The organism is Flavobacterium sp. ACN6 (assembly GCF_002304005.1).
GTDB lineage: Bacteria > Bacteroidota > Bacteroidia > Flavobacteriales > Flavobacteriaceae > Flavobacterium.
In genome coordinates this window covers 1-57,671 of sequence record NZ_MRCQ01000008.1, presented here as the reverse complement: position 1 = coordinate 57,671, position 57,671 = coordinate 1, and the positions used below count along the sequence as shown (strand labels likewise).

Genomic DNA, 57,671 nt, shown 5'->3' with positions numbered 1-57,671 from the left:
TCAAATTAATTGCCACGAATAATACGTATTATTTAAAGAAAGAAGATGCCAATGCGCACGATATTTTACTTTGTGTAAAAGACGGTGAAAAGCAGGCAACACCTATTGGACGCGGGCGCGGTTATCGTTACGGACTTCCAAATCAGGAATATTATTTCAAGTCGGAAGAAGAGATGAAAAAACTCTTTGCCGATCTTCCAGAAGCCATTATCAACATTCAGGAAGTTATTGATAAAGTGGAAGGATATTCGCTTTATCGTGATGTATTGCTTCCTAAATTTGATATTCCCGAAGAATTTTTTGTTGCTGAAGATGAAGCTGACGGAGGTGTTAGAGGTGAAAATAAATATTTGCGCCATCTTACTATGGAAGGTGCAAAAAGAAGATATGGCGAAATTACAGAATCGATTCAGGAACGTTTGGATTTTGAATTGTTAACGATTTCAAACTCTGGATATCCGGGTTACTTTTTGATTGTACAGGATTTCATTGCCGAGGCAAGAAAAATGGATGTATCGGTAGGTCCTGGCCGTGGATCTGCAGCGGGTTCTGCCGTTGCGTATTGCCTTGGAATTACCAATATTGACCCGATTAAATATGATTTACTTTTTGAGCGTTTCCTAAATCCTGACCGTGTATCCATGCCCGATATTGATATCGACTTTGATGATGAGGGTCGTGGTCGTGTAATGGATTATGTAATCAATAAATACGGTCAAAAACAGGTGGCACAGATCATCACTTATGGTAAAATGGCAACTAAATCGGCGATTCGTGATACGGCGCGTGTACTGGATTTACCATTATTTGAAGCAGATAGAATTGCAAAGTTGATTCCAGGAATGATGCCGTCAAAATGGAATCTGGCGCGTTTTATTTCGGAGAGTGAAGAAGAGGTCAAAAAAGCCCTTCGTTCTGACGAATTTGAAAATGTAAAAGAATTAATCGCGATTGCCAATGAAGATGATTTGGCAGGAGAAACCATTCAGCAGGCAAAAATCCTTGAGGGATCAATGCGTAACACTGGAATTCACGCCTGCGGGGTTATCATTACGCCGTCGGATATTACGAATTATGTTCCTGTAACTACCGCAAAAGACTCTGATTTATATGTAACGCAGTTTGACAACTCGGTTGCAGAAAGTGCCGGACTGCTTAAAATGGACTTCTTGGGTCTGAAGACCCTTACGCTGATAAAAGATACCGTAAAACTGGTAAAATACAGAACCAATATTGATTTGGATCCAGATACTTTTCCAATTGATGATGAAGAAACGTACGCGCTTTTCCAAAGAGGTGAAACCGTTGGGATCTTCCAATATGAGTCGCCTGGAATGCAGAAATACATGAAAGATCTGAAACCGACGGTTTTTGGAGATTTAATTGCCATGAATGCACTTTATCGTCCAGGACCTTTGGAGTATATTCCTTCTTTCGTTCGAAGAAAAAATGGTGACGAAGAAATCAAATACGATTTAGATGCCTGTGCGGAATATTTATCGGAAACCTATGGAATTACAGTTTACCAAGAGCAGGTAATGCTTTTGTCTCAGTCTTTGGCAGGATTTACTAAGGGTGAGGCCGACGTTTTGCGTAAAGCGATGGGTAAGAAGCAAAAAGATGTACTAGATAAAATGAAGCCTAAGTTTGTGGAACAGGCTTCAGCAAAAGGCCACGACGCAAAAGTACTGGAGAAAATCTGGAAAGACTGGGAGGCCTTTGCGAGTTATGCCTTCAACAAATCGCACTCTACTTGTTATGCCTGGATTGCTTATCAAACAGCATATCTTAAAGCACATTATCCTGCCGAATATATGGCGGCGGTTCTTTCGAATAATATGAATGATATTAAACAGGTATCATTTTTCATGGAAGAATGTAAACGTATGGGATTGCAAGTTTTGGGACCAGACGTAAACGAATCGTACTATAAATTTACTGTAAACGATGATTATGCCGTTCGTTTCGGAATGGGAGCGATTAAAGGAGTTGGTTCTGGAGCCGTAGAAACTATTGTAGAAAATAGAAAAGACGGCAGATATAAATCTATTTTTGACTTAGCAAAGCGAATTGACTTACGTGCGGCCAATAAAAAAGCGATAGAAAACTTAGCACTTGCGGGTGGTTTCGATTCATTTGAAGGAACTACAAGAGCGCAATATTTCCACGATGATGGAGACGGAATAACGTTTTATGAAAAAGCGATGCGTTACGGATCGAAGTTTCAGGAAAATGAAAACTCCTCTCAGGTAAGTTTATTTGGAGAAACTAGTGAAGTACAAATTGCAGAGCCAGTTGTGCCTCCTTGTGAAGACTGGAGTACAATGGAAAAACTAGCGAAAGAAAAAGAAGTTGTCGGGATTTATATTTCTGGACATCCTCTGGATGATTTTAGATTTGAGATGAAATACTTCTGTAATGCCCGATTGGAATCATTAAAAAGTATGAATGAATATGTAGGTAAAAATCTAAACTTCGCTGGAATTATTAATAACGTACAGCATCGTGTAGCCAAAAACGGAAAAGGCTGGGCAGTATTTAATCTGGAAGGATATGATGAAAGTTTTGAATTTAAGATTTTTGGTGAAGAATACCTTAAATTCCGCCATTTCTTGATTCAGAATAATTTTGCATTCCTGAAAATCTTAATTAAAGATGGATGGGTAAATCATGATACAGGTAAAAAATCTGATCCGAGAATGCAGTTTGTAGAGATACGACAACTGCAGGATATTTTAGAAGCTTTCGCTAAAAAACTAATTTTGTTATTGAATATTAAAGATCTTCAGGCAGAATTTATTCATAAGCTGAGTCATTTATTTAACGAATATAAAGGAGATAATTCTGTGACTTTTGAAATCATGGAATTAGAAAATATAAAACGCTTGGTTGAGGTAGAAACACCAACTGATTTTGAAGTTGATGACGCTGTTTTTGAAGATGAAAATGAGAATGAAGATGCAGTACTAGAAAGTACAAAAGTACAAGAGGTAAATGAGGTTGAAGAAATAAAGGTAGTTACCAAATTAAGCATGCCGAGCCGTCGCTTAAAAGTGAGGATTTCAACCGAATTATTGCAGGAATTAGAAAAAATGCAGATTAATTTTAAATTGAACTAAAAATTTAACAGTTAAAATTTAAGAGTATGTAAAATTTTAATGTTAAAAATATGCATGCATAATAGATTTTTAGTAATATTGCCCAAAATTACAACGATTTCGTTCTAAGTCTAACTTTACAGAATGTAAGAATATGTTAAAATATTCTAAATTTGTATAAATTAATTAAATAAGAATTATGAAAAAGAACCTATTTTTATTAGGACTATTAGTTTGCTCTATGGCCACAATGGCGCAAACAGAAAAAGCAGATAAGCCAGAAAGCTGGTACTTTAAATTGGGTGGATCTTATTTTAACCAAACAGCTTCAACAGAATTTCCGACTGTTGGAGGGAAAGATGCATTGCGTAAAACTTATGTAGGAGGCCAATTGGTTTCTGAAGAAAGTGTTACTGGTTCATTTGGTCAAGGTTTTAGAACTGGAATTACTGCGGGTTACCGTTTTTCTGTACGTTTAGGAGTAGAATTAGGAATTAATTATTATACTAGTCATGATAAAACTATGGCTGAAACGATTTCTGATGTTCCGTATATTCCCGCATCTGGAACTTATAATTTTAAATCAGTAGGACAAATTACCGCATTTGATTTAGCACCTGCAATCGTTATGTTTTTAGGAGAATCTCACGGTTTTGAGCCTTACACTAAAGTTGGAGTTTTAGTTCCTGTTCATGGAGATTTAGAAATTACAACAGATGCCGTTGCTCCAGTTGGAGTAAATCCAAGTACTGGTGCACCAGTTTTTGGACAAGTTCATAGTGTAGATAAAGTAAAACCAAATCCAACTTTAGGATTCACTGCAGGCTTAGGTACCTCATATAAATTAGGTAAGCATATTTCTGCTTTCGCCGAATTAGAATACAGAAACTTTACTGTGCATGGTAAAACAAAAGAAACAACTGAATTTACAGTTAATGGCAATGATGCATTAGCAACCAGAACTACAGCTCAAATTCATACTAATTATAGAGATGGTTTGAATGTGAATTCAAATAATGCTACAACAAACCCAAATGGTGTTGATGCAACAAAACCAATGGACGAATTAAGTTCTTATGTTGGAATCTCTGGTTTAGGTTTGACTTTAGGTCTAAAATACAGCCTTTAATATATAACTTTTTATAGTTTAAAAAAAAAGAGGATATTCGTTAAGAATATCCTCTTTTTTTTAAGCTTCTTGTCATCCTGGCGAAGGAAGGATCACACATAAAACTCCATAATCAAAGTCGTCAATCTTTGTCGAGCTTCTAGTGTGATCCTTCCTTCTTCAGGATGACAAAATTGTCAAATAATATTATTTTGAAGCCCCTCTAAACTCCTTCAAAACTTCATCAATAACCCAAGTAGTTCTTGCTCCAGAAGTTCCTTTAGAAGCAGAAGCGCCCTCTTTACCTAAAAGCTCCGCCATTACCGTTTCCACAAACGGCTGCTGAATGTGTAATGGATTTTCTATAGTAATACTTTCTTTTTCGCCATCTGCATATTGAATATGAATGGGATCATTTCCGAATGTGGAAAAAGAGATTTTACCTTTATCACCCACAATATCTGTATTATCATAACGTTCAAAACTGGCGAAATTCCATAAACCAGATCCGTGGATTCCATTTTCAAATAAAAAGGACATCGAAACCGCATCTTCAGCAGGATAAGCTTGTAATTGGGAAGTGGCATGACCACGAACAGATTTTATCGGACCTAAAACAAAATCCAGAAAATCTAGAGTGTGGCAAGCTAAATCAACAAAAATTCCCCCGCCTGAAATGTGAGGCAGTACTGTCCAAGGCAAATTGATTTCATCATCGTAACGAGATTCAAAAGGATGATATAAAACACTGTCTACATGTCTTATAGTTCCTAATTTTCCTTGGTCAATTATTTCTTTTATTTTTAAAAAACGTGGTAAAGCCCTTCTGTAGTAAGCAACAAACAAAGGAACATTATGTTCTTTGCAGACGCTGATCATTTCATTACATTCTTCAAAAGTCAATGCCATTGGTTTTTCAACATAAACAGGTTTTCCTGCTTTGGCGCATAAAATCGTATATTCTTTATGAGAAGATGGAGGAGTAGCAATATAAACCGCATCAACTTCTGGATCATTGATTAAATCTGCAGCATTTGAATACCATTTTGGTACGTTATGGCGTTTGGCATAATCTTCTGCAAGGGCAGCATCTCTTCGCATCACGGCAACTAAAGCAGAATTTGGTGCTTTCTGAAAAGCGGGTCCGCTTTTTACTTCGGTTACATTACCACAGCCTATAATTCCCCATTTTATAATTTTCATCGTTTGGTTTTTTAGTTTCTCAAATTTAGTGTAAATGGTTTATTTAAAAAAGTTAGCCGCGAATTCATGAATTTATTTCATGCAGATTTAAAATGATTTGAGCAGATGAATGCAGATTTTTTAGATTAAATCCGCTTAAATCTGCCTAAATCTGCAGAATCTGCGTGAAACAAAAAAATAAAGCCACGATATTCACAAAAATAATTCGTGAATTCGTGGCTAATAAAAAATTGAGTTTGAAAGTTTTATTTTTTAGGTAAAGCTTTAAATCCCATATTGTAAAGTGTAAAAGCCTGGATATCTACATTCTCTTGAATAGTAGCAGCAACAGATTTTCCTGCGCCGTGTCCCGCCTTAACATCAATTCTAATTAATACTGGATTGTCTCCTGTTTGCTTTTCTTGTAATTCAGAAGCAAATTTAAAACTGTGTGCTGGAACTACACGATCATCATGATCTCCAGTAGTTACCATTGTAGCTGGATAGTGCGTTCCTTTTTTAACGTTATGAACAGGAGAATATCCTTTTAAATATTCAAACATTTCTTTATTATCTTGAGCAGTTCCGTAATCAAAAGCCCATCCTGCACCTGCTGTAAAAGCATTGTAACGAAGCATATCCATAACTCCAACAGCTGGCAAAGCAACTTTCATTAAATCAGGACGCTGCGTCATTGTTGCACCAACTAATAAACCTCCGTTAGATCCTCCGCGAATAGCTAAATAATCTGAAGAAGTATATTTTTGAGCAATTAAATATTCTGCTGCAGCAATAAAATCATCAAACACATTTTGTTTTTGCAATTTCGTTCCTGCATCATGCCATTTTTTTCCGTACTCACCGCCGCCTCTTAAATTAGCCACTGCATAAACTCCTCCGTTTTCCATCCAAACTGCATTTGCAATACTGAAACTTGGAGTTAAACTAATATTGAATCCGCCGTAACCGTAAAGAATAGTTGGATTTTTACCGTCTAATTTTGTCCCTTTTTTATACGTAATAATCATTGGAACTTTTGTACCGTCTTTTGATGTGTAAAAAACTTGTTTAGATTCGTAATCTTCACTTTTGAAATCAACTTTTGGTTTTTGATATACTTCAGATTTGCCAGATTTTGGTTCAAAAGAATAAATACTTCCGGGAGTTGTATAATTTGTAAAACTGTAGTACAAGATTTTTTCTTCTTTTTTACCTCCAAATCCTCCAGCACTTCCCACAGCAGGAAGTTTGATCTCACGAACTAACTTTCCACTGTAATCATATTGCAGTACAAATGAAACGGCATCTTTTGTATAATTGGCAAAAAAGTATCCCGCTCCAGTTGAAGGTGCTAAAACATTTTCTGTTTCTTTAATAAAATCCTTCCAGTTTTCTACTTTTGGATTACTTGCATCTACAGAAACCACACGTACATTAGGCGCATTCAAGTCCGTTTCTATAAATAATTTACTTCCTTCATTTTCAATAATTGAATTAGAACTATTGAAATTATCTACAATCGTAACAATCGGACTGTTTGGTTTAGTCAGATCTTTGATATACAATTCGTTTCCGTAAGTAGAATTAGCAGCTGTAATGATTAAATAATGATTGTCTTCTGTAACATAACCACCAACATATCTTCTTTTTTGATCTGCTCCAAAAACTACTTTATCTTCTTTTTGAGAGGTTCCAAGTTTGTGAAAATACAATTTGTGCTGATCTGTTTTTGCAGATAATTCGCTTCCTTTTGGTTTATCATAACTAGAATAATAAAAACCTTCATTTCCGAGCCATGAAACACCGCTGAATTTTATGTCTACCAAAGTATCTTCCAATACTTTTTTAGAAACGGCATCAATAATGATAACTTTTCTCCAGTCGCTTCCGCCTTCTGAAATAGAATAAGCCACTTTATTTCCGTCTTTAGAAAAATTCAACCCGCCAAGAGAAGTTGTTCCGTCTTTAGAAAAAGTATTCGGATCTAAGAATATTTCATCCTTGCCATCTTTTCCTTTTCTATAAATAACAGATTGATTTTGCAAACCATTATTTTTAGAAAAATAAGTGAATTTTCCTTCTGTAAATGGAGCTCCAATTTTTTCATAGTTCCAAAGTTTTTCCATTCGTTTTTTTAGTTCTTCACGAAACGGAATTTTATCTAAATAACCATACGTTACTTCATTTTCAGCTTTTACCCAAGCTCCGGTTTCAGCAGATTTGTCGTCTTCAAGCCAGCGGTAAGGATCGCTTACTTTTGCATCAAAATAGACATCAACAGTTTCTCCTTTTTTAGTTTCAGGATATTTAATTTTATTTTGTGCAAATGAAAGCCCTGCAGTTGTGATTGCCATTAATAAAAAAGTTTTTTTCATAGTTAGTTTTTATCTGTTGTAACAAAAATAGCACTTTTTGTGTGAAAATAATTTAAACCATATAAGTTATGTAAGTAAATATAAAAAGGCTTAAACTAAAATCTACTTATATAACTTATATGGTTTAAGGAAAAATTATAAATTAAAATTAACTCCCAAAACAATGTTTCGGCCAATGTTTGGAATTCCATCTGTTTTTAATCTTGAAAGGTGGGCAATGTACTTTTTATCAAATAAATTATTTCCATTCAAGTTAATGTCAAATGCAGTTTTTCCTAATTTCACGGTACCGCCAAAACCTAAATTTACCAAAGTATACCCTTTAGAAGCCGTTTCAAATCCGCTTACATTATCTTGGCTGAAAGTTGATGAAACATTCAAAGAAGCAAAACCTTCACTTAAGAAATTTTTGATATCAAATTCAGTTCTAAGCGTGTTGTTCCAATTGTTGGCAGGAATCAAAGGCAAATAATCATCATTATCTTTTTTACCAGTAACTGTTTCAAAACTAGTTTCAAAATGCAACCAGTCTAATGGATGAGGGTGAAAGTGCAGACCAATCTCTCCTCCATACAATTGAGCATTATCCTGAACATAAGCAAAAACATTATTATCGTCTAGAACCTCTCCAGTTGGCGAAGTGTAGATATAATTGTTTACGTGATTGTAAAATCCGTTAACGAAAAATTCAAAGTGCGTGTTTTTATATTCTAAATTTAAATCTGTTTGAACGTTTTGTTCTGTTTTTAAATCAGCATTTCCAATTTCGTATCGGTTTGTACCTTCGTGAACACCGTTTGAAGTCAATTCTGCCAAGTTTGGCGCTCTAAATCCAGTTGCTACATTTAAGCGAAGCGTTAAAGGTTCAGCCAGTTTGGTTTTATAACCCAAAGAAGCATTAAAGCTGTCAAAAGATTTATCTAAAGCTTGAAAATAACCTTCTTCACCTTCAGTTCCATGTGCGATTGAAGTTACATTTCGGTTATCAAAACGTAAACCAGCCTGAATAACGCTGTTGTCCCATTCGTAATTGGCAGTTCCAAAAACACCAAAATCATTGGTTGTCGCATCTGGAATTAAATATTCTTCACCAGAATTTTTGTTCGTTTGATGCATTCCCTGAACACCGAAAATAGTTTCAATTTTTCCGAATTTAGGCAGATGATATTTTGCATTATAATTAAAAGTATTCAATTTCATATGAAGAGAAGCTTCGTTACTATCTTCAAATTCGCTTCTGTCATTAGCGATATAACCTAAATCAACATCTAATTTTGAGTTTTCAAAAAAGATAACGTTGTTCAAACTCAATAAATGATTGAAAATTCCCTGTCTCGGAAATTGAGTGTCTTTGCTAGAAGACTGTTCCGCAATTCCATCTTCTGGAATTCCGATATCCAATTTGTTGTAATTATACCTTAAAACACTTGAGAAAGTCGAATTACTATATCCAATTCCCGTTTTAAAATCTGTTTCATTATAACGCGAATTGGTTACGCGGTCGCCATCGGCAATTTTATAGTCGGAATGCGTGTTGTAACTTCCGCGAGCTAAAAATTTCCAATTATCTGTAGAAGTTTTTAAGCCGATTGTAGAATTACTTCCTTGTGTATTAGTAAAATATTTTTGACTGAAATTAGCTTTAAAATCTCCAGCATCAGCAAACTTTTCAGGGTTGAAATACAAAACACCACCCAAAGCATCAGATCCATATAATAAAGAAGCTGGTCCTTTTATCACTTCAACACTTTCTATTCCGGCATCATTTAAACCTAAACCATGCTCGTCTCCAAACTGCTGATTTTCGATACGAACACCTTGAGAATAGACCAAAACACGATTACCGCTAAGTCCGCGAATTACTGGCTTTCCTATAGAAGTTCCCGTCGAAATTTGAGAAACGCCAGGAATTGTCGCCAAACCTTCAATTAAAGTTGAGGTTCCTTTTTGCTGTAATGTCTTGATACTTTCATGCTCAATTTTCATTACGTTTTGCGATTGTAATTTGTTAAAAGGCGTAGAAACAACTACTTCATCCATTTCTAAAATAGATTCTAAAAGAATAATGTCAAGCGTATTTTCTTTTACTAATTTAACAATAGTCTGGTTCTGATTGGCATAACCAACATAAGAAAAAGCAAGACGAAGACTTCCGTTTGGAAGATTTTTTAATTCATATTTTCCATTTTGGTCTGTTGTAGTTCCTTTATGTAATTCTGGAGCATAAACGGAAACTCCTGGAAGCGGCTGATTTTGAGCATCGGTTACAATACCTGAAACCGAATTTTGAGCAGAAAGAATGCCCGAAAACCCTAAAATTAGGGCAATTATTAATTTTTTCATTTGAAAATAATGCTATAGTTAAATTGATTTTTTCTCTTTAAATGAAAAACAAAACGTGTAGTAAAGCATTCTGATCCTAATTATATAAATAGGATGAGGAAACTCAATGCTGTTTGAATTTTAAATTAAAAAGAAATTGGATTTTTTCGAAATACGAAAATTTAAGAAACTAAAGCAGTTGGAGGTCCGCGCAGTAAATAGGCGGATTTTGGAATAGAATAAATTTTCTCAGCCAGCGGTAAGAAATAAGGAATATCGCTGTTGAAATAATAAAATTGAAAAGAGAATTCCTGCGGAACTATAAACGATTCAAGAGCAAAATTACAAACAAAACAAACTTCGTAATCATGATGCTGGTGCGTTATTTCGCCGTTAGGATCATTGTATTTATGATGGCACTGCTTTTCTGAAAGCTGCTTTGCAATATGCTCATAGCTGTGTATAAACTGAAACAATATCGAAAACAATATTGTTACAGCAAAAGACAAACTTAATATGAGCTGCTTTTTCTTCATTTACTGCAAAGGTATAAAAGATAAAAAGAAAATTGATTTATTTTTTGATTGTAAAAGCCTGTTTATTGAAAAAAACGCAGCGATTAATTTTATTCTCCAACAAAAAGAGAATATTTATAGTTCGTAGTGGTACTAGAAAAAGCATTATGTTATATTTGTATATGAAATAAATAGGCGCGGTAAAGCGTTTATTTTAAAAATATATCTAAAACCAATCCCGAATATGCGAATTATTTTCAGCTGCTTATTTTTACTCACTTTTTTTAGCTCTTTTGCACAAGAAGAGGTTAAGCCTGAAATAAAACCAATAGTCAAAATAGATTCTTTGTATAGAGAGGATCAATTTTACTTTTCGCTGACTTATAATATGTTTACCGATGCTCCCAGTCAATTCAAGCAGAATAAATTCTCTTTGGGACTTTCAACAGGTTTTCTGCGCGATATGCCTATCAATAAAAAGAGAACCCTTGCAATTGCTGCCGGTTTAGGTTTAAGTTATCAAAACTATTATCAGAATTTAAATGTCTCTCGCGATGGAGCAGATCAAATTATATATGGTGTAAATAGCTACAGCGAATTTGTATCCAATCGTTACAGACAATATTCTGTAGATCTTCCAATAGAATTTAGATGGCGTAATTCAACTTTTGACAGTTATAAATTCTGGCGTGTGTATCTTGGTTTGAAGTTTAGTTATGTTTTCTCCAATACTTCAATATTAGACGATGGAGAAAATACTTTTAAAATCAATAACAATCCAGACATTAATAAATTTCAATACGGCCCGTATCTTTCAGCGGGATACAATACCTGGAATATTTATGTATACTACGGTTTAAATCCGTTGTTTAATTCGGCAACCACATTGTCTGGCGAAAAAATCAATTTAAAGACCTTAAATGCAGGATTGATCTTTTATATTTTATAACCACAAGGATAAAAATAAAAGTTGCGGCATTATTCCAATAAACAATCCAATTAATATTTCTCTAGACGTATGCGCATTCATTTCCAATCGGGATGAAGCCACAATTCCCGATAATAAAATAAGCAGAGCCGGCCAATACGGGTTGTGCATTTGAAGGTGAATGTTTAAACCAATTACAAAAATGGCAAAACCACAAATAGCCACCATATGTAAACTTGCTTTTATTTTAAACAACGTACATACTAAAGCCAAAATAGTGCTAAACAAAGCACCTAGAAAAAAGAAATGAAGTTCTGGATACCGTGTAATAACAATACTTCTTTTTACTAATAAAATATACAAAAAGCACTGTAAAATTAACGGAATGGTTCGTTCTGAAGTCTGACTCAGCATGACTGATTTTACATGGCCGGTAGATCGCAGCAGTAAATAAAACAGCACTGGAACAATCACATTGATTACCAGAATCTGAATTAAAACAAAATATTTTTCCTGTGCACTAAAAAGGTCTTCCTTGTAAAACAAATAAAACAAAGTTGCGTAAAGCGATATAAAAATCGGGTGTAATATGTAGGAGAAAATGGGAAGTAACTTTTTCAAAACGCTATTTTTTTTGTGGTATAAAACAAATATAATAATGTTTTTTGCCACAGATTAAAAGATTTTCACAAAATATTGTTTAATTTTTTCGTTGTTCCCAATAGCTGTCGTGATAAAGTTTAAATGAATTATAATCTTTAAAAATCTTTTAATCTGCGGCAAATATTTAAGTTCGATCAAAAATATTTAAACTAAAGAATTAGTGAAATTAGTGCAATTCATGGCAAACCTTTTTTTAAATTTGAAAAAAAGATATTTCTAAATGAGTATAAATTTAAAAAACGTAGTTTCAGTTCTTAATGCAAAATGGACTGGCTCAGATGCTGCAGTTTTTATCGATCATATTTCGATTGACAGCCGTTCGCTGCAAAACGGATCTCAAACATTATTTTTTGCTTTGGCAGGAGTAAATAATGATGCTCATTTATTTATTCCCGATCTAATAGAAAAAGGAGTTCACAACTTTGTTGTGCAATACATTCCAGAAAATTATGCCGCTAAGGCTAATTTTTTGGTTGTAGATAATACGCTTGAAGCATTGCAGCATTTTGCGGGATATTATCGAAATCTTTTTCATTTTCCAGTAATTGGATTAACTGGAAGCAACGGAAAAACTATAGTTAAAGAATGGCTTAATTTTTTATTGAGTCCCGAATACAACATTATCAGAAGTCCAAAAAGTTATAATTCGCAGGTTGGAGTTCCTCTTTCGGTAATTGCTATAAACGAAAAACATAATCTAGGAATTTTTGAAGCTGGAATTTCTACGGTAAACGAAATGGTTAATCTCGAAAAAATCATTAAACCTACAATTGGCGTACTTACCAATATTGGAAGCGCACACGATGAAGGCTTTGTCAATTTAGTGCAGAAGATTGATGAAAAATTGCTTTTATTTAAAGATTCTCCGGTTATTATTTATCAAAAAAATGAAGTTGTAGATTCTTGTCTGACTCAATTTGCAGCCGAATATATGATTCATCCGCGAAAACTTTTTTCATGGAGTTTTACAGATAAAAGTGCCGACGTTTTTGTTTTGAAAAAAGAAAGTAAAAACGAGCATACCACAATTCAATATCAATATCAAAATGAAGTTTCTGCTTTAGAAATTCCATTTAGTGATTCTGCTTCTATTGAAAATGCTATTTCTTGTCTGCTGGTTTTATTGCATTTTAATTACGATCAGACAACGATTCAAAGCCGAATTCAAATGCTTTATCCAGTTCAAATGCGTCTTGAAGTCAAAAACGGAATTAACAATTGCAGTATAATTGATGACAGTTACAGTTCCGATTTTCAATCGCTTAAAATCGCTTTAGATTTCTTGGAAAGCCAGAAAAAAAACGCTTCAAAAACCGTTATTCTTTCTGATATTTTTCAAAGCGGATTCTCAAAGGAAGAATTGTATTCTAAAGTTGCCGACTTAATTGCATCAAATAAAATAAATCGTGTCATTGGAATTGGAGAAACTATCAGCGCTTTTGCTGATAAGTTTCCAAATAGTATCGTTTTTCAAACCAAAGATGATTTTATCGAGGCGATAGAAAGTTTAAATTTTGCCAATGAAACCATTTTGGTAAAAGGAGCAAGATCATTTCATTTTGAAGAAATTGTTTCGCTTCTTGAAGAGAAAACACACGAAACGGTTCTTGAAATTAATCTCGACGCTATAAGCCATAACTTTAATTATTTCAAATCAAAACTGGCGCCGAATGTCAAAATGATGGTGATGGTAAAAGCTTTTGGTTACGGAAATGGAGGTTTGGAAATTGCTAAATTATTAGAACATCATAAAGTCGATTATTTAGGTGTGGCTTTCGCCGATGAAGGAATTTCATTGAAAAATGGAGGTATAAAACTGCCAATTATGGTTTTAAATCCAGAATCGACTAGTTTTCCATCGATCATACAATATCAATTAGAACCTGAAATTTACACCATTAAAGGATTAAATGCCTTTTTAAAGATAGCGCGCGAAAAGAATTTAAAGGATTTTCCAATTCATATTAAAATTGATACCGGAATGCATCGTTTGGGTTTTGAAGAAAATACAATAAATGAATTAATTACTGCATTACGCGGTAATGGCGCCGTTCGGGTTCAAAGTATTTTGTCGCATTTAGCAACCAGCGATGATCCAAAACATTATGATTTTGTCGAGAAACAAATCAGCTTATTTGAGAGATTGTCTTCAAAATTAATGACCGAATTAAACATTAATCCAATTCGTCATATTTTGAATACTTCTGGAATCAGCAATTTCCCGAATGCACAATATAATATGGTACGTTTAGGAATTGGTTTATATGGAGTTTCCAATGATGCATTAGAACAAAAATATCTCGAAAATGTAGGGACATTAAAATCCATTATTTCGCAGGTTCGAACTATTCCAGCAGGAGACAGCGTGGGTTACGGGCGTCGTTTTATGGCAGAAAAAGAAACTAAAATTGCGACAATACCAATTGGCTACGCCGACGGAATCTCCAGATTATGGGGAAATGAGGTTGGTTTCGTAACGATAAAAAATCAAAAAGCTCCAATTGTTGGCAGTGTTTGCATGGATATGCTGATGGTTAATGTCAGCGAAATTGAATGTAAAGAAGGCGGTTCTGTGATTATTTTCGGCGAAAGCCCAACAGTTATCGAAATGGCAGAAGCTTTAAAAACAATTCCTTACGAAATCATGACGAGTATTTCACAGCGTGTAAAACGGGTATTTTTTAGATAATTTTTTAAACCATATAAGTTATATAAGTTCATTTTAGTTGCACTCTTTTGTAACTATACATTATCAGTTACGCAGAACTTATAATATCTTTTATGACTTATATGGTTTAAAAGTGAGTTGTAATTGAGGAATTTTCAGGAAAATTGCGTATTTTCGATATTCATATAGTATAAATCTAAACAAATCAAATATGGGATTTTTTTCAGAATTTAAGGCATTTGCAATGAAAGGCAACGTAGTTGATCTTGCTGTTGCAGTAATTATTGGAGCGGCTTTTGGTAAAATTGTAAGTTCATTTATTGAAGATGTAATTACGCCATTAGTATTAAAACCTGCTTTAGATGCAGCTCATTTGTCAAAAATAGAAGATTTAACAGCTTTTGGCGGCGTTAAATATGGTCTGTTTCTTTCGGCAGTAATTAACTTTATAATTGTTGCTTTTGTTTTGTTTCTGATTATAAAAGGATTAAACAGTCTTAAAAAGAAAGAAGAACCAGCTCCAAATCAACCTGCTGCACCAACACAGGAAGAATTGCTTACACAAATTAGAGATTTGTTGAAAAACAAACAATAAGATATAATACCGCTGCACTAAGTCTAACTTAACCGCCTTCTAAAGAGGCGGTTTTTTTACAAAATGTTTATTTTGTAACATTTTGTTATTTTTTGTGAATCACCTTGTCAAGACTTTTATTATACTTATTTTTGCCTTATAAATTTGATTATTGAATTACTTAAAAATATAAAAATGAGAATTGCAGTTGTAGGAGCTACCGGAATGGTTGGCGAAGTAATGCTTAAAGTTTTAGCGGAAAGAAATTTTCCTGTTACAGAATTAATTCCTGTTGCTTCAGAAAGATCAGTAGGAAAAGAAATTGAATATAAAGGAACTAAATATAAAGTAGTTGGTTTACAAACAGCTGTTGATATGAAAGCTGATATTGCTGTTTTTTCTGCAGGTGGAGATACTTCATTAGAATGGGCTCCAAAATTTGCTGCTGCCGGAACAACTGTAATCGATAATTCATCGGCATGGAGAATGGATCCGACTAAAAAATTGGTTGTTCCAGAAATCAATGCTTCTATATTAACAAAAGAAGATAAAATTATTGCAAACCCAAACTGTTCTACAATTCAAATGGTATTGGCTTTGTCTCCTTTGCATAAAAAATACAACATTAAAAGAATTATTGTTTCTACCTACCAATCGATCACAGGAACTGGTGTAAAAGCGGTAAAACAATTAGAAAACGAATACGCTGGAATTCAAGGTGAGATGGCTTACAAATATCCAATTCACAGAAATGCTATTCCGCATTGCGATAGTTTTGAAGAAAACGGATACACTAAAGAAGAAATGAAATTAGTTCGCGAAACTCAAAAAATTCTTGGTGATAACACGATTAGAGTTACAGCAACCGCGGTTCGTGTGCCAGTTGTAGGCGGACACAGTGAAGCAGTAAACGTAGAATTTACAAATGATTTTGAAGTAAATGAAGTTCGCGAAATCCTTCACAATACAGACGGGGTAACGGTACAAGATAATTTAGATACTTTTACATACCCAATGCCATTGTATGCTGAAGGTAAAAATGATGTTTTTGTTGGAAGAATCCGTCGCGACGAAAGCCAGCCAAACACTTTAAACCTATGGATTGTTGCCGATAACTTAAGAAAAGGTGCTGCAACAAACACCATTCAAATCGCTGAATATTTAATTCAAGCTGGTTTGGTATAATCTAGAGATTAAATAAAATTGTTATAAAGAGAAAACCGTAATTGCAGTAATGTAATTACGGTTTTTTTGATTTTTATAAATGTCTTATTTTGATATTTTAATGTCTTACCAATATACTGCGATATGGGGATTTAGTTTATTTTTATAAAAAAGGTAAATTATGGGCTTAGATCTAAAACTTTTTTCAATTTCTAGTAAGGTGGATTTTGTTCTTGATAAAGCAAAATCAAATTTATTGTATGCGATAGATTTTGATAAAATTTTAGAAACTGAAACACTAAAGCTGCATTTGAAAATGATTCAGGAAAACCCAGACGGGACACCTGAAAGTATACTAAAAGAGCTTATTCAAGATTCAATAATTGTTTTGGATAGTTATCCTAACCGCAGTAAAGAAAATTATACTTTTTATAGTAAAACAAGAGGTTACAGTACTATTAATTATCTTTTAGAAAAATATTTAATAGATAAAAGGAAAAGAGAAACTTCAGAATTATTTTATTCAGGAATTAAAATTGAAAATGATTCGCAATTTGTTCGATTTGAATACATTAGAGAGAAAGAAGTAAGTGAAATTTGTGATCTTCTTGAATTAATTGATTTTGACGACCTTTTAAAATATTATGATTTAGATAAAATCCAAGATATTATTTATAATTTGATATACCCTGATATGTTTATATTTTTAAAAGAAGAATTTAATGAACTTAAAAAATTTTATAAAGAATCGAAAAAGCTGAATGCTTTTGTAGTTGTTAAAATATCATAAAAAAAGCGAGAACTTTTAGATTCTCGCTTTTTCTTTATTTTTAATATTCCGGAGCCAGTTCTAATTCCAGCCCTTCTAATTCTGTAGTAATTGGAATCTGACAGCCTAAACGACTATTAGATTTAACATAAAACGCTTCCGAAAGCATAGCTTCTTCTTCATCTCCCATTTCTGGTAATGCAACATCATTAAGAACATAACATTGGCAGGAAGCACACATTGCCATTCCTCCGCAAGTTCCTTCAACAGGAAGTTCGTATGCTTTGCATAACTCCATTATGTTCATTGCCATATCAGTCGGAGCCTGTAATTCGTGTATAACTCCTTCTCGATCTTTAATTTTTATTAATACATCCATTTTGATTATTGGAATTTTTTATCAGGATTTTATAACGTGAAAAAATCCTTTATTTATATTAACTAGCAGGCTTAGTACTAAAAGCGTATTCTTTTCTATTGTTGTCTTTTAACTTCATTTTTACACCAAGAACATTTTCATTCTTTTCAAGGATTGTTATAACTGCAATTACAGAATAATAATCTCTATCAGATTGGAAAACCAAAGTTCCTTCATAAGTAGTGTTTAAAACACCTTGTTTGTCTGTCGTCGCTGAAACTTTTCTTGGATGAGAAAATTCGGCTGAGCTGTAAGTCGCCTTACTTGCAAATTTACCTTTACCATCTGTAAAGTCATACAAAAAATCGTAGTTGCCAATTCTCAGCGAACCAGCTTCTTCGTTAGGATTAATCGAAAAAACAATTTTTCCTGCGTATTGAAAATCAGTCCATTCTTCAGATTCGCTTACCCAAGCTTTGTCAACAATGACATTTTTGCTTTGTGCGGAACCTGCGGTAACAAAAAACAATAATAAAAAAAGAGCGTAATAGTTTTTCATAGTTTAAGATTTAAGGGTTATGCGACAAATTTAAGTTAAAATGTAACAATTCCTTAACAAAAAATCTTAAAACTTTGAGTTGTTTTTTATGAATGTGGCAAAAAAGGCATTTTTTCGAGTCTTTTTTTAGTAAATCTTTAAACAAAAATTAATAAGGCTTATTATTCTTGTTAAATACATAAAATTTAAAAGACGTAAAAAATGCAGGTTTTGTTACATTACATTTACCACAGTTTCGATTTGCGGAGCGTATTTTTTTATAGTTGTTTCAACGCCAGCTTTCAAAGTCATTTGATTCACACTGCAGCTAATACAAGCTCCTTCCAATCGAACTTTAACATGTTTATCCTCTTCAATAGAAATTAATGAAATGTCTCCTCCGTCGGATTTTAAGAAAGGCCTAATCTCGTCTAAGGCCAATAAAACATTATTTGTTAATTCTTCTGTTGTCATAATTTTATCAATTAGAAAATGTGTCAATTAGAAAATTAGAAAATTCACTTGGAGTAAAATTATCTAATTGTCTAATCTTCAAATTATCTCATTAGTTTTATCTCAATTATCTAATTATTTTTTTACTGCTGAACAGCCTGCCATTGTTGTAATTTTAATAGCTTCTGTTGCAGGCAGACTATCGTTTCTGTTTACAGTTTCTTGTACAACATTACGAGTAATCTCTTCAAATACTTTTTCTATTGGAGAAGCAGTCTGCAATGCCGCCGGACGACCGTAATCTCCTGCTTCACGAATAGACTGTACAATTGGAACTTCTCCTAAAAATGGTACATCTAAATCTGCAGCAAGGTTTTTAGCGCCTTCTTGTCCAAAAATATAATATTTATTATCAGGTAATTCTTCTGGTGTAAAGTACGCCATATTTTCAATGATTCCCAAAACAGGAACATTTATATTATCCTGCATAAACATGGCAACTCCTTTTTTAGCATCGGCTAATGCTACTGCCTGCGGAGTACTTACTACAACAGCACCAGTAATTGGTAAAGACTGCATAATAGATAAGTGAATATCACCAGTTCCTGGAGGTAAATCAAGAAGCATGAAATCTAATTCTCCCCAATCTGCATCAAAAATCATTTGGTTCAATGCTTTGGCAGCCATTGGTCCTCTCCAGATTACAGCTTGACTTGGAGCAGTAAAAAATCCGATAGAAAGCATTTTGATTTCGTAGCTTTCAATAGGTTTCATTTTTGATTTTCCGTCAACCATTATAGAAACCGGTTTTTCGTTTTCAACGTCAAACATGATCGGCATTGAAGGTCCATAAATATCGGCATCAAGAACTCCGACTTTGAAACCCATTTTTGCAAGCGTTACCGCTAAATTTGCAGTTACAGTAGATTTTCCTACTCCTCCTTTTCCAGAAGCAACTGCAATAATATTTTTGATTCCAGGAATAGCGCGACCTTTTATTTCAGGTTTCTCTGGAGATTCTACTTTAATATTTACTTTTACTTTAGCGTCTGGAGATATTAATTCGTGAATTGTCTTTTTAATATCATCTTCAGCTCTTTTTTTAATATGCATTGCAGGTGTATGCAATACTAAGTCAACAACAGCTTCGTCACCAAAAGTAATAACATTGGTTACAGCGCCGCTTTCAACCATATTTTTTCCTTCTCCAGCAATAGTAATTGTTTCTAATGCTTTTAGAATTTCTTTTCTATCTAATTTCATTGTAAATGGGCTATTTTTCTATTCTGAGAAGCCAGTTGTAAAGATTATCTTTATTTAAACTGATTTCAGGGTGCAAAGATAACAGATTAAGTTCGGAATTAAGCGTTTTTGAATTGTAATTATTGATATAGAGATTATTCAAAATTATGCTTCAAAGTTTTTTAGGTGCTTTTTCAATGCAAATATTTGAACAGAAAGGCGTAATGTCTCCGTTAAACTAAATTTCAGCTGCTCAAAAGATTGTATTTTTTGTATAAATTTTCTTGTTTTTTGAATTCATTCCTCACAAATCTTCGCTATATTTGATTGCCCAAATCAATGATTTTTAGATCGGAAAAAAGTATATGAAAACTTGTTTTTTTAGAAACATTTATTGGGTTTTCGATATTTTTTAAAAAGATTATTTTCTTCATTAAAACTTTAAAAATATGCGAAATTTTACTTTTTCAACAATCATTATTGCGGTTAGCTTTTTTTCATTTTCATTTAACTCATTCTCAGGGAAAACAGAAAGTAGAAAGATTTCAGAACATAAATATCTTTCGGTAATTTCTATAGATGCTGCGTCTGTAAATGCTTTCTTTAAAAAGTATCCTAAACTTAAAAAATACCAAAAAGATGTTGAGGATATTTACAAAAACAAACAATATAAGTCTATTTGGTATGATGATAAAAGCATAACCGAATTTGGCGCCTTGTTGTATCAAAAAGTGAATGTTTTAAAAGATCAGGGAATAGATAATAAAATGCCTTATAAAGAGGTAATTGATCAGGCATTTAACGAAAGTGATAATGTTGATCCCCCTCAAATAGACACAGAACTACTCCTAACGAGCATGTATATTTTCTATGCCAGCAATGTTTATTCTGGCGTTGATGCGGCAACTTTAAAGAAAATTGGCTGGTATTTACCCGCTAAAACTATTTCGTATTCCCGAATTTTAGATTCTCTAATTGTTGATACAAATCGATTAAATGAAGATGATTATTTATTGTTCAGCCAATATTACAAACTGCAGGATGCTTTAAAAAAATACAGAAAATTAGAAAAAGACAATCTTTGGCAGAAAATTGGAATTGATAGTGCCAGCTTTAAAGAATTTAGACCCGACGATACTGCCGCCGCCATTAAACAAATTAGAAATCGTTTGTTTATTGTGGGAGATTTGAAGCAGGATTCTAAAAGCAATATTTATGATGAAGAATTGATGGCCGGCGTTTTGAATTATAAAAAAAGATACAATCTAAAATTAAATTACGCCTTAACGAGAGATCATATCAATCAGATGAACGAACCGATCAGCAAAAGTATTAAAACAATCATGCTGAACATGGAAAGATGCAGATGGATTCCGACTAAATTGGCTAAAGCAAATGAATATGTGATGGTTAATATTCCGTCGTTTAGAATGTTTTATGTAAAAGATGGAAAATATGATTTTGTTTCGGATATATTCGTTGGAAATAGATTGAGCGAAACTGTAATTTTTAGCGGTACTATGGATAGAATTGTTTTTAGTCCCTATTGGTATGTTCCAAACAGCATTATTCAAAACGAATTAAAACTGCAGATGGCGAATGATAAAAACTATCTGGCAGATCATAATATGGAATGGAACGGTGGAAAAGTAAGGCAAAAGCCAGGGCCTAAAAACTCTTTAGGTTTGGTAAAATTCATGTTCCCGAACCCGAATGATATCTATATGCATGATACGCCTGCAAAAAGTTTATTTGAATTTGAAAAACGTACCTTCAGCCATGGCTGTATAAATGTAAAAGAAGCAAAAGGACTGGCTCTCGCTATTTTAAAAGACGATCCAGACTGGCCGGCAGATAAAATTGATAAAGCAATGAGCGGTGAAAAAGAAACAACCTGCATGCTTAAAACTAAAATTCCGGTTTACATTGGGTATTTTACAGCTTGGGTTCAGGACAATGGCGAAATAAATTTTTTCCCAGATGTATATGACAGAGATGAAAGTTTAGATAAACTGCTTTATTCAGATTCTGTAACTATGAAATAAAATAAAAACCCGACAGATTTTTAGGGAATCTGTCGGGTTAAAAAAAATGGTTCTACAAGCTTATTCGTATTTTAAATATTTTAAAACATCTATTTTAGTTACCTGAAATGCTTTTGTTAAAACAATTATTAATGTTAAAAGCAAAAGGGAAAGCAGCGCAATACCAAACGGAACGGTTGAGATTCCGATTCTAAAAGCAAAATCTTCAAGCCATTTTTGTAATAAGATGTAAGCAGGAATAATTCCGATCCCAAATCCTAGTAAGCAGAACATAATATATTGTTTTGATAATTCTTTCAAAAGAACATCGGTTTCTGCGCCTAATGTTTTTCTAATAGCGATTTCTTTCAATCTTCTTTCCATCGAAAATGATGCCAAAGCAAACAATCCGAATATCGCAATTATAATTACTACTAGATTTAGAATAAAAAACAGGTTCTTTTGTTTTACTTGTTCGGCATACGTTTTTGCAAAACCTTTATTGACAAACTCATATTCGAAAGGATAATCGGCATTTACGTTTTTCTCCCAATACGCCTGTAATTTTTCTAATGTCTGACTCAAATTATTTGGAGAAACTTTTATGTACACATTATTAAAGTTGTTCCATTTTAAGGTTTTAAGATTAATAAAAACCATTGGAGGGACTTTATTTTGTAATCCTGTAATATGAAAATCTTTTACAACGCCCACAATTTTAAACTTCAGATTTTCTCCATCTCCCATACTCCAGCCAGAAGTTATAATCGTATTTACGGGTTTTTTCAAACCTAAAGCTTTCACTAAAGTTTCATTCATAAGCATACTGTTTATAGTATCTGAAGCATATTGTGGAGAAAAATCACGGCCTTCAACGATTTTAATATTCATCATCTTTAGAAAATTAAAATCCATTTCGACATTTCTAGGCTGCACAAAAATACCATTGTGCGTAAATCCAGAGCTGGAATTGGTGCTGCCTCCAAAAGTTCCTGCAAAAGTAGAAACATCTACTACGCCAGATATTTTAGCGATTTCTTGTTTTGCAGTCAAATATTGTTCGATTCTTTTCGTTCTATCTGGCTTGTTAAACGGAATAGAAATAACCTGATCACCGCTAAATCCAAGATCTTTATTCATCATATAATTAACCTGCGAATTGACAATCAAAGCGCCAATGATAAAAAATGCCGCAATTCCGAATTGAAAAATAAGCATCGAGTTACGAATCCAGATACCGCTTTTACTTCTTGAAAAATTACCTTTTAAAACCTTTAACGTCTCAAAATTTGAGATATAAATAGCAGGGAATATACCCGCAAGAATGATTACTAATCCAAATATAAAAATGAGCTGCAGGTAAAATTCACCGCCATTTAGAGTCAAGTTTTTGTTTAAAAAGGTATTATAATAAGGTAATGAAAGTTCAACAATTGCCAATGCAAACAAAATTGCAAGCGTTACGATAATAGCAGTTTCAAAAATAAACTGCGAAATAATCTGTTTTTTTGAAGCTCCTACAATTTTACGAACACCAACTTCTTTAGCGCGTTTTATAGCCGATGCAGTCGCCAGATTGATATAGTTTACCAATGATAAAACCAAAATCAAAATGGATAAGCCGCCCATAATGTAAAGCAGTTTTAAATTGCCGGCTCCTTCAGGAAAATTTTGATTTCCAGAACTTTTTGTACCGTTTAAGCGTGCCGTTTTTAATTGATCCAGAATAACAGTAATTTCTCCAAATTCTTTTATATATTCTGCTGTAGTTTTGCCGCTTTCTTTAGCTTCTTTTAAAGTACGGTTGACAAAATTTACATGCTGCATCTTTTTTTGAACCAAAGCCGCATCGGCTCCAGGTTTGATTTTAATCATTAAACCATAATTAAAATTTCCCCAGCTGTTTATATCTCCTTCGCGAACTATGCCGTTAAACACAAAATTAGGTTCAACAGAAGAAGGTTTCGTAATACGGTAAACAGATCTTACGATGAAGGTTTTATTGCTGTATTCAATAGATTTTCCAATAGGATCTTCATCTTTAAAAAGTAATTTCGCCTGATCCTCGGCAATGGCAACACTATTTTTTTCTTTTAAAATGTTTTTCTTAGCGCCTTTTAGAATTTCAAAAGGAAAGAATTCGAAGAAGTTTTCATCTGTATAAAAGATCTTTTTGTCTAATATTTTTTTATCCTCATACTTTACAATTTCCTGATCGTACCAGATATTCATAAAGCAGATACTCTCTATTTCAGGTATAGTTGCTTTGCAGGTATTTCCAAACGGAATCGAACTTGAAGCCCAAGTGTCTCCAGTAATTCCAATTTTGTTTAAAACCTGAAAAGAGTTTTCTTTCTCGGGATTCCATTGATCGTAAGCATGTTCGTTATTCCAATAAAGAATAGCGAAAATCACGCTTGCAATTCCGATGCTTAATCCCAGAACATTTAAAAACGAAAACAATTTGCTTTGTTTTAAATGATATATAAATATTTTAAACCAGTTAAAAATCATTTTGTTGTATATTTTTATAGTTGATATGGCTGTTTTTGTAAAACCTTTTCGGGTTTAGATAAGTGTGAAAATTTTGCAGACAAGTTCTACCAGAACTACCAATGCAGTTACAATAATTTTAATCATCATTTAATTATTTAGCGTCCATAAAAACATCAACATTTCGCTGATTTAATTTTTCAGAAAATATAACTCCGTCTTTCATGTGAATAGTTCTTTGCGAAAAAGAAGCATCATAATCAGAGTGGGTAACCATCAGGATTGTAGCGCCTTTAGCATGTAAATCGGTTAAAAGTTCCATTACTTCGTTACCATTTTTACTATCTAAATTTCCAGTTGGCTCATCGGCAAGAATGATTTTCGGGTCATTAACCAAAGCTCTTGCAACGGCAACTCTTTGTTGTTGTCCACCCGAAAGCTGCTGCGGGAAATGTTTCAAACGATGAGAAATATTCAGTTTTTCGGCAATAGCTTCGATTTTGTGTTTTCTGTCAGAAGCTTTCACATTATTATAAAGAAGCGGCAGTTCGATATTATCGTAAACCGAAAGTTCATCGATTAAGTTGAAGTTTTGAAAAATGAAACCAATGTTTTCTTTTCTCACTTTTGCTCTTCCTTTCTCCTTTAGACCAATCATTTCCTGATCTAATAATTTGTAGCTTCCGTCGCTTGCGCTGTCAAGAAGTCCAATTATATTTAATAAAGTCGATTTTCCACAGCCCGAAGGTCCCATTATCGTTAAAAAATCTCCTTTTTTTATTTCTAAGTTGATACCGCTCAAAGCAGCAGTTTCTATTTCTTCTGTTCTAAAAACTTTGGTTAAATTCTGAATTGTGATCATAATTTTTAAGGTTTTGAATGTTATTATTATGTTTTTTGATTGATGATTGAAACGATGATTTTATAATTGTAAATTGTGAATTGTAAACTGCGACTGCAACTGGATACTAATTACTTTTCTCAAGCGAAAGCTCTTCGATATCTTTATAATCTGAATAAGAAGAAGTAATTACAGATTCGCCTTCTTTTAAGCCTTCTAAAACTTCATAATAAGAAGGATTTTCGCGTCCTAATTTTATATTTCTTCTTTCGGCTTTATTTCCTTTTACTACAAAAATCCATTTTCCTGCTGCTTCCTGATTAAAACTTCCTCTCGGAATTACCAGTGTTTTGTTCTTTTCTGATAAAATCAGTTTTACGCCAAAACTAAGTCCGTCTTGCAACACAATAGTTTCCTTAGATATAAACGCTAGTTCTACAGTAAAACGGCCGCTTTTTACTTCTGGAATTACTTTCGTAACCATAATTTCAAGAGTTTTGCCCTTAAATTCAACTTGGCCTTTTAATCCTTCTCTAATTTTTTCCAAATAAAACTCATCCACTTCTGCTATAAGTTTATATCCTTTATTAGAGTCAATTTTTCCGATGCTCGCTCCCGCCTGAAAAGTTTTTCCTAAAACTGGTTCAAAAGAAGTCAGCCTGCCAGATTCCGGCGCTGTGATTAAAAAGTTCTTTTTGTTGTTTCTCAGGATATCCAAACTCTTTTCCATGGTTTGAATAGAGCGGTTAATTTGAGAAATCTGAACCTGATTGCTTTGTTTTTCTTTTTGAATACTCTGCTGAATCGTTCTTTTACGTTCTTCCTGAAAACGCAGACTTTCTTTAAACGTATTCCAGTCATTTTTAGAAATTACATCTTTCTCAAAAAGCTTAGAATTCATATCGTATAATCTTTTCGCATCGTTGTAATCATGTTCGATCAGAACAAAATCTTTGGTTAAGTTTAATTCCTGATTTCTGATATTTAATTTTCCCGTATTTAAATTATTGATCTGCTCGATAATAGCAGTTTCCTGAGTCAGATAATTCAATTCTGTGTTTGGATTGTATAGTCGGGCCAGCGATTGTCCTTTGGTAACCATTGCGCCGTTTTCTACAAAAATTTCTTTTACAGAACCGCCTTCAGTAACGTTTACCAGCATTACATTTAAAGGTTCCACTTTTGCCTGAAAAACTACAAAGTCTTCAAAAAAGGCTTTTTCTGCTTTTTGAATTACCAGTTCTTCTGCTTTTACATTTAGCGTTCTTTTCGAACTAAAAGCAAAAGTGATGATTACCAGCAAAACTAAAAAAACAGCAATTGCTATTGCGAGATACCTAAATTTTTTATTTTTACGAGGAATTATCTTGTCCATTTTTAATTTATTTTACTGATAATCAATAGGTAAATACTGTGCCATAAAATTTATTATTTGTAAAGTATTGATTTTAAAGAAGCTTTTAAGTTAGCTTTGAAAAAGGAGTGTTCGATAATGAACAGTTGACCGTTCGGAAGCGGACAGAAAAAACACCACATGAGAAAAAAACAAGCCCAAATATTAGTTGTTGACGATCAGGAAGAAATTCTTTTTTCGGCAAAAATGATTCTCAAAAAACATTTTGAAACGATTTTTACGACCAACAATCCAAAAAAAATCATTTCCCTTTTGAGCGAAAATGAGATCAATGTGGTTTTACTGGACATGAATTACCGAATTGGTTTTGAAGATGGGCGGGAAGGAATTCATTGGCTGAAAGAAATAAAAACACTTTCACCACAAACGATTGTTATTTTAATGACCGCTTTTGGTAAAATTGAAACTGCTGTTGAAGGCATAAAAATTGGAGCTTTTGACTATGTTCTAAAACCTTGGAACAATGAAAAATTACTGGAAACAATTGACAAAGCTGTAGTTGAAAGCAGAAAAAACAGCAAAAAAACAAGTGTTGAAAAAACAGAAAAGACGGAGAAAAAGTATTTTGTCGGCACTTCTGCCAAAATAAAACAAGCCTATTCTATGGCTGAAAAAGTAGCCAAAACAGACGCCAATGTTTTGATTTTAGGCGAAAATGGAACAGGAAAATATGTGTTTGCGGAGTTTATTCACCAGCATTCTGAAAGAAGGAATCAGCCGTTTGTGCATGTCGATTTGGGTTCGCTAAGTGATAATTTATTCGAAAGCGAACTTTTTGGTTATGCCAAAGGAGCTTTTACAGATGCCAAAATTGATACGCCCGGACGTTTTGAAACTGCTTCAAACGGAACTATTTTCTTAGACGAAATTGGAAATATTCCGCTTCATCTTCAGGCTAAACTGCTTCATGTTTTACAGACAAAAATGGTAACGCGTTTGGGAGAAAGCAAACCCAGACCGCTAAATGTGCGCATTATTGCGGCGACAAACAGCGATATTAAAGCCGAAGTAAAGAATAAAACTTTCCGGGAAGATTTGCTTTATCGAATAAATACAATGGAAATTAATCTGCCGTCTCTTCGCGAAAGAAAAGATGATATTGTGCCAATGGCAATTTTTATTTTAGAGCAGGTTGCTGAAAAATACGATAATGGTTCCGAAGCTGCGGGATGGCATTTTGATGACAATGCAGCGCCATATTTAGAAAAATATCCGTGGAAAGGAAATGTGCGCGAAATGGAAAATAAAATCGAGCGTGCTTTGATTTTGGCTGAAAACAACACGATTTCTGTAATGGATTTGGATATTTTGGACTTTGAGGAAATTCAGGAAAATGATGAAAACCCATTATCTGAATTGGAAAAAAGTGCCATTGAGAAAGCATTATTCAAACACAATGGAAACATCAGTAAAACCGCCGAAGAATTAGGTTTGTCGCGCGCCGCCTTATATCGAAGAATCGAAAAATATGATTTGAAGAATTAGATTTAAATAAAATGAATAGCGTCCAGCTTTAGCTGCACGTAAATAGTAAGATTATACTGGAGGCTATAAAGAAATTATTCTCCAGCTAAAGCTGGAGACAATTTAAATAAAATAGGAAATTAATTGGGAATATTTAATCCTTTTTACCTATACCAATAAACATAAAAACATGAAGAATTGGAAGTTTTATAATGCCTTGTTTGTAAGGGTTTTGTTAATTATGACACTGTTTTTATGCAGTGCATTTCTGCTGTACAAAGGATTTCGATTTAATGCCCTTTTAGTTGGTTTTTTTGTTTTGGTTTTTCTGTTTGAAATGTATTTTTTTGTCAAAAACCAATTGTCATTTTATGATAAAACTATAAACTCCATTTTGCACGATGATTTTTCTGCAAACTTTTCAGCAGAACATAAAAAAGACAATTTTAACAGCCTTTATGTGTTATACGATACGCTGAAAATCCAAAAACAAGAGCAGACTTCAAAAGAACTTATTTATCGTTCGATATTGAACAGTATTGACACTGCAGCATTAATCTTGGAGAAGGAGAATGATACTTGGTCGATTTTTTTAATGAATGATTGTTTCTCGAAGTTATTCAAAGTGCCAAAAGTAAGTCATTGGAAATATCTTAAAAATTATCTGCCTGCGCTTTGCAGCGAAATTGAAAATGTTGGTTTTGCCGAACTTAAAACGGCTATTTCGATAAAAATCGAAGAGCAGGATCTGCAGACTTTTATGCTGCAGACTTCGTATACACAAACTTATGATAAGGAGTATTTTATTATTTTATTAGATAGTATTCAGCGCGTTATTGAGAAAAAAGAAAAAGAAGCCTGGATTAATTTGATGAAAATCATTTCGCATGAATTAATGAATTCCTTAACGCCAATCCGTGCGCTTTCGCAGAATTTACTGCACATTGTAGATCAGGAAAAATTAGAAGAGGATGATTTTGAAGATATTAAAAGCAGTATTTCTACCATTATAAACAGAAGCGATCATTTACAGGTTTTTGTGGAGAATTATAGAAAGCTGGCAATGCTCCCAACGCCAAATAAACAAATGACACAGATTAATGTATTGTTTGAAGATTGTCTGCGTATTATGAGTCCTATTTTGAAAGCGGAAGGAATCGAATTGATTAATGAAATCAATAGTTCTCGTTCTATATTGATAGATAAAAACCAGATGGAACAGGTGATTATTAATTTGATTACCAATAGTATTCATGCTTTAAAAGAGAAAACGGAAAAGAAATTAATACTTTCGAGTTATACAGAAAACAATCGCTTTTTTATTGTGATTTCGGATAATGGAAGAGGAGTGGATCCTGAAATTAGAGATAAGGTTTTCCTGCCTTTCTTCACCACCAGAAAAGACGGCGCCGGAATTGGATTGACGCTTTCAAAAAATATTATCGAAGCGCACGGCGGTTATCTAAGTTATCAAACCGATGCCGAAAAAACCGATTTTGTTATTTGCTTGATTTGATTTTTCTTGAACCATATAAGTGATATGAGTTCATTTAAACGTTGCGTATAAATTTTACGGAAAGTTATTGGTATTTAATCGCGCAAAGACGCAGAGTCGCAAAGGAAAACTTAGCGACTCTGCGTCTTTGCGCGATTAATTGATAAAGTAAAGCAAACTTAAAACGAACTTATGTGGTGAAATTAAAGTTCAACCTCTGGTTTCCAAAAGTGTTTTTCTAAATCAACAATTTGATTATTAATCACTTTAATGCCTTCGTTTTCTAAAAGTTGCTGCATTAAATTAGTTCCGTCGAAGTGATGTTTTCCTGTCAAAAGTCCTTTTTGATTTACTACTCTGTGCGCTGGGACATCATCCATATTATGGCAGGCATTCATCGCCCAGCCCACCATTCTGGCAGAACGAGCGGCACCCAATGCTTTTGCAATTGCACCATAAGAAGTTACTTTTCCGTACGGAATCTGTCTTGCAATTACATAAACTCTTTCGAAAAAATTTTCCTCAGCCATAATTTTTGCCACGAATTACAGGAATGAACACGAATTTTAAATTTACAATTTTTAAGAATCTTTTTGCCATTCCCAATAGCTATTAGAATAAGACATTAAGAATAAAATTAAATATTTATCTGCTTAAATCTTTTAAAATCTGCGTGAAAATATTCAGCACAAAGTAAAAAATATTGATTTAAATCTGGTGAAATCTATAGCTATTATTATCCGAAATAATAGTTCAGAATATTAAAAAGAGTTACAATAGCAATCAGACCAGTAATACTTCCAATGATCGTGTTCATGTTGCGCATTAAGTAATCGGTTTTCTTTTCTATTCTTCCGAAGAAAGCAATATAACTGTACAAAACGGCAAAAGAACCTAAAATAGATCCTAAAACGAAAGTGAAAATAATACTGTTTTCAAATACAAAAAGATGATAAGAAGCCAAAGTAACGCTTACAACAACGTAATACGGAATAGGAAAGAAATTCAATCCAGAAAGAAGCATCCCAAGAAAGAAACGGCTTTTTTTACTGCTTTTTTTGATCTTCGATTTTTTCTTGGTTTTAGGATCTTTTGCAATAAACAAAAAGTATATCGTTAAGATTGAAAAGATAACAAAACCAACCTCGCGCAAAAGCGTCAAAACATCTGGTCGATTATCAATTACTTGTGCAAATAAAACGGCAACGTAGACCTGAAAAAAAATCACTAAAACCGCACCAATAACAAACCATAAAGCATTCTTTTTTCCTTCTTTCAAATTTATTTTGGCAGCCGTCATGTTGATTAATCCCGGTGGAAAAATCCCAATTGCAGCGGCAATAAAGCCTGAAAGTAATGGAGTAAGATATACCATTCAGTTGTTTAAGTGGTTAAAAGATAGTTTTTTGTATACTAAATTAGTCTTTAATTTTGAAACGAATATACGTAATTGCCTTGTTAATTTCTAAATATTGTTTCTCATAAAATGTCTGAATCGCAGTTACAACTTCAGGACTTCCTTCATTTTTGTACACATTATGATTGGCATATAATACTTCGTGACCTTCACCATGAAGCAATCCAAGAGTATATCCGTGCATGAATTCGCTGTCGGTTTTAAGATTTACGACACCGTCTTTTTTCAGGATTTTTTTGTACAATTTCAAGAACTCAGAATTCGTCATTCTGTGTTTCGTTCTTTTGTATTTAATCTGCGGATCTGGGAAAGTAATCCAGATTTCGTCTACTTCATTTTCAGCAAAAATATGATCGATCAATTCGATCTGAGTGCGCACAAAAGCAACATTATGAAGACCGTCTTCAACAGCAGTTTTAGCACCGCGCCAGAAACGGGCACCTTTAATATCAATTCCGATAAAATTTTTGTCTGGGTATTTTTCAGCTAAACCAACAGAGTATTCACCTTTTCCGCATCCTAATTCTAAGATTAACGGATTATCATTTTTAAAGAAATCAGAATTCCATTTTCCTTTTAAAGGCATTAAATCGCCAACAACTTCTTCTCTGGTTGGTTGAAAAACGTTTTGAAATGTTTCGTTTTCTCTGAATCTCTTAAGTTTATTTTTACTTCCCACTTTTTACAAAAATTTTCCGCAAAATTAAGGAATATAAACGAATGGATAAGGTGTAATTGCGGTTTAAATTTTGGCAGCCCTTAATTTCTATAAAGTATATTTTGTTTTACCAGGAATTTCACGAATTTTCACGAATCAATTTAATCAGTTTGAGTGAAGAAAAATTTGTGAAAATTTGTGAAATTCGTTGCAGTAAATATTACCCGTAATGAGGTTCTGTAATTGGCTGGGCTTTTGGATCAAGCGATTCATCGTGCTGCGATAAATCCAATCCAATGTGCTCTGATTCTTCAGAAACTCTTAACGGTATAATGAAATTGGTTACTTTAAATAAGAAATAAGCTCCGAAGAAAGTAAATACAGAAACCAATACTAAAGCCATCATATGATGTCCAAAAACGTTCCAGCCACCGTGAAGTAAACTTGCATTTTCGCCGTGCGCAAAAATGGCAGTCAAAATCATTCCCATAATTCCTCCAACACCGTGACAGGCAAAAACGTCTAGAGTATCATCAAATCTTTTTGAATATTTACAATTTACAGCAGTGTTAGAAACCAAAGCCGTAACAAATCCAAAGAACATACTTTCTGGAACAGATACAAATCCTGCCGCAGGCGTAATAGCAACCAGACCCACAACAGCACCAATACAGGCACCAAGTGCAGAAACTTTTCTTCCGTTCATTCTGTCAAAGAAAATCCAGGTTAGCATTGCGGCTGCAGATGAAGTTGTAGTTGTTGCAAAAGCCATAGCAGCGGTTCCGTTGGCAGCAAGCGCAGATCCAGCGTTGAATCCGAACCAGCCGAACCACAACATTCCAGTTCCTAAAAGTACAAACGGAATATTGGTTGGAATATGCTGACTATTTTTTCTTTTTCCTAAAACAATAACTCCGGCCAAAGCAGCAAATCCTGAACTCATATGAACTACTGTTCCTCCGGCGAAATCTTTTACTCCAAAATAACTTCCTAAAACACCAGTTGGATACCAAACAGCGTGACATAAAGGAGCATATATAAAAATGGTAAATAAACTAATGAAAACTAAATAAGAGATAAAACGAACACGTTCTGCAAATGAACCCGTGATAATTGCAGGACAAATAATTGCAAATTTCATTTGGAACAAAGCAAAAAGCATAAACGGAATCGTATTTGCCAGCTGTTTATGAGGCAGAACACCAACATAATCCATAAAAGCAAAAGTTCTTGGATCTCCAAAAAAGCTGTAAAAATGATCTCCAGTACCAAAACCAACTGGATCTCCAAAAGCTAAACTAAAAGCGACAACAGCCCATAAAAGCGTTACAACTCCCAAACAAATGAAACTTTGAAGCATTGTCGAGATCACATTCTTTTTGCCGACCATTCCGCCATAAAAGAAAGATAAGCCAGGTGTCATAATTAAAACCAGACAACTTGAAGTCAGCATCCAGGCAACATCGGCAGGTACAATATTCTCTATAGTTCCAAATTCTGATAGAACATAACTATTTTCTGTTACTGTTGGCCAAAATGCACCGATTGTGCAAACGACACTGATCATGATAAAGGAAATAATCCAGCGTTTTTCTATTTTCATTTTTAAAATACTTTGTTAACCCTATTTTTTTTGGGGTCAAAGTTAAAAAAAAATAAAGATTCTTGTTTTTAAGGCTGTTAAAATAGAGGTATGTGTTTTATTTTGATTGATTTTTTAAAATACAGGTTCTTTTTTTGACAGTATCTTATTTTAAAGTTACAAAAAAGCACTGTTTTTGCTGAATTTATTAAAATTAAATTCTCAACACGTTTTCTAAAGTGCTATAAAAGTTATGTTTATAATAAGAAATGCCTAAAATGTTTTATTTCTTCTGAAGCTTTGTTATTAAAGCATCTTCAATTGGTGTTTTGATTTTGGTAACAGGGTCAACTTCGTCGTTCGGAATTGTCATTGATAAAACATAATGCTGAATTTTCCATTCTTTTCCTACTTTCACCAAAACTCCAGAACCGCGGCAGATTTTCATTTGAGTATCTAACAATTCATCAAACCAAGCTAGTTTTCCAGTTTTGTCAAAAAAGATATGACGTTCCAAAGCTCTAAAATTCCAAGTTGCTCCTTTGTCAAAAAATGGTTTTGCCCAAACTGCAAATTCTTTTTTAGTCCAGTTTTCGGTTGCATCAGTTCCAATATAGATTGCATCATCTGTCAAAGTATTAAAATAAGCATCATATTTTACCTCGCCAGCGGCTTTGTGCCAAGCATCTAGTGTTTTGTTAATTTGATCTTTGTCGGTTTGAGCATTTGCAAAAGAAGTAACTAATAATAGCAGTAAAAGTGTTTTTTTCATGATAATGTTTTTATTTGAGTTTAAAGGTATAATTTTTTGAAACATATAGTGATATAAGAAAATTAAAGAAAACGAATTAGTGCCACAAAGGCACCAGGGCGCAAAGTTTATTTTAAGATTCTTGGCGACTCTGTACCTTTGCAACTTTGCAACTTTGTCCCTTACTAAATTATCTCACGTTTCTTATATGGTGTAATCACGAAAAAACAATTATATTTGAGAGATTTTAAAATACCACCCCAATGAATTCAAAATTACTTATAAGTTCACTCGCTATAACTTCACTATTATTTGTTTCGTGTAAAAAGGAATTAGAACCGCAGGAAAGCACGGCAACGTCTGAATTGGTAAGATTAGGACTTGCAAAAGACACTACTAAAACTGCAGCGCCAGTGGTTCAAAACCAAAATCAAATGGCAAATCCGAATACGGTTTTGAGCGATAATAAAGGACTTAATCCAGCACATGGACAACCAGGACATCGATGTGATATTGCAGTGGGAGCACCTTTGAGTTCTGCGCCGACACAACAGGTGCAAGCAACTCCAGGACAAACAGTACAAGTAAATCCGACGCAGCAAAATGTGGTTACGACTACTACAACTACAACGCCCGTTAAAACGGCAAAAGGAATGAATCCGCCGCACGGACAGCCGGGACATAGATGTGATATTCCAGTTGGGGCACCGTTAAATTCTCCTGCTGCCAAAACTACAGCGGCAGCTACAAATGCGACACAAAGCGGATCGGTTACTCAGAATTTTACGGTAACACCGCCAGCATCAAACGCAGTTCCGGCATTATTAAGCACCGAAAGTGCAGGGCAGGACACAGCAGTAGCAGACGGAATTAATCCGGCGCACGGAAAACCAGGACACCGTTGTGATATTGCCGTTGGAGCACCGCTGCCAAAATCTTAAAAGAAGAATCAAACTGATATAAAACAAAAAAGACGTTTCGAAAATTTGAAACGTCTTTTTTTATGATTTTAAAACACAAATATTAATGTGCTTTTATTTTTTCGAAAGTGGTAGTCAACGATTTTTTGACTTTAGCCAAAGCGCCGCTAAAAGCTTTTTCAAGCGTATCGGCATGTTCTGTAACAGTGATTGGCTGTAATTTTACAGGACGAACTTCGATTACACATTTTTTGTCATGCAAACTGAATTTTTCTCCATTTTCATCTCCAAAGTGAACTTCTATACGGGTTATTTTATCTTCAAAACGCGCTAAACCTTTCTCTAATTCTCCAGAATAGTAAGCTTCTAATCTTGCATGTCCCTCAATGTTTTTGTCGGTGTTGATTTGTACTTTCATAACGGAATATATTTAATGATTATTCTCAAACTTATTTATTTTAAAGGGAAAAGCCAAGCGAGTTAAGGAAATATTATGAATTTTAAGAGATTTATTTTTCAATTTTGTAATTTAGATTTCGACTTAGAGTTTTAAAGTTTAAATAAAGAAAAAACTTACAATTTATTTTCTTTTCGTATGTTTGTATTTCCTAAATGCAAAAATATATGAACACAAAAAAATTATTGCCCGTGTGGTATGGTGGCGGTATTGGAAACAACCGCAACGCTCTTTGCAGCGTAGGACACCTAATCTATGCGGGTTTTATATTTCCTAAATGCAAAATTATGAGTACAAACACCTTCTCAAAAGAAACCCAATTAAGATTAGCTGATTTCTTCAACGAATCTATTGATCCAAAGAGTATGGCAAAAGCTATTCGACAAGTAAATTACGTCCTTGCCTTAAACGCAATGCGAGATTCAGAAACCCTGCAAACCGAAAAAATCAATCTCGAAGATAATTTTTATTGGCTGAATAAATTAGCTGAGATTTTAAATCCTTATTTGGAGGTTGAATGATTATAGAATTGGAAAAAGCCACTTGTAGAAGTGGCTTTTTTGTTATTCGTTATCAAGTTTTGAACTTATGAAATAATTATTTAGAATGTTTTTTACAATTTTTGAAATTCAGCTAGTAATAAATTATCTAATTTCCTTTGTTTTCATCAATTTCGTTAATGATACTGTAAAAGGCATTCCTGCCTGTGTGTAAACATTCTTGGTTATTTCTAAAATTTTTTTGTATTCATCTAATTTTTTAAAATTCCAGCTTACATTTTCAAATTCTAAATCCGTTACTTTTTCAATATCTACTTTTAAATAATGTTCTTTTAAATCATTTGGCTGTGGAAAATTGAGTTCAATAATTCTGCTTTTTGAATAAACTTGTATTCCTGTGCTTTTAATCTCGTATAAATCAAAAGCTGTCTCTTGCCCATTTCTTCTTAATAAAAGGTATTTTGCATTTACAACTTCATTTGTTAACTGTAAAGAACCAATAGTATCATTCATCCGGAAAAAATACTTTTTATTTTCATTATACCAATCAAAACGCTTAGCTGTTTTTGAATATCCAACTAATACAAATGTTTCATCTGGAATTAATTTTGAGCCATTTAAATATTCAGGAATTGGTTCATGAAGTTGATTGATATCTTCTTTATTAATTTGATAGACATTGTGAATTTTATAATTAATATTTTCCCTTTGAGATGCTCTGTCTAGCAAGTGCTCAATAACTAGATCTATAAACTTAGACAATTCTGTAATATCGTTATCTTGCCCTGTTGGATTGATAGAAAAAGCGCCTAATCCTGGAATGATTTCGTGAAAGCCTCTTATTTCCTTTTTTTCTGTTCCAGGATATAAAACATAAGCACCGCCTGATCTTCTTATCGCATCTTTATAAGCATGCATCTTTAACAAATCTGCATTTTTATATATTCCTTTTCTTTCGTTGTTTTCTTCTTGTTCTATTAAATCATTATCCGTAGAAGTTTGAATTTGGAATTGTGTTATTTTATATTTTGCATCAAAATGAATATGTACAATTAGGTCCTGTCTTTCAGCTTCTTTTTCTTTTAGCATAGCTGGCCAAACTGATAATGTATAATCTGGACGAAGTGTAGTTGTATAACTACCCGCTTGCTCATCAGTATATTTTGTGCCTCCTTTAAAAGAACGATTGTATGAAAATTTAATTTTTAGCGCTCTATTTTTTGTAATAAAATCACCATACAAAGCAGTGTGTTTACCTTGTTTTACCATTACGCTCAAGCCGTCTTTGGTTGGCTCTATCAAATGGTTGTAAGATTGCTCTTCGTACTCAATATCTTTTATTTTGAATTTAGACTTGAATAGATCATACAATGTAAAAAACAACCAATATTCGTATAAAGTAGCAATATCTCTTTTACCAGCTTTATATACATCGTTGCCACCTTTCCAAACTAATTTGGAAGCTAAATCAAATTGCAACCATGTACTTAAAACTTCAAGGTAACCACTTTTTCGTTGTAAAACAGGGCTATTTAATTTTAATGAGGTTGGTCTGGAAATATCCTTAAAAAAAGAGTGGCTTAAATAACCTTCAAGTTTTGTTACCAAATTAGATGCCTCTATATGTGGTCTGGAATATAATTTATCTTTAAAGTATTTTTGGCAATCTTCTGCAAAACTTAAAAAAACTTCTAAAGCGTGTTTTATAAATCGATTTTCACTTGTATCTGTATGCTCAACTTTTCTAAAACTATTTATTTTATTTGGTATTGATTGAATTCCTGCTTGAAATAAAGGATGTGATGTTTGCAAAGAAATTCTATTTGAACCTGATGAAATTTGCTTAGTTGCAGCGTTATCAAATCTTTTTACTTTACGAATATCAATTGTTTCACTCTCACTATTCCAATTGGTTTTAGGAGAAGCTATGATTTTTAACACTGCTTCTTCAAAATCTTTATTTTGAATGATAGAGTTAACAAAACTAAATCTTTGGTATATTGTTTCATTGTCTCTTGAAAAGTCTGTTTCAAAATTTTGCTCAACAGGAGAGTTGATCTGCATTAAAAGTTCCGTACACTTATCTGTTATGTCTTTTAACATAAAACGGTAGTTTTCACGGTAACTTTTATCGAGTTCGGTATCGAATTTAGTTGCTAAAACTTCAATAGTAACTTCAAATTCTTTACCTTCATAAATAATATTAGAGACAAATAAAGTAAGAGTACCGACATAAATATTAGGCACAATTCTTCCTAATGAAGGTTCACGTTTTGACTGTGAGACTATGCCATCATTACTACAATTTAAGCGATAATTTTTATTGGTAAAGGCATATTCATAACTATTACCCTCTAAGATTTGAAATGTACTTTCTCCATTCTCATTTGCTTCTTCTTCTGAAATTTCAAAAAGTCTTCCCTTATTTTCAGGATAGATTTCTAAAAAATGAGTTTCATTAAAAAAGGGTAATGGTATGCGAATATGTTTCTTGGTTTCTTCCATATTTCTCTATGCTTCTGCATAACTAGTAAAACCATTAGCTAATACATTCTTGTACATTCTAATTAGTTTTTCGAAAGAAATAGGATATTTTACAGAAATTCCTTCAAAGTTGTTTTTATGAAGATCATCAAATCTCTTTTCAAAATCTTCTATAGTTATATCCTCCAAACATAAGCTCGACAAGGCAATTAATATTTTTACCAACTTACTTCTCGAACCGTGTAATTTTGGCAACAATTTTTGCATAATTGCAATGTCTAAACATTCATTATCTTTAATTGCAGGTTCCAGCGCTTTCAATTTTGTTGCTAATTGCAAAATCTCTGTTGCAGAACGATAGCCAAATTCGGCACCAACGGGTTGCAATTGTTTAAAAAATAATACCAACTCTTTTGCTATGTTGTCATTTTCAATAATGCTGTTTAGGGAAGCAATCGACAGGAAACTTTCTGCCATTGCAATTCCTTGACCTTTTAGTTTTTGTAAATCTGGAATACCAGGACTTACTAAAAAGTCTTTTATTTCGTCGTCTGTAATTCTAAATTCAATTACGTTTGCTCTGTCTAAGACCTTAGGACTAAACATGTAAGTGGTTTCATCTATGTTAACTGTTCCAATAATAAATACATTTTTAGGCCAATATATTTCTAAAGGAATTTGTAAGCCGTCTAAACTTTCTCTTGTGTTGCCAGTGTATAATTTTATAGTATCCTTAGATTCCATTATACTCAAAAAGTCTGCAAAATAACGTTCTACATGACTAAGGTTCATTTCGTCTAAAATTAGAAAGAAAGGTTTGTTTTCATTTTCATGTTTGATGGCTTCTAATAGTAAATGAATTACGCCACTGTCAGGAGTTATGTATTCTTTGCTGACCAAACCATTTGGATATCCCAGTAATGGTTCTCGATTAGTCCAATCTGCGCCTACAGGAACAATTTTATATTGATTAGTATCTTCGCAAATCCATTGTGCAAAAGTTTGTGCTATTTTGGTTTTTCCAGAACCTGAAAGGCCACTGAGGACTAGGAAAGGTTTTGAGGTTAGCGATGCGATGAAGCGGAGGATTAATAAGGATGAAAAATTGAGATTAGATTCCTGCGTTTTTTTATAGAATGCATCATAAGATAATTTGCTTCCAGAAATGTTGGAAAGATTTATGATTTCATTTGTTTTCAATTTTAAATCTGAAATCTTTTTTAAATTACTTTCTTGTGAAATGAACTCTCGTAAAAATTTAATATAGTTATTTTTGCCTAAAACAGCTTCTGGAGCACCTCTATTTGTGGCATAACTAAAAGTTTTCCACTCATGGTTTTTTTTGTCACTTTTTGAAAGGATCAACTTTTCAATTTCATTTACAGAGTGCTCAGGATTTTTAGGATCAATGTTAAATAAATAGCCATCAAAATAATTTTTATTCCAAAAGTTCAAAACTTTAGTAGTAACCAATCCATCATAAGATTTTCTAAAGTTAATAGGATTGTTAAACCATTCTGCAAAAGAATCCTGAACAAAATTATTATTTACTGTTTCTAATTTCGTAAAGTCATTATAATTTTTAAGCTTTTCTATTCGATTGTTACCTGCAACTAGAAAGTCATATTGAGATACATTGAAATCTTCACCTAATAGATCATAAATTGCAAGGAAGATTGATCGTCCCACTTCAGTGTCAATTTTTCTAAATGCTTGATTGGCAATTGATTTTGTGTCAGGGCCAATATTTGGAGCATCTTTTAGTGAAGGGTAAATATAAAAATCATCTTTCGTGAGTGTTTTAGGCAGAAATTTAAATATTTCAACTTCTAGTTTAAAATATTTTTCATCTTCTTCATTCTGAGGGAGATTTACAACTTTACCAATTGCTCTTAATCCATTGTTATATGAATGAATTTTTTTAGAATTATCGCCACTTATAACAATGAAAACTATATCATCGATGGAAATCTCGTCTTTATGCCAAGATAACCTATCAAAGGTTACTGTAGATGACATATTTAATATTTGACCAATCGTATTTTGATCATTTGTTCTAATTGAGTAAAAATTCATTAAATATTTGTTTTATTTTTAAAATTCAAACTTAACTATAAAGCTTCTGGAGATCGCCTGCCAGAGAAATGTAAATATATAGTTTAAGATACTTACATTTTTAAAAAAGTAAGAATTTATTTTGAAATCTTAAAAAATAATTCTGTATTAAATCCCCTTGTTTTTGACGAAACAAATTAGATAATGCTCCGTAAACCTGTAAAAACTTTACATACTCGTTTCTTTGTTCAATGGGAAATTGTTCCCAAATACTCATGGCAATAAAACGTTTAAAATTTCTTGACTGATCCTCTCAATCAACGGCGTAGTAACAGAATTTCCTGCCTGCATGTACAATTTACTATTGGCAATATTTGGCAGAATATATTTTTCCATTGGATATCCTTGAAAAGCAAAACACTCTTTTGGAGTTAATTTTCGAATTCCGTAATCATCTAAAATCAGCGGTACATTATGACCTCCCGTTCCCATGTTTGCGGTTAAGGTTGGGCAAACCTGACTTTTATTTTCCCTTACATAAACTCTTCTCCATTGATAAATTGTATCTTTTGAAGTAATAGTTTTTTCTAATTCAGGGTAATATTGGTGGTCTTTTTTATAATAAAGATTATCGGCTTGTTTTCCTTTTTCTAAAATATCGTGGATTGTTTTTGTCAAAGGAATTGGCTCTGGAAATCTAAAATCGCCATGATTTGGCACTTGCTCTTTGTCAAATGCAATGATAAAAATTCGCTCTCTATTTTGCGGAACATTCGCGTGCGTAGAAGAATTTAAAACTTTGGTGTACGCTTTGTAGCCTAGTTTTTCTTCTAATATTTCTAAAATTACCTTAAACGTATTTCCTTTGTCGTGCGAAACTAAATTTTTTACATTTTCAAGGAAAACCACTTTCGGTCTTTTTGTTTCAATAATTTTTTCAAGATCAAAAAACAAAGTTCCTCGCGTATCATGAAAACCTTTTCTGTTGCCGGCAATAGAGAAAGCCTGGCACGGAAAACCGGCACACAATACTTGGAAATCGTCTGGAATATAATTTTTAATGGTCTTTTGGGTAATGTCACCAAATGGAAATTCGCCAAAATTAGCTTGATAGGTTTTTTTTGAATCAGGATTCCATTCGCTTGTGTAGACACATTCGCCGCCAATATTTTGCAAAGCAATTCTAAAACCTCCAATTCCGGCAAATAAATCTATAAATTTAAAATCGGACTTTTTAGAAGTTTTAAACGGAACATTTTCTACTTCAGATTTCAATTGTTTTACGGCAGGATCAGCAAACAGGTTTTTGTTTTCTTTCCCATTTTTTTCCGCGGCAATTTCATTTAAATAAGTCAGCGCTTCTTCTTCATAATGATTTTTTACGTCGTTATGAAGATTATGTAAATAATGAGTTATAACAGCTTTTTTATTGTCTTCTTCTTCTAAATTTCTAATTTTAAGATTTTTATCGTCGAATTTTTCAATACTTGTTTTTTCTGCTGCCTTCATTTTTTTCGCTAAAATTATAAGGTGCAATTTATAAATAATAATCCGAAATCGGGAATTATATTTTTGCCCAAATCATCTTTGTTCGGCTTACAAATAGAGTGTCTATTTATCCTTTTTTCCCCACTTAATTTTCATTTTTCCTTCATTGTCGTAAGCAATTAAATGCAGTACGATACCACGTTCACGAACCGCTTTTCGTTCTTCTTTGGTAGCAAGACTGGCGTCGTTTTTTGAATTTCGAAGCGGAATCGTAAGGGCGAGATTAGTGCCTCGGCCAAAAGAATAAATTCCGTCAATGTCAAAGTTTAAAACATTCGAACTTATGGTTAGTTTATTAATATCGACTTGTTCACCGCGAAGATTAAGCGAACCCGATAAATCGCTAAACGTAATATTTTCGACATCGCGGCGCGGAAAAGCAAACTTGCCTATTTTTACAATAGGGTCAAAGTTGAGTAAGGCACCTTGGTTGACATTAAAATCTAATTTTCCTTTCATAGAATTGACAATCAAATCGCCATTACTGCTCATCAATCCAACAACATTGGCGTTGCTGCTGAGTCGGCCCCGAATGTTTTTCGGACTAAAAGATTTGATTCCGAAGTTGTTGAAAGACCTTAAAAAACTCGCAATATCTACTCGGTTTACCTGCGCTGTCGAACTAAAAATATATTGGTTGCCGCTTGGCTGAATCGCTCCGTTAAACGTAATACTGCCTCCAGAAGTCTGCAGTGTTCCGTTTTTGAGCAGTAATTTAGAATTCAGCATTTGCAATGTTGCGTTTGTATTGGTTGCTGTAAGCGAGCCGTAAGTAATTTTATCGGCTTTAAGATTAATCACCGCCGTACATTTTTCTATAACCAATTTGAGCTGATTCGTAAAATTGACGTTCGCCTTTTTTACTTGTTTTTTCTGAGCGATTTTTTGAGACGGAGAATTTTTCAAAATGCCTAAAAATTGTTTCACGTCAATATACGGACAGTAAATATTCCAGTTTACCACCATTTTTTCGGGCGCGTCGTAATACAGATTCAGGAAATTATCAATTTTTCCGTCGATGCGAATGATGTTCTTTTTGTGTTTGTAAGCGATTTTTTTAATGTAAAGCGCTTGTTCCGTAAACGATAATTGTACCGCTGTTTTTTCGGCATGAATGTTTTTCGGAACATAATCAAACGTAGCATTGTCAATATCGACATCGCCTGTAAAACGAGGTTTGTTGATATATAAATCGACAATGTCAAACTGAAATCTTAAATTGGCTTTCGCACGACCGCTTTCAAAATGAAGAATTTTTTCATTCATCATTCCGTTCAGTTTTGAAATGTCAAAATCGGCATTTACAATTCCAGTTGCAATTGGTTTTTCGAGATTATTGATAACAGCCTGCGAAATTTGAAGCGGAATAGTTTCATATTCGGCTTTAAAATGTGTCAAAATAATAGCAGAATTGGGATCGCTGAAACCTTTTTCGGGTTTAAAATTATTCGTAAATATTCCTTTAAAAGAACAATTGGTAAACAACCCGTCGGGAATTGTAAGTTCGTTGTTTCGAATATCGGCCTGAACCACAATTTTAGGATCGCCTTCTGCATTAAGATCGCCATTGATAGTGCAATTTACTTCGATTGGTTTTTTTAAATCAAACTGATCGAGTTTCGAACTAATATTGGCAGACAATAAATTAGAAGCATTTCGCCATAAAATATTGGTTTCGATAGTGATTCCGAAAAGTGAATTTTGTTTTCCGATATTGAAAAAAGCAGCGATTTCAAAAGCATCAGAACCAATTTTAAGTTTTTGGGTTTTAATGTTTATTTTTTGATGTTCTTCAGAATATGAAATATCAAAATTTCCTTCAAGCACTTTTTCTTTGGCAAAACTTCCGTGAACCGTATTAAAAGCGAGGCTGTTAATTTTGGTTTTTAGGAACAAATTTGTGTGCCAGTTGTCATCATCATAATCTACTTTAGAATCTAAACTCGCCACATCAAAATCAAACAATTTATGCCCCAGATGATTGTCTATAATGACATGAACATTGTTGAGGTTTACTTCGTCAATTGTAGTTTCCGGTTTTTCATTGCTAGATGCGGTTTTCTTTTTTTTAGGTTTAAAGATGTTCACATTCGAATAACCATTTTCAGCCTTATAAATGTAAATCTGAGCATCGTTAATCAGGATTTTATGAATGTTGATTTCATTATGCAATAAACTCCAAATGTTCAAACGTGCCTCGATTTCCTTAGCTTTTAATAAAGTATGTTTATGACTCTGCCATTGATTGTCTTTTATTTCGACTTCTTTTAAAGCCAAAGTAAAATTCGGAAAACCAGTTAAAAATTTATAATGGAAATCGGTCACATGGAATTTACCGTTAATGTTTTCATTGATTTTATGGTTGACTTTTGCAATAATTTCGGTTTTATTCTGATTGAAATAAATAGACAAACCACCGCAGGCAATTAGAAGTATTGCAATTAACCCCAAAATAAAAAATCCAAACCGTTTGGCATATTTTTTAAAAGGATCAGATAGAAGAAAGGATTTTATTTGGAGTAAAGTTTGCTGCATTTTAATTGAATCTTAGGTAGTATTAAAGATACTACAAAAAATATTAACATTTTATTAGTTTGGTTTTCAAACCAATATGTCGTAAATTGAGATATAAAAAAAGAGTATACAGTTGATAATTAATGACAATACATTTATAATGAAAACTAATTTAGTAATCGTGTTTGATTTGTTTTAAATTTTTAAATTTGTACTGTAGTTTGAAAGTTAATCATTCAGACATAATTTTAATCTTAATATATTATGGCATTAGCAATAACAGATGCTACTTTTGATGAAGTAGTTTTAAAATCAGATAAACCAGTAATGGTAGACTTTTGGGCAGCATGGTGTGGTCCTTGTAGAATGGTTGGTCCAATCATTGACCAATTAAGCGACGAGTACGCTGGTAAAGTAGTTGTTGGTAAAGTAGATGTAGATGCGAACCAAGAATTTGCTGCAAAATATGGTGTGCGTAACATACCAACCGTTTTGGTATTTCATAACGGTGAAGTAGTAGGAAAACAAGTAGGAGTAGCTCCTAAACAAACCTACGCAGATAGTTTAGACGCTTTATTGTAATCTTAAAAGATTACGATTGATATAAAAAAGGTTTGACGAAAGTCAAACCTTTTTTATTGCTTTTAAAAATTAAAAATGGACTTTCTAATTTCCAATTGTAGTTTTGTCGCCTTTGGCAGCTCGCTTATTGTATAGTTTTTCTCCGTAAACTTATCGTTTTTTGCTTCTGTTTTTAAGGGTGTCAAATCAATTTGAAGACCGCCGTATTTAAGGTATTTTTGATAATCGATTTCTTGTGTTGTATTAACATAGGTTTTTAATTCTTCTAATGATTTTCCCGAAATCTCTTTTGCAGCAGACCAGAATTCATCTTCAGTAAAACCTCTTTCTTTTTTCTCAAAATATTCATTGTATAAAAAACGCATAACATCGTCAAGCGATTTTTTATTGGCTGTATTGTTTCTAATTTCTAAATCCAAAAGCAAACCAATTGTTGGCCCTTTGTCGTAATATGAAATCGTAGTCTGTTTGGCGTTGCTTTCATTATTGAAAAAGTTTGACCAAATATCAAAACTGGATTGTGCCAGAGACATATGACGGCATCCTTCTTCGTTTTCATATTTTTTAATAGAACCAGAAAGGTATTGTAAGGCATCTTTTCCTTCCATTAATCCTGCTTTTACCATGATAAGATATTCATAATAAACCGTAAAACCTTCAGAAAACCAAAGCATCGTAGTATAGTTTTCTTTATTATAATCAAAAGGACCTAATTCTATAGGGCGAATTGCTTTTACATTATAAAGATGAAAATATTCGTGCGTTACAAAATTCATAAAATCCAGATAATCTTTTCGAGATTTTGAATCGAAAGAACCTTTTGTAAAAATGGCCTGCGAGTTCCAGTGTTCCAAACCGCCGCCGCCGGCTTCCATCATAATATAACTGTAATTTTCATAAGGCACTTTCTTCATAATTGAGGTTGTCGCACTCATGATTTTTTTCAGGTCGCCAACAAACTTCTCTTCCTCAAGTCCTTGAGGTGTCGCTACTCCCAGCGAATATTTTTTTCCTTCATTTTCAAATTCGATAGTTTTTTGATTTCCAATGTAAATTGGACTATCGTAAAAAACATCAATATTTTTGGCGTAGAAACTGTTTTTGGTTTCATCGATGCATTTTAATCCAGTCGAAATTTTACTCCACTTTGAAGGTTTATTCAAGGTTACCGTAACAGGATTATTGATCTTGTTTTCGACATGCATAAAAATGGTGTTCGGCATTATAAAAGCCTTTTCTGAATCTACATAAGATTCTGCAACCGATTTTTTATTGGCAAAAACTCGATATTTTACACTAATTTTTGACGCTGCACCATTTTCTACTACCCAGCTGTTTTTGGTCGATTTTTTCCATTTAATTTTTTGGTTTTTATCATCGGTAACTTCAAAATCAACAATATATCTTGGCGTATTTAAAATCAAATAATAGCCTGGAGTCCAAACCGGAAGAATTAAATTGGTTTTTTTGGAATGAAGATTTTCAAAGTTTAAAACAACTTCTACATAGTGCGACTGCGAATCTTCAAAAGAAACAGAAAAATCCATTTTGATCTCTTCATTATCTATTTTGTCTGCTGCTTTACAAATAAAAAAAGTATGTAAAAGCAGTACACAATAGCACAATTTTATGGCTTTTGTCATTATTTAAGGTTTTTAAGGTTGGATTTGTTTTTGGTAACTATTTTAGATTCTGTATAATACGTAAATGGCAATAATTTATTAATTGAGCAGAAAAATATAAAAAATATCGAAATATAAGAAGCCGTTTTGAATAAACTTTGAAGAAATAGTTGAAATAACTTTATAAAGGTAATATTATCGTAATTGTAGTGCCCAGATCAGGTTTGGAGCAGAGTTCGATTTTACAATTTATTGCCGAAGCAAGATCACGAGTTAAATGGATTCCCAACCCCGATTTTTTTTAACCTGATTTTTAAATAAAAATAGTGTATATTTGATAGTTGTGAATCAATTTAAAATATTGAAAATGAAAAAGTTATATTTATTATTTGTGCTATTTAACGTAACAATTGGTTTCGCTCAAAATAGCGAAGCATTACAAAAAATCATACAGCAGCAAGAACTAGATTGGAATAAAAATGACATGAAATCTTTTTCTCAAGCATTTAGTGAAGACGCCATTTTGATCAATTTTTTAGGAATGTACTGGAAAGGTAAAGAAGAAATAATTACTCAGTTTTCGCATATAAACGAATGCTGCATCAAGCCAACATCGGTCAAATTCGAATGGATTGATTCTAAAACTTTATCTGAAAATGCGGCGGTTGCACATATTAAGGAAACATTGACGGCAAAAGAAGATTATGCGGTTCCAGGCGGAATGGTTAAAAAAGGAACTGTCAATAGTAAATTTATTACAGCTGTTTTCGAAAAGAAGAATGCCGTTTGGAAAATTACAAGTATGCAGGTAACGCAGGTTAATGCACCACCAAATAAACCAAATTAATGTAACCAATTTGAGTTTTTTTTTAAGACCTCACAGCTTTATAAACTGTGAGGTCTTTGTAATTTAGTTTATATCTTAACTAATTAGTGGCTGTGAGTTTCACTGTTTTCATAACCAATTACAGTAATCATGTAAGGCGTGCTTGAAACCTTTGTCTTTTTGATTTCTGATGTAGGAATATTTACTTGTAATAGTTCTCCTGTACTTGGCGACGTGATGTAAGCAAATCGATCTGTTACCGCAATTTGAGGTTTTAATATTGCATCTGCTGCAGTTTCAGTGGTTGCTTTAATTTCTTTTTCTACTTGTAAGCTATTGATGTTGTAAAGTTTAAATTCTCCAGAATGCAAAAGAACAGCCAGTTTTTTATGGTCGTAACTTGTTTTGCATTGCATAATCGCTGTACTTTGAATAATAGGTTTTACTGTATTGGCAGCAACATCAATTAAATAAGCTCCTTTTGCAGCAGTGTATCCAATAAATTTTCCTGCAGAAGCCGTTTCTAAAATACTTCCAAACCAAGCCGTTCCAAAATCTTCTGGATGATTGATTAATTTTTGGTTTCCGTTACTTTCTACAACCAAAATACCGCTTGCAGATCCAAAAACAGCGTAAACACCGTCTGAAGCATTTCCGTGAATTCCCTTTGTTGCGATTTTAGCATCAAAAAGTGTTTTTCCTGTATTGTCGATAATTTTTACTTTTTCAGGAAGTGTTCCTGCAACCGAATTATCTTTCTCCGTAATCGCATAAGTTCCGTTTGTAAAAGTGGCCATAGCGCCGTGATGTGCCAATAATCCTGCGTTTATCGTTTTAAATGCTGCGCCAGATTTGTTTACATCAGCTTCTTTTCCAACAGAAAGCGTTCCGTCTCCGTCATTAAAAGTCAGGATTTCACCAATTTTACTTTTAAAATGTGTTGGTTTTTGCGCGCTTGTGTTCAAAAAACCAAATTTCGGAACATCATCAACATCAATATGATCGCCGTGCAGTTCTAGTCCGCTGTCAAAAGTTTCTACGAAATTATTATCTCGGTGAATAATTCCCGCAAATCTTCCAGATTCTGTGGTGTACAAAGCAGATTTTGGAAATTTAGCCGTAAGAGAACTGATTTTATTTTCTGACGGATCAAAAAGCGTTAACTCAGTCGTTTTTTCGTCAGAAAGTAAAATTCTAACAAAGGTGTGTTCGCCAGAAGTTTCTTCGTGATCATGATCGTCATGATTGTCATCGTCGTTACTGCACGAAAATGCAAAAAGAGATAATGCGAATAAAAAAAGCAGTTTGTAAAATTTGTTTTTCATTGTAATAAAGGATTAAAAATTTGTGAATATTTGAGTTTTGAATTGCCGGATTTATCGTGAAACCAAAAACGGAATTTTCATCGATACAATAATATTCCGGCCGGCTTCCGGAAGTTCGATAAGGCGGTAAAAGCTTGTGTGATTTAAATATCTCGTATTAAATAAATTTTGGATCTGAATGCTGATGCTGACATCTTGTTTTGCAGCTTTTATTTTTGAACCAAATGCGAGATTAAAAACATGACTTTCGGCAGTTTTCTTTTCTGGCGGAACGATATTGTCTTGTTTTCCTGTAATGCGATAATCGACAGAGAAATAAGAATCTTTTAAAAAACTGATTTCAGGCTCATAATTAAGTCCTAATAAAACAGAAGGAGGTGGTGAAAACGGCAGTGTATAGCCTTTTTTACTGCCCGATTTTTGTTCCGAATACAGATATTCGGCAGCGATTTCTACACTTAGAGATTTTATGAAATAATATCTCGTCTGCAATTCGGCACCGTAACGAAACACTTTACTCTGCTCATATTCAAAAACCTGATTTCCTGCGCCATAATAAATATCATGAGCTGAAGTTGGATTGAGATAAATGAAATTCGGAAAATAATTAGCAAACGGTGTCAATTGAAAAGTCCAGTTTTGTGCGGCCCATTCCATTCCTAAATCCAGTTGATACGAGCGTTCGGCATCCAAATTGGGGTTTCCTTTTTCAAATCGGAAATAATGATAATTTACACCATTTGAAGCCAGTTCTTTCGCAATCGGCATTCTGAAACTAGAACCTAAATTGGCTTTCAGCGAAAGTTTCCCCGGATTGTAATTTGCTCCAACCGACCACGTAAAACTGTCGAAGGTTTTTGTCAGATCTTCGGAACGCTGTAAATATTCTAAACGCGTCTGATTGTTTTCTGAAATTTCACTCTGAAACCAATCAGAATACGATTCCATTTTGATTTTTCCGTAATCATAACGAACAGCGCCGTGTAAAAACCATTTTTCGTTCAGTTCGATTTTATCATAGATAAATAAACCCGCATTGAATTGCGTAAAAGCCGGAATTAAAAAACTCCAGCCGCCAATTTCATTTTGCTGATAAACCGCATTCGAACCAATTGTAATTTGATGACGGTTTACAGCAAATTCATCTTTTGCAGAAAACGACCAGACATTTTTATCGTATTGACGTTCCAAATTCTGTGGCGCATACATATCTTCAGGATAAATGGGCGGCATATAACCGTGATTTACGTAATGACTCCATTCTCTTCTAAAGTTATTTTGAAAACCAAACTGCGTTTCAAAAGCATGATTTTCGAATTGAAAAGAAGTTGTGTTGCTGACCTTTAAATGATTAACTTCTTGATATGGCATCAAAATATCACGGCTCGATTTGTCGTGTAAATCGGTATTCACATTTCTAGGTTCAAGTCCGTGCGCATTCGCGAAGAATCCGCTTTTTGTATGAACATTACTGAAATAAAAAACCGACTTAAAATGATCTCCCGAATATCCCGTGCTGAGGTGAAAATCAAGTTCTCGCCCAGCCGTATTTCGCAAATGGTTTTTGTAAAGCGGAACCGCATAACTGTATACATGAACCGTATCTGTCGGAACGCGGTAATCGCCATAATCCATTGTCGTGACACGCGAATCAAAGAACCAATTTTCATTTCTTCCAAATAAATTAAAAGAACTTCCAAATTGGGCATTGTTGCTTTTTCCTGTAATATCAACACTTCCGCCAAAAGTATTTTTGGATGGAAGTGGAAGTGGTTTGATATTTATCGCACCACCGACAGCATCAGATCCGTAAATAAATGAAGAAGGACCTTTTATAATTTCAACCCGATTGACAGCATATTGATCAATTTCCAATCCGTGATCGGCGCCCCATTGCTGGCCTTCGTGTTTCAAACCATTTTCGACCACAATAACCTGATTAAAACTCAAACCTCGAATCAGCGGTTTTGAACCTCCCGAACCAATCGAAATTGTTTTTACACCAGGCAATTTCTGCAAAGACTGCATCAGGCTTCCGCCGAGGTTTCGCTGAATGAAACTATTGTTTACCGTTTCAACATTCAGCGATTCTTCTTTTTTGCGTTTTTCAACAGAATTATTGTTGATTAAAACTTCGTCAAGCTCTTTAATTTCTGGTTTTTTTCCTGAAGGCTGATTTTGAGAAAAAGCCGTTACTGAAATTAATAAACTGATGAGTAAAAAATAATTTTTCCACAAAAGGAATTGGGCATTCTTCATTAATCTGGATTTATAAAATTTTAATACTTAAACCTTTCAGCGTCTGCCAGCCTTCTTTGTCCGTCAAGCGAATCATAAAATGATAATCTCCCGGATCAACATCTGCCGGAATCGTAATCTGCGCTGTTGCCTCATAATTTTTCACACCATCAGGAATAGTGTAATTGTTGATGAAAAGCATTGGTTTTACAGGTTTTTTTACGGCTTCCATTTCGCAGCTGGTAACTTCTGTGCTGTGTGTATGATGATCAAAATTGTGATGGATATCAAGGCTGTAAGAACCAAGCGCGACGTTATCATTAAAAATGGCTTTAAAAGTGATTGTTTGACCGCGCTCGATTCTACTGCATTGAATAGGGAAAGAAGTTGCTCCAGTTATATCAATTACAGGATATTCTGTATCAATTTCTGCGTTATCGCTGGAGCATGAGGAAATGAAAACAAGTGCAAAAACACCTATTAGAAACTTTATTTTTTTCATATTTTTTTTGATTTAATTAAAGTGCAAATGGAAGCTCGATCGCTTGTGAAAAATTGATATTGTAGGTCGTGTTTTTATACAAAACCAAAAAAGTATAATTGCCGGAAGCCCATAATTTATTGGCAGTTAAATCTTGCGGAACAGGAGAATTGTTGTCTTTTGCAGCGCCAATTGTCAGCTTTGGCGTATCTCTGGTAAACTTAACGCCGTCCCAAGGAATGTTAGAAAATTGACCAGCATCTGCTACGTTTTTATGCTCAAAAACATCATAAACAATTACTTTGCTAAAATCAATTTGATCTACACTTTCCGGATTGTGTTTTACATTCTTATTAATCAAAAGCAAATACATAATTCCGTCGCCTTTTACGCCTTCAAGCGTAATCTGAGAACTGAAAATATCGTTGTTTTTAAATTTAGCTTCCGCATCAGAAAATTTCCCTTTTCGATACATAAAAGCATCATTTATAAAAACGGTAAATACCGAAACGACTGGGTTTACGGGAATATTTTCTATTTTGTAAATCGTTAGGTTTTTCTTTATTTCCAGCTTCGTTCCGTTTTGATCTTTTACAATGATGATGAAATCGTATTTTCCCTCGGCCGCATCTTCAGGAATATCAAAATGTTTGTGAACCGTTGCATTTTTTGCTCCTGCATATTGTGTCCAGGTTATTTCGTGCGACCATACTTTTGAGTAGGTTTCACCGCTTTTCTGCACAATTTTTACCTGTACATTTTCAATTTTGTCAGCAGCAATTATTTCGGCATTAAAATGGAAATCTTCGCCAATAGTGCCAGTTTCATTATTACCTAGACCCAGTTCAATTTTGTCAATAGCAGGAATTGCTTTTTCTTGTTCCTGATCGTCGTTACTGCAACTTGAAAAAGCAATCGCAGCAAAGAGCGAAGCCAGAATTAACTTTGTTATTTTCATTTTTTCTGATTTGATTTTGATCATTTTATAAAGGATTATTTGGGTTACGATTAAGTTTTGCCGGGATATGTTTGTAAGTCCCAGCGGGACGAAATGTTTATAGAAACAGCGGGACGAAATGTTTATGGAAACAGCGGGATGAAATGTTTATAGAAACAGTGGGACGAAATATTTATAGAAACAGCGCGACTAAATTTTTATAGAAAAGAATTTGTTATATGAAAAAGCTTCAGAGAAGCGACATATTTCTTTTCTAAGAATAAAAAACAGCACGGCTGTAAACAAAGCTTGATTAAAAAGCTTTAGTTCGAGTGCGATAATCGATAAAGTTGGAAGGTGTTTTTTGTGTAGAGAAAGCAATATCAATGTCAATAAAATGTATCGACTGATTAAAATAAATTTATTAGCTATTGATGCCTTTAAGATTTAAAATCATTAAAACATATAAATAGCCGAATTGCCAAAACAAATCGAACACAAAAAAATACTAAAGTGTAAAAGGCGGGGCTCGGAGTGAAAATAAGGCCCCTTTAAAAAATGCAAAATGCGGTTTGCTGTAAAAATTAAGATGTTTTACAACAGGATTATTTTTGAAAAACTGAAAAACAGTAAATTCTAAAGTGCCAACAGCGCTGAATTTAAAATCACAAATCGAACATTTATGAAATGAATGCAGGTGGGATTTAAATTGCGGTTTCTCTGAAATAGAAAATTCAATTTTTTCTTTTGAAAGTTTGGTATCAAGAATATGCTCGTACGAATGGACAGCCGGAAAAAGTATTGCGAACAATACAATTAAAGGCATAAAAAGATTAATAATTTTAAGTTTCTTTTTCATTCGTCAGGATTACTTCTGATGTGAATTTAGATCAGAATTAATGCAATGTTGTTGCAAATATAGAAATCTTATTTTCAAATGCAATGTTGTTGCAGTAATTGTTTGCGAAAAATTAATGGTTTTGTTATTTTTAGCAAATCTTATATCCTTAAAAATGAAAATTTTCTACAGCCTTCTTTGTTTTTTTATGTTGATTTCCAACGGTTTTTCTCAATCTAAAGAAAAAGAAAGTGCTTTGTTCGAAAGCGGCGTTTCAGAACAGCTGGCACACTTTAGAAAAAAACAAATTTCAGAGGTTCAATACAATTTGTCTTTTGAGATTCCGAATCAGAAAGAAGAAAATATAAATGCTCATTTAACCGTCAATTTGAATTTGTCCGATTTAAGTCAGCCTTTGCTTTTAGATTTTAGAGAGAAAACGTCAAACCTCAAAAAAATAGTCGTAAACGGAAAAAACCTTGCTATTGTTCATCAAAACGGACATATTGTAATTTCTCCTTCGGCTTTAGTTTCAGGAAAAAACAGCATTTCAATTTCGTTCATCGCTGGAAATTTATCTTTAAACAGAAATGATGATTTCTTATACACGTTGTTAGTTCCGGATCGTGCTAGTACTGTATTTCCGTGTTTTGATCAGCCAGATATAAAAGCAACTTATAAACTGAGTCTTTCTGTACCAAAAGATTGGTCAGTTTTGGCTGGAGCCGATGTAAAAGAAAAAGTAGAAAAAGGCGATTTCACGAGTTATACTTTTGGAGAATCAGATAAAATGAGCACCTATTTGTTTTCGTTTGTTGCTGGAAAGTTCAAAAATGCCACACAGCAGCCAGGTTTAGAAATGACGATGCTGTACCGTGAAAATAGTCCGGAGAAATTTCGCGTAAGTGCTGATACTATTTTCAATTTACATCAGCAATCTTTAGATTTTTTAGAAAAATATACCAAATATAAATTTCCGTTTCAAAAGTTAGATTTTGCTTCGATTCCCGTTTTTCAATATGGCGGAATGGAGCATGTTGGCGCGATTCAATATAGAGAATCAACTTTATTTTTGGACAACAGCGCAACCGACAGTGAGAAATTAAACCGAGCAAAATTGATCGCGCATGAAACCTCGCATATGTGGTTTGGCGATTTGGTCACAATGAAATGGTTTGATGATGTTTGGATGAAAGAGGTTTTTGCCAATTTTATGGCAGACAAAATTATGAATCCGATTTTCCCCAAAGTCAATCATAATCTGCAGTTTTTTACGGCGCATTATCCCAGCGCTTACGCGGAAGACCGATCTTTGGGAACACATCCGATTAAACAGCATTTGGCAAATTTAAAGAATGCGGGCTCGTTGTATGGAGCCATTATTTACAACAAAGCACCAATTATGATGCGTCAGTTAGAAGCTTCGATGGGAAAAGAACAGTTTCAAAAAGGAATCCAAAAATACATTCAGAAATATGCCAACGACAATGCGGACTGGAATAATCTGGTAGAAATTCTGGATGCCGAAACACCGCTTGATATGAAAAAATGGAGCGAAGTCTGGGTCAATAAATCGGGCAGAGCCATTTTTACGAATAAAATAGAACACGATGCTCAAAACAAAATCAAAATTTTTGATATTACGCAGCAAGCAGAAGATAAATCAGATAATATATGGCCTCAGGTTTTTCAGATTGGTTTAGTTTATGATAAAGATGTAAAGGTCTTGTCGGTTAATATTAATGATAAAAATACGATTGTAAAGGAAGCTGTCGGACTTGAAAAACCGCTTGTCGTTGTTTACAATTATAATGGTTTTGGATACGGAGTTTTTCCGCTTGACGGGAAAAATTTAAATTATATTGCTTCTTTGAAAGATGAGGTTGCAAGAGCGTCGAGTTACAGCAATCTTTACGAGAATACTTTGATTGGGAATATTTCTCCAGATCAAGCATTTCATTGTTTTCTAAAGGCAGTTCAAACAGAAGAAAATGAATTGGTTTTGAGAATTGCATCCAATAGTCTGAATACCATTTATTGGAGATTCTTTACCGAAAACCAGCAGAATAAAGTGCAAAAACAACTTGAAGGTATTCTGTACGAACGCTTGCAGGCTAAGTTATCGGCTAATATCAAAAAGACATTATTCGGTTTGTTTAGTTCAATTGCTTATTCTAATTCGGCGAAAGCCAGTTTATATAAGGTTTGGAATAGAGAAATATCCATTTCAGGTCTAAAATTAAACGAAGACGATTATACCAACATGGCAATGAATCTGGCTATTTTTGAACATCCAAAAGCTGATGAGATTTTGGAGAAAACCAGAACATCGTTTACAAATCCTGATAAACAAAAGCGTTTTGAGTTTTTGTTTCCGTCATTATCAAAAGACGAATCGGTTCGTAATGCGTTTATAGAATCTTTAAAAGACGATAAAAACCGTGAGAAAGAATCTTGGGTTTCGGTTGGTTTGGCAAATGTTCATCATCCGCTTCGTCAGGAAAGTGCTCAGAAATATATCAGATTTTCACTAGATTTGGTTGATGAAATTCAGCGCACGGGAGATATTTTCTTTCCGAAAGACTGGCTGGATAATACGGTTGGGAAATATTCATCGAAATTTGCTTTTGATGAAGTAAAGCGATTCTTAAAAGAAAACCCTAATTTTAGTCCAATTCTGAAGAGGAAATTATTTCAATCGACAGATTTGCTTTATAAAGCACAAAATATTAAAAAAGAAACCGAATGAAAATCGAATCGGAAATAGAGAAAGTCTCCAGTTTTCAGCATCTTGAAATGCTGGCGAATCAAGTTGTGGAGGGTTTTATATCGGGAATGCACAAGAGTCCGTTTCATGGATTTTCGGCCGAATTTGCTGAACATAAAGTCTATAACGCAGGCGAAAGCACCAAGCATATAGATTGGAAATTATTTGCCAAAACCGATCGTTTGTACACGAAACGTTTTGAGGAAGAAACCAATTTACGCTGCCATCTTATTGTCGATAATTCGTCGTCGATGCATTACCCCGAACTAAAATCAAACCAGCCTTTTTATGAAAAGAAGATCGGATTTGCAGTTTTGGCATCCGCGGTTTTAATGAATATTTTAAAGAAACAGCGCGATGCCGTTGGTTTAAGCGTTTTCTCAGACAAATATGAATATTATGCTCCCGAAAAAGGAAGCGATCGCCACCATAGAATGCTTTTGAGCAAACTGGAAGATTTATTGGTGCAGCCAAAAGTCAAAAAAACGACGGATACTATTACATATCTGCATCAAATAGCAGAGAAAATGCACCGCCGATCGATGATTATTTTGTTCACCGATATGTTTCAGACTGAAGACGATGAAAAGCTTTTTAACGCTTTACAGCATTTAAAACACAACAAACATAAAGTAGTTTTGTTTCATGTTGTTGATAATGAAACCGAGTTGAAGTTTGATTTTGACAACACGCCGAGGAAGTTTATCGACATAGAATCGGGAGAAGAAGTTTCTATTTTTGCAGATAATGTTAAAGTAGAATATGAAAAAAGGGCGGCGGCATATTTTAAAAACCTGGCTTTGACCTGCGCAAAGAACCAAATTAAGTACGTTGAGGTGAATGTTGGCGATAATTTCGAAAAAATATTGACTACATATTTGGTTGAAAAACAAAACTTTGGATAAATATTTTGAAATTTATTTCATTTTTTTTATAAAAACACTTGCAGAAATGAAATTCTGTACTATCTTTGCAACCGCAATAACGCAGAGGTTTGGTAGTTCAGTTGGTTAGAATACATGCCTGTCACGCATGGGGTCGCGGGTTCGAGTCCCGTCCAGACCGCAATATTGGGAAAAGCCTTTCTTAACGGAAAGGCTTTTTTGCCCAAATACGGTATCTAAGATTAGTTGTGTTGTTTTGCTACGACTTTGTAACTCGTAGCTGGTTTAGTAGTTAGACCAATGAAAAGCTTTCCACTTTTGTGGATGGCTTTTTTGATTTAAGACACTTTTGATTTAACCGCAAAGGGCGCTAAGATTTACGCAAAGGTTCGCAAAGTTTATATATGGCTTTGCGAACCTTTGCGCTTTTACTTGTTTGGTTTACTTGCAAAGAACGCTAAGGTTTTTTTGGATCAAGAACAAATCTTGGGGAGGAAATGTCAAAATAAAATAAGAGATTTGCGCTATAAGAATTTAAGATGGATCCTATAGAGCTTTTAAAATTTATGCTTCCTGATTTTTTAGTCGACCATTTTG

At 33.6% G+C, this 57,671-nt stretch carries 43 protein-coding genes and 1 tRNA gene (1 of these 44 running past the window's edge); 17 read left to right on the top strand and 27 right to left on the bottom strand.

Translation table 11 applies throughout. From position 1 onward, the window contains the following. Nucleotides 1-3,119: the 3' portion of a DNA polymerase III subunit alpha gene (gene dnaE, locus BSF42_RS13570; RefSeq protein WP_095953628.1), read on the top strand. Its footprint begins 1,417 nt before the window's first position; 3,119 of the gene's 4,536 nt are visible here — the last part of the coding sequence; the start codon falls outside the window, past its left edge; it ends in the stop codon at nt 3,117-3,119. A gap of 178 nt (nt 3,120-3,297) precedes the next feature. Further along, nucleotides 3,298-4,227: an outer membrane beta-barrel protein gene (locus tag BSF42_RS13565; protein WP_095953627.1), complete on the top strand. Its 930-nt coding sequence runs from the start codon at nt 3,298-3,300 to the stop codon at nt 4,225-4,227. Between the two features lie 186 nt (nt 4,228-4,413). Here BSF42_RS13565 and BSF42_RS13560 read toward each other — a convergent pair whose 3' ends face one another. The 4 genes from BSF42_RS13560 to BSF42_RS13545 form a co-directional block, all read right to left on the bottom strand. Beyond that, nucleotides 4,414-5,409 carry a Gfo/Idh/MocA family protein gene (locus tag BSF42_RS13560; RefSeq protein ID WP_095953626.1) on the bottom strand — a complete coding sequence of 332 codons (996 nt, stop codon included), beginning with the start codon at nt 5,407-5,409 and terminating at the stop codon, nt 4,414-4,416. A 245-nt stretch (nt 5,410-5,654) separates the two neighbouring features. Beyond that, entirely contained in the window at nt 5,655-7,763 is a 2,109-nt protein-coding gene (locus tag BSF42_RS13555; protein ID WP_095953625.1) for a prolyl oligopeptidase family protein, read from the bottom strand. Nucleotides 7,764-7,898: 135 nt separating this feature from the next. Then, nucleotides 7,899-10,106, bottom strand: coding sequence for a TonB-dependent receptor (locus BSF42_RS13550; protein WP_095953624.1), 2,208 nt, complete (start codon nt 10,104-10,106; stop codon nt 7,899-7,901). Nucleotides 10,107-10,267: 161 nt separating this feature from the next. Beyond that, nucleotides 10,268-10,621 carry a hypothetical protein gene (locus tag BSF42_RS13545; protein ID WP_095953623.1) on the bottom strand — a complete coding sequence of 118 codons (354 nt, stop codon included), beginning with the start codon at nt 10,619-10,621 and terminating at the stop codon, nt 10,268-10,270. Between the two features lie 223 nt (nt 10,622-10,844). Between BSF42_RS13545 and BSF42_RS13540 the strand changes: the two genes are divergently transcribed. Then, on the top strand, nt 10,845-11,549 hold the full coding sequence (locus BSF42_RS13540) for a porin family protein (protein WP_095953622.1): 705 nt from the start codon (nt 10,845-10,847) through the stop codon (nt 11,547-11,549). Here the strand turns inward: BSF42_RS13540 and BSF42_RS13535 are convergent. Beyond that, nucleotides 11,544-12,149, bottom strand: a complete 606-nt coding sequence (locus BSF42_RS13535; RefSeq protein ID WP_253251059.1) for a hypothetical protein — start codon at nt 12,147-12,149, stop codon at nt 11,544-11,546. The two genes, BSF42_RS13540 and BSF42_RS13535, sit on opposite strands and share 6 nt — an antisense overlap. A gap of 262 nt (nt 12,150-12,411) precedes the next feature. Here BSF42_RS13535 and BSF42_RS13530 point away from each other — a divergent pair, with 262 nt between their 5' ends. The 4 genes from BSF42_RS13530 to BSF42_RS13515 all read left to right on the top strand — a co-directional run bounded on the left by BSF42_RS13530 (nt 12,412) and on the right by BSF42_RS13515 (nt 17,387). Then, the gene (locus tag BSF42_RS13530; RefSeq protein ID WP_095953621.1) at nt 12,412-14,880 is read left to right on the top strand and encodes a bifunctional UDP-N-acetylmuramoyl-tripeptide:D-alanyl-D-alanine ligase/alanine racemase; all 2,469 of its coding nucleotides are present in this window, start codon (nt 12,412-12,414) and stop codon (nt 14,878-14,880) included. 190 nt (nt 14,881-15,070) lie between these two features. Then, nucleotides 15,071-15,454 carry a large conductance mechanosensitive channel protein MscL gene (gene mscL / locus BSF42_RS13525; protein ID WP_057115857.1) on the top strand — a complete coding sequence of 128 codons (384 nt, stop codon included), beginning with the start codon at nt 15,071-15,073 and terminating at the stop codon, nt 15,452-15,454. Between the two features lie 174 nt (nt 15,455-15,628). Next, the gene (locus BSF42_RS13520) at nt 15,629-16,618 is read left to right on the top strand and encodes an aspartate-semialdehyde dehydrogenase (protein ID WP_095953620.1); all 990 of its coding nucleotides are present in this window, start codon (nt 15,629-15,631) and stop codon (nt 16,616-16,618) included. Between the two features lie 160 nt (nt 16,619-16,778). Next, nucleotides 16,779-17,387 carry a DUF1877 family protein gene (locus BSF42_RS13515; RefSeq protein WP_095953619.1) on the top strand — a complete coding sequence of 203 codons (609 nt, stop codon included), beginning with the start codon at nt 16,779-16,781 and terminating at the stop codon, nt 17,385-17,387. 40 nt (nt 17,388-17,427) lie between these two features. On the opposite strand, the gene BSF42_RS13510 is transcribed toward BSF42_RS13515, so the two are convergent. From BSF42_RS13510 to BSF42_RS13495, 4 genes are all read right to left on the bottom strand, one after another. Beyond that, nucleotides 17,428-17,745 (bottom strand): 2Fe-2S iron-sulfur cluster-binding protein, encoded by a 318-nt coding sequence (locus BSF42_RS13510; RefSeq protein ID WP_026982672.1) that lies wholly within the window; start codon nt 17,743-17,745, stop codon nt 17,428-17,430. Nucleotides 17,746-17,803: 58 nt separating this feature from the next. After that, complete coding sequence (locus BSF42_RS13505; protein ID WP_095953618.1) at nt 17,804-18,283, bottom strand: hypothetical protein; 480 nt, start codon at nt 18,281-18,283, stop codon at nt 17,804-17,806. A 213-nt stretch (nt 18,284-18,496) separates the two neighbouring features. Next, nucleotides 18,497-18,736, bottom strand: a complete 240-nt coding sequence (locus BSF42_RS13500; RefSeq protein WP_095953617.1) for a NifU family protein — start codon at nt 18,734-18,736, stop codon at nt 18,497-18,499. A gap of 114 nt (nt 18,737-18,850) precedes the next feature. Continuing rightward, nucleotides 18,851-19,978, bottom strand: coding sequence for an Mrp/NBP35 family ATP-binding protein (locus tag BSF42_RS13495; RefSeq protein ID WP_095953616.1), 1,128 nt, complete (start codon nt 19,976-19,978; stop codon nt 18,851-18,853). Between the two features lie 428 nt (nt 19,979-20,406). Here BSF42_RS13495 and BSF42_RS13490 point away from each other — a divergent pair, with 428 nt between their 5' ends. Beyond that, the gene (locus tag BSF42_RS13490; RefSeq protein WP_095953615.1) at nt 20,407-22,002 is read left to right on the top strand and encodes a murein L,D-transpeptidase; all 1,596 of its coding nucleotides are present in this window, start codon (nt 20,407-20,409) and stop codon (nt 22,000-22,002) included. Nucleotides 22,003-22,062: 60 nt separating this feature from the next. Here the strand turns inward: BSF42_RS13490 and BSF42_RS13485 are convergent, their stop codons facing one another. The 3 genes from BSF42_RS13485 to BSF42_RS13475 all read right to left on the bottom strand — a co-directional run bounded on the left by BSF42_RS13485 (nt 22,063) and on the right by BSF42_RS13475 (nt 26,690). After that, nucleotides 22,063-24,495, bottom strand: a complete 2,433-nt coding sequence (locus BSF42_RS13485) for an ABC transporter permease (RefSeq protein ID WP_095953614.1) — start codon at nt 24,493-24,495, stop codon at nt 22,063-22,065. Nucleotides 24,496-24,628: 133 nt separating this feature from the next. Then, nucleotides 24,629-25,336 carry an ABC transporter ATP-binding protein gene (locus BSF42_RS13480; protein ID WP_095953613.1) on the bottom strand — a complete coding sequence of 236 codons (708 nt, stop codon included), beginning with the start codon at nt 25,334-25,336 and terminating at the stop codon, nt 24,629-24,631. Nucleotides 25,337-25,442: 106 nt separating this feature from the next. Next, nucleotides 25,443-26,690 (bottom strand): efflux RND transporter periplasmic adaptor subunit, encoded by a 1,248-nt coding sequence (locus tag BSF42_RS13475; protein ID WP_095953612.1) that lies wholly within the window; start codon nt 26,688-26,690, stop codon nt 25,443-25,445. A gap of 159 nt (nt 26,691-26,849) precedes the next feature. Here BSF42_RS13475 and BSF42_RS13470 point away from each other — a divergent pair, with 159 nt between their 5' ends. Both BSF42_RS13470 and BSF42_RS13465 read left to right on the top strand, forming a co-directional pair. Beyond that, nucleotides 26,850-28,214, top strand: coding sequence for a sigma-54 dependent transcriptional regulator (locus BSF42_RS13470; protein ID WP_095953611.1), 1,365 nt, complete (start codon nt 26,850-26,852; stop codon nt 28,212-28,214). Nucleotides 28,215-28,383: 169 nt separating this feature from the next. Continuing rightward, entirely contained in the window at nt 28,384-29,709 is a 1,326-nt protein-coding gene (locus BSF42_RS13465; RefSeq protein WP_095953610.1) for a PAS domain-containing sensor histidine kinase, read from the top strand. Nucleotides 29,710-29,891: 182 nt separating this feature from the next. On the opposite strand, the gene BSF42_RS13460 is transcribed toward BSF42_RS13465, so the two are convergent. The 5 genes from BSF42_RS13460 to BSF42_RS13440 form a co-directional block, all read right to left on the bottom strand. Next, the gene (locus BSF42_RS13460; RefSeq protein WP_095953800.1) at nt 29,892-30,218 is read right to left on the bottom strand and encodes an MGMT family protein; all 327 of its coding nucleotides are present in this window, start codon (nt 30,216-30,218) and stop codon (nt 29,892-29,894) included. A gap of 206 nt (nt 30,219-30,424) precedes the next feature. Next, on the bottom strand, nt 30,425-31,063 hold the full coding sequence (locus BSF42_RS13455; protein ID WP_095953609.1) for a LysE family transporter: 639 nt from the start codon (nt 31,061-31,063) through the stop codon (nt 30,425-30,427). 43 nt (nt 31,064-31,106) lie between these two features. Next, the gene (gene trmB, locus BSF42_RS13450) at nt 31,107-31,784 is read right to left on the bottom strand and encodes a tRNA (guanosine(46)-N7)-methyltransferase TrmB (RefSeq protein ID WP_095953608.1); all 678 of its coding nucleotides are present in this window, start codon (nt 31,782-31,784) and stop codon (nt 31,107-31,109) included. Between the two features lie 199 nt (nt 31,785-31,983). After that, the gene (locus tag BSF42_RS13445; RefSeq protein WP_095953607.1) at nt 31,984-33,366 is read right to left on the bottom strand and encodes an ammonium transporter; all 1,383 of its coding nucleotides are present in this window, start codon (nt 33,364-33,366) and stop codon (nt 31,984-31,986) included. Nucleotides 33,367-33,628: 262 nt separating this feature from the next. Continuing rightward, the gene (locus tag BSF42_RS13440; protein ID WP_095953799.1) at nt 33,629-34,117 is read right to left on the bottom strand and encodes a nuclear transport factor 2 family protein; all 489 of its coding nucleotides are present in this window, start codon (nt 34,115-34,117) and stop codon (nt 33,629-33,631) included. Between the two features lie 242 nt (nt 34,118-34,359). Between BSF42_RS13440 and BSF42_RS13435 the strand changes: the two genes are divergently transcribed. Next, on the top strand, nt 34,360-35,037 hold the full coding sequence (locus BSF42_RS13435; protein WP_095953606.1) for a hypothetical protein: 678 nt from the start codon (nt 34,360-34,362) through the stop codon (nt 35,035-35,037). A gap of 82 nt (nt 35,038-35,119) precedes the next feature. On the opposite strand, the gene BSF42_RS13430 is transcribed toward BSF42_RS13435, so the two are convergent. Then, a complete protein-coding gene (locus BSF42_RS13430) occupies nt 35,120-35,434 on the bottom strand; it encodes an HPF/RaiA family ribosome-associated protein (protein ID WP_095953605.1) in 315 nt (104 codons plus the stop codon). 206 nt (nt 35,435-35,640) lie between these two features. Here BSF42_RS13430 and BSF42_RS13425 point away from each other — a divergent pair, with 206 nt between their 5' ends. After that, nucleotides 35,641-35,994, top strand: coding sequence for a hypothetical protein (locus tag BSF42_RS13425; RefSeq protein WP_371615796.1), 354 nt, complete (start codon nt 35,641-35,643; stop codon nt 35,992-35,994). A gap of 123 nt (nt 35,995-36,117) precedes the next feature. On the opposite strand, the gene BSF42_RS13420 is transcribed toward BSF42_RS13425, so the two are convergent. The 4 genes from BSF42_RS13420 to BSF42_RS13405 form a co-directional block, all read right to left on the bottom strand. Further along, nucleotides 36,118-38,478: a DUF2357 domain-containing protein gene (locus tag BSF42_RS13420; protein WP_095953604.1), complete on the bottom strand. Its 2,361-nt coding sequence runs from the start codon at nt 38,476-38,478 to the stop codon at nt 36,118-36,120. 6 nt (nt 38,479-38,484) lie between these two features. Further along, nucleotides 38,485-40,533: an McrB family protein gene (locus BSF42_RS13415; protein ID WP_095953603.1), complete on the bottom strand. Its 2,049-nt coding sequence runs from the start codon at nt 40,531-40,533 to the stop codon at nt 38,485-38,487. 252 nt (nt 40,534-40,785) lie between these two features. After that, nucleotides 40,786-42,021, bottom strand: a complete 1,236-nt coding sequence (locus BSF42_RS13410) for a DNA cytosine methyltransferase (RefSeq protein ID WP_095953602.1) — start codon at nt 42,019-42,021, stop codon at nt 40,786-40,788. 102 nt (nt 42,022-42,123) lie between these two features. Next, nucleotides 42,124-44,595 carry an AsmA-like C-terminal region-containing protein gene (locus BSF42_RS13405; protein ID WP_095953601.1) on the bottom strand — a complete coding sequence of 824 codons (2,472 nt, stop codon included), beginning with the start codon at nt 44,593-44,595 and terminating at the stop codon, nt 42,124-42,126. A 243-nt stretch (nt 44,596-44,838) separates the two neighbouring features. On the opposite strand from BSF42_RS13405, the gene trxA reads away from it, so the two are divergent. Next, entirely contained in the window at nt 44,839-45,156 is a 318-nt protein-coding gene (trxA, locus tag BSF42_RS13400) for a thioredoxin (RefSeq protein ID WP_012023423.1), read from the top strand. A gap of 62 nt (nt 45,157-45,218) precedes the next feature. Here trxA and BSF42_RS13395 read toward each other — a convergent pair whose 3' ends face one another. Next, the gene (locus BSF42_RS13395; protein WP_095953600.1) at nt 45,219-46,799 is read right to left on the bottom strand and encodes a M61 family metallopeptidase; all 1,581 of its coding nucleotides are present in this window, start codon (nt 46,797-46,799) and stop codon (nt 45,219-45,221) included. Between the two features lie 346 nt (nt 46,800-47,145). Here BSF42_RS13395 and BSF42_RS13390 point away from each other — a divergent pair, with 346 nt between their 5' ends. Continuing rightward, nucleotides 47,146-47,625 carry an SgcJ/EcaC family oxidoreductase gene (locus BSF42_RS13390; protein WP_095953599.1) on the top strand — a complete coding sequence of 160 codons (480 nt, stop codon included), beginning with the start codon at nt 47,146-47,148 and terminating at the stop codon, nt 47,623-47,625. Between the two features lie 83 nt (nt 47,626-47,708). Here the strand turns inward: BSF42_RS13390 and BSF42_RS13385 are convergent, their stop codons facing one another. From BSF42_RS13385 to BSF42_RS13370, 4 genes are read right to left on the bottom strand one after another with little or no spacing between them, the layout of a single operon-like run. Beyond that, nucleotides 47,709-48,929: a hypothetical protein gene (locus tag BSF42_RS13385; protein ID WP_095953598.1), complete on the bottom strand. Its 1,221-nt coding sequence runs from the start codon at nt 48,927-48,929 to the stop codon at nt 47,709-47,711. 51 nt (nt 48,930-48,980) lie between these two features. Further along, the gene (locus BSF42_RS13380; protein ID WP_095953597.1) at nt 48,981-51,188 is read right to left on the bottom strand and encodes a TonB-dependent receptor; all 2,208 of its coding nucleotides are present in this window, start codon (nt 51,186-51,188) and stop codon (nt 48,981-48,983) included. A 10-nt stretch (nt 51,189-51,198) separates the two neighbouring features. Beyond that, a complete protein-coding gene (locus tag BSF42_RS13375) occupies nt 51,199-51,669 on the bottom strand; it encodes a DUF4625 domain-containing protein (protein ID WP_095953596.1) in 471 nt (156 codons plus the stop codon). Nucleotides 51,670-51,685: 16 nt separating this feature from the next. After that, nucleotides 51,686-52,606 (bottom strand): DUF4625 domain-containing protein, encoded by a 921-nt coding sequence (locus tag BSF42_RS13370; RefSeq protein ID WP_172426687.1) that lies wholly within the window; start codon nt 52,604-52,606, stop codon nt 51,686-51,688. A 992-nt stretch (nt 52,607-53,598) separates the two neighbouring features. On the opposite strand from BSF42_RS13370, the gene BSF42_RS13360 reads away from it, so the two are divergent. The 3 genes from BSF42_RS13360 to BSF42_RS13350 all read left to right on the top strand — a co-directional run bounded on the left by BSF42_RS13360 (nt 53,599) and on the right by BSF42_RS13350 (nt 57,255). Beyond that, nucleotides 53,599-56,172, top strand: a complete 2,574-nt coding sequence (locus BSF42_RS13360; RefSeq protein ID WP_095953797.1) for a M1 family aminopeptidase — start codon at nt 53,599-53,601, stop codon at nt 56,170-56,172. Continuing rightward, on the top strand, nt 56,169-57,095 hold the full coding sequence (locus BSF42_RS13355) for a DUF58 domain-containing protein (protein ID WP_095953593.1): 927 nt from the start codon (nt 56,169-56,171) through the stop codon (nt 57,093-57,095). The genes BSF42_RS13360 and BSF42_RS13355 overlap by 4 nt, the downstream gene beginning before the upstream one ends. A gap of 86 nt (nt 57,096-57,181) precedes the next feature. Then, nucleotides 57,182-57,255 (top strand) — tRNA-Asp (locus tag BSF42_RS13350). The last annotated feature ends 416 nt before the right edge of the window (nt 57,256-57,671 follow it).

Bases quoted from the DNA above. Each gene is read 5' to 3' on its own strand.
- BSF42_RS13430 (WP_095953605.1), bottom strand. From the start codon at position 35,434: ATGAAAGTACAAATCAACACCGACAAAAACATTGAGGGACATGCAAGA.
- BSF42_RS13515 (WP_095953619.1), top strand. From the start codon at position 16,779: ATGGGCTTAGATCTAAAACTTTTTTCAATTTCTAGTAAGGTGGATTTT.
- BSF42_RS13485 (WP_095953614.1), bottom strand. From the start codon at position 24,495: ATGATTTTTAACTGGTTTAAAATATTTATATATCATTTAAAACAAAGC.
- BSF42_RS13505 (WP_095953618.1), bottom strand. From the start codon at position 18,283: ATGAAAAACTATTACGCTCTTTTTTTATTATTGTTTTTTGTTACCGCA.
- BSF42_RS13530 (WP_095953621.1), top strand. From the start codon at position 12,412: ATGAGTATAAATTTAAAAAACGTAGTTTCAGTTCTTAATGCAAAATGG.
- BSF42_RS13455 (WP_095953609.1), bottom strand. From the start codon at position 31,063: ATGGTATATCTTACTCCATTACTTTCAGGCTTTATTGCCGCTGCAATT.
- BSF42_RS13560 (WP_095953626.1), bottom strand. From the start codon at position 5,409: ATGAAAATTATAAAATGGGGAATTATAGGCTGTGGTAATGTAACCGAA.
- BSF42_RS13360 (WP_095953797.1), top strand. From the start codon at position 53,599: ATGAAAATTTTCTACAGCCTTCTTTGTTTTTTTATGTTGATTTCCAAC.
- BSF42_RS13520 (WP_095953620.1), top strand. From the start codon at position 15,629: ATGAGAATTGCAGTTGTAGGAGCTACCGGAATGGTTGGCGAAGTAATG.
- BSF42_RS13395 (WP_095953600.1), bottom strand. From the start codon at position 46,799: ATGACAAAAGCCATAAAATTGTGCTATTGTGTACTGCTTTTACATACT.
- BSF42_RS13415 (WP_095953603.1), bottom strand. From the start codon at position 40,533: ATGAATTTTTACTCAATTAGAACAAATGATCAAAATACGATTGGTCAA.
- BSF42_RS13545 (WP_095953623.1), bottom strand. From the start codon at position 10,621: ATGAAGAAAAAGCAGCTCATATTAAGTTTGTCTTTTGCTGTAACAATA.
- BSF42_RS13495 (WP_095953616.1), bottom strand. From the start codon at position 19,978: ATGAAATTAGATAGAAAAGAAATTCTAAAAGCATTAGAAACAATTACT.
- BSF42_RS13370 (WP_172426687.1), bottom strand. From the start codon at position 52,606: ATGAAAATAACAAAGTTAATTCTGGCTTCGCTCTTTGCTGCGATTGCT.
- BSF42_RS13445 (WP_095953607.1), bottom strand. From the start codon at position 33,366: ATGAAAATAGAAAAACGCTGGATTATTTCCTTTATCATGATCAGTGTC.
- BSF42_RS13510 (WP_026982672.1), bottom strand. From the start codon at position 17,745: ATGGATGTATTAATAAAAATTAAAGATCGAGAAGGAGTTATACACGAA.
- BSF42_RS13540 (WP_095953622.1), top strand. From the start codon at position 10,845: ATGCGAATTATTTTCAGCTGCTTATTTTTACTCACTTTTTTTAGCTCT.
- BSF42_RS13405 (WP_095953601.1), bottom strand. From the start codon at position 44,595: ATGCAGCAAACTTTACTCCAAATAAAATCCTTTCTTCTATCTGATCCT.
- BSF42_RS13565 (WP_095953627.1), top strand. From the start codon at position 3,298: ATGAAAAAGAACCTATTTTTATTAGGACTATTAGTTTGCTCTATGGCC.
- BSF42_RS13470 (WP_095953611.1), top strand. From the start codon at position 26,850: ATGAGAAAAAAACAAGCCCAAATATTAGTTGTTGACGATCAGGAAGAA.
- BSF42_RS13500 (WP_095953617.1), bottom strand. From the start codon at position 18,736: ATGACAACAGAAGAATTAACAAATAATGTTTTATTGGCCTTAGACGAG.
- BSF42_RS13475 (WP_095953612.1), bottom strand. From the start codon at position 26,690: ATGGACAAGATAATTCCTCGTAAAAATAAAAAATTTAGGTATCTCGCA.
- trxA (WP_012023423.1), top strand. From the start codon at position 44,839: ATGGCATTAGCAATAACAGATGCTACTTTTGATGAAGTAGTTTTAAAA.
- BSF42_RS13390 (WP_095953599.1), top strand. From the start codon at position 47,146: ATGAAAAAGTTATATTTATTATTTGTGCTATTTAACGTAACAATTGGT.
- BSF42_RS13555 (WP_095953625.1), bottom strand. From the start codon at position 7,763: ATGAAAAAAACTTTTTTATTAATGGCAATCACAACTGCAGGGCTTTCA.
- BSF42_RS13380 (WP_095953597.1), bottom strand. From the start codon at position 51,188: ATGAAGAATGCCCAATTCCTTTTGTGGAAAAATTATTTTTTACTCATC.
- BSF42_RS13425 (WP_371615796.1), top strand. From the start codon at position 35,641: ATGAACACAAAAAAATTATTGCCCGTGTGGTATGGTGGCGGTATTGGA.
- BSF42_RS13355 (WP_095953593.1), top strand. From the start codon at position 56,169: ATGAAAATCGAATCGGAAATAGAGAAAGTCTCCAGTTTTCAGCATCTT.
- BSF42_RS13435 (WP_095953606.1), top strand. From the start codon at position 34,360: ATGAATTCAAAATTACTTATAAGTTCACTCGCTATAACTTCACTATTA.
- BSF42_RS13420 (WP_095953604.1), bottom strand. From the start codon at position 38,478: ATGGAAGAAACCAAGAAACATATTCGCATACCATTACCCTTTTTTAAT.
- BSF42_RS13410 (WP_095953602.1), bottom strand. From the start codon at position 42,021: ATGAAGGCAGCAGAAAAAACAAGTATTGAAAAATTCGACGATAAAAAT.
- BSF42_RS13480 (WP_095953613.1), bottom strand. From the start codon at position 25,336: ATGATCACAATTCAGAATTTAACCAAAGTTTTTAGAACAGAAGAAATA.
- mscL (WP_057115857.1), top strand. From the start codon at position 15,071: ATGGGATTTTTTTCAGAATTTAAGGCATTTGCAATGAAAGGCAACGTA.
- BSF42_RS13375 (WP_095953596.1), bottom strand. From the start codon at position 51,669: ATGAAAAAAATAAAGTTTCTAATAGGTGTTTTTGCACTTGTTTTCATT.
- BSF42_RS13440 (WP_095953799.1), bottom strand. From the start codon at position 34,117: ATGAAAAAAACACTTTTACTGCTATTATTAGTTACTTCTTTTGCAAAT.
- BSF42_RS13460 (WP_095953800.1), bottom strand. From the start codon at position 30,218: ATGGCTGAGGAAAATTTTTTCGAAAGAGTTTATGTAATTGCAAGACAG.
- BSF42_RS13385 (WP_095953598.1), bottom strand. From the start codon at position 48,929: ATGAAAAACAAATTTTACAAACTGCTTTTTTTATTCGCATTATCTCTT.
- BSF42_RS13490 (WP_095953615.1), top strand. From the start codon at position 20,407: ATGCGAAATTTTACTTTTTCAACAATCATTATTGCGGTTAGCTTTTTT.
- BSF42_RS13465 (WP_095953610.1), top strand. From the start codon at position 28,384: ATGAAGAATTGGAAGTTTTATAATGCCTTGTTTGTAAGGGTTTTGTTA.
- BSF42_RS13550 (WP_095953624.1), bottom strand. From the start codon at position 10,106: ATGAAAAAATTAATAATTGCCCTAATTTTAGGGTTTTCGGGCATTCTT.